Consider the following 53908-nt stretch of genomic DNA (forward strand, 5'->3'; position numbering starts at 1 on the left):
CATTCCGCATCGCCGATCTGCGACGGGTTGGCGGTTACGAACACGACCTTGACGCCGTACTCTCGCGCCATCCGCCTGGCGATCTCCGGCCCGGTCGGTCCGTCGCGCAGATTGATGTCGACGAACGCGAAGCTGCAACCCGGTGCTGCCGCGATCGCACTGTCGCGATCGGCCGCGATTCCCGCCACATCGTATCCGGCATCGACGAGGATTCTCTCGAGGTCGAGCGCGACGAATATCTCGTCTTCGACAATGAGGGCGGTCTTGGTCATCGGCGGAGTAACCAGTCGCCCGACGATCGGTTCCGTTGCGATACTGATCTGAATCAGCATCCAGACATAAATTGTATATTTTTCTTACTATCTTCCGCGTCGCAGCATGAAGACGGCGTGTTCCGCGAACAGGTTGGCCGCCGCCGCGCCGGTGCGCTTGTCGCCCGACAGGAACCACGCATCCTCGACAACGATCCCGCGCGCTTTAACGAAAGCACGGAAATCGTCGATCGTGACGTGGTGGATGTTCGGCGTGTCGTACCAGCGTTCGGGCAATTGCCGCGTGACCGGCATGCGGCCGCCCCACAGAAGCGACCCCCTCACCCGCCAGTGCGCGAAATTGGGGAAGCTGACGAACGCCTGCCGACCGATCCGCAGCAGATGATCCAGCACCAGATCGGGCGCACGCGCGGTCTGCAACGTCTGGCTGAGGATCGCGTAATCGAAGCTCGCGTCGGGATAGCCGGCGAGGTCGACATCCGCATCGCCCTGGATCACCGACAGGCCGCGCGCGACCGCGGAGGCGACGTTGCGCGCGTCGATCTCCAGGCCACGCACATCGACGTCGCGGGTGTCGCGCAAGGCCGCCATCAGCGCGCCGTCGCCGCAGCCGATGTCGAGCACGCGGCTGCCTTGCGCGACGTTCTCGGCGATGACCGCGAGGTCGGTGCGTAAGGTCATGGCGCGGTCCGTAATTGCTCGGCCAGGCCAGGCGCGAGGCGTTCCATGTAGCGGTCGGCGCGGACCAGCGGATGGAAGCCGAGCCCAGCATAGACGCCGTGCGCATCGGCGGTGACGAGCCCGATCCGCCGCAACCCGGCGAACGAGGGGTGATCGAGGAACCAGCGCACCATCCGACGCCCGAGCCCCTGCCCTCGCACGGCCTCGTCGACCCAGACGTCGGCGAGCCACGCGAAGGTCGCGTGATCGGTGATCATCCGCGCGAACCCGACCTGCCGGTCTTCGCCATCGGGGTCGTCCTGGTAGGCACCGAGACAATGCGACCCGGCGATCGCGCGTTCGACCAGCGCGCGCTCAATCCCGGGCGACCAGTAACTGCTCGTGAGCCAGCCGTGGATGCGATCGACCTGCAACTTGCCTGCGTCGTCGGACAGGAGGATCGTCATCGGCCGGCCCTCAGGAAGCCATCGACCACCCGGTTGAGGTCGGGCGCCTCCAGCAGGAACGCGTCATGGCCGTACGGGCTCGACAGCTCGACGAAGCTGACCGGCGCGCCGGCGGCGTTGAGTGCCTGGACGATCGCGCGCGATTCGGCGGTCGGGTAGAGCCAGTCGGTGTCGAAGCTGACGAGGCAGAACCGCGATTTGGTGGCGCGGAACGCGTTGGCGAGCAGCCCGCTATGCTCCTCCGCGAGATCGAAATAATCCATCGCGCGCGTGATGTAGAGGTACGAGTTCGCATCGAACCGGTCGGTGAAGGCGAGCCCCTGGTGGCGCAGATAGCTCTCGACCTGAAAATCCGCGTCGAACCCGAACGACTTCGCGTCGCGCGCCTGAAGGCGGCGGCCGAATTTCTCGGTCAGCCCGGCTTCGGACAGATACGTGATGTGCGCCGCCATCCGCGCGACCGCTAACCCCGCGGTCGGTGCCGCGTCGTCATGATACTCGCCGCCACGCCAGTTCGGATCGGCCATCACCGCCTGTCGCCCGACCTCATGGAACGCGATGTTCTGCGCGGTGTGACGCGCGGTCGAGGCGATCACGACGCAGGCCTTCACGCGGTCGGGGAAGGTCGCGGGCCAGCTCAGCGCCTGCATCCCGCCCATCGATCCACCGACCACCGCATGGAGCACGCCGACGCCGAGATGATCGAGCAGCATCGCCTGCGCGCGCACCATATCGCGGATCGTGATGACTGGGAAACTCATCGCCCAGGGCCGCCCGGTCGCCGGGTTGATCGTTGCGGGGCCCGACGTGCCCATGCAGCTGCCGAGCACGTTGGCGCAGACGATGAAGTGGCGCGCGGGGTCGATCGGCTTGCCCTCGCCGACCATCCGCGTCCACCAGCCGGGCTTGCCGGTACGCGGGTGGTGCGAGGCGACATGCTGATCGCCGGTCAATGCGTGGCAGATCAGGATGGCGTTCGAAGCGTCGGCGTTGAGCGTGCCGTAGGTCTCGTACGCGATATCCACCGGCGACAGCAGCACGCCGCCGTCGAGCCGCAACGGCCCCGGCAACGTGACTCGCCGCGCGAGGCCGAAGCGCTGGTCGGTGTCGTGGCCCGTCCCGGGGTCGATGGAAGACGTGTCGAGCATGCCGCGCGCTACCATAAGCGGCCGCGGTCATGCCAGCGCCGCTTCCTCGATCCTCCCCCGCAAGGGGGAGGTGGCTGGCCCTTGCCAGACGGGGGGGGAGGTAAGCGACCACGTAGGTTCCCCCTCCCCCCTTCGACGCCTGCGACGCCCCACTGGCGGGCGCGGGCCGTTCGAACCACACCGTCATCCTGACGAAAGTCAGGACCCAGGATAACAAGCGGTGACCTACGTGGCTCTGGGTCCTGACTTTCTCCAGGATGACGGATGGGAGTGGCGTCCGGCTCCATGTGATCTCCCCACACCCCCACGCACAAAGATTGCCACCGCGCCACCGCGCCCGCTATGTCCCGCGCCATGACAAACATCATGCCCGCACCCGCGCCGAAGCCCTGGATCCTGGGGATCGCGCCATACACGCCCGGCCGTTCGACGACCGACGATGGCCGCACGGTGATCAAGCTGTCGTCGAACGAGAACCCGCTCGGCACCAGCCCCGCCGCGAAGGCTGCGTTCGATGCCGCCGACCGCACGCTGGAGCGCTATCCGGATGCGGGTGCGGCGGAACTGCGCGAGGCGCTGGCGGCGCATTACGACCTCGATCCGGCGCGCGTGATCTACGGCACCGGCTCGGACGAGATCCTCCATCTGGTCGCGGGCGCCTATGCGGGGCCCGGCGACGAGATCATCCACGTCCGCTACGGGTTCGCGGTGTACGAGATCGCGACGCGCCGGGTGGGTGCCGAGCCGGTGATCGTCGACGACCGCGACTATGCCACCGACGTCGACGCGATCCTCGCTGCGGTGACGGAGCGTACGCGCGTCGTCTTTGTCGCCAACCCGAACAACCCGACCGGCACGTTCACGCCGCGCGCGGAAATCGCGCGGCTGCATGGCGGGCTGCCGAAGTCGGTGCTGCTCGTGCTCGACCAGGCCTATGCCGAATATCTGTCGCCCGAGGAGGACGATGCCGGCCTCGCGCTGGCGATGACCGAGGCGAACGTGCTGGTGACGCGGACCTTCTCGAAGATCCACGGGCTCGCTGCAGAGCGGATCGGCTGGGGCTATGCCTGCGCGCCGATCATCGACGCGATGCACCGCATCCGCGCGCCGTTCAACGTGACGACGGCAGGCCAAGCCGCCGCTGTCGCCGCCATCGCCGACACCGCCTTCGTCAACGCGACGCGTGCACATAACGACACGTGGCGCAGCTGGTTCGTCGAGCAGATCGGGCAGATGGGCAATGCCGGTTTGCGTACGGTGCCGTCGAAGGCGAACTTCGTGCTGGTGCTGTTCGAGGGCAAGCTGACCGCCGACGCCGCGTATCACGGGCTGATGGACGCGGGCTACATCGTCCGCTGGCTGCCGGGCCAGGGCCTGCCCAACGCGCTACGCATCACGATCGGCACCGAAGAGGAAACGCGCGGCGTCACCGCGGCGCTGCGCAACCTGGTCGAAGCCGCCTGATGCTCCCGTTCGCGCGTGTTACCATTATCGGGCTGGGACTGATCGGCTCGTCGGTGGCGCGCGCGGTGCAGGCGACGATGCCGACGGTGCGCGTCACCGGCTACGATGCCGATGCGACCGTGCGCGAAGCCGCCGACCGGCTGCAATTCTGCGACGACGTCGCGGACTCGGCCGGCGCAGCGGTGATCGACGCCGACCTGGTGATCCTGTGCGTGCCCGTCGGCATCATGGGCGAGGTCGCCGCCGAGTTTGCGGCAGAACTACCGGCGGATGCGATCGTCAGCGACGTCGGCAGCTGCAAGGCCGAGATCGTCCGCGCGCTCACCGAGGCACTGCCCAACGCGACCGTCATTCCCGCGCACCCGGTCGCAGGCACCGAGCGGAGCGGCCCGGAGGCTGGTTTCGCGACGCTGTTCCGGCACCGCTGGTGCATCGTCACGCCGCCCGAAGGCGCCGACCCGGTCGCGGTCGAGCGCGTCTCGGAATTCTGGCGCAGGCTTGGCGCGCAGGTCGAGACGATGGCGCCCGAGCACCACGACCGCGTCCTCGCCGTCACCAGCCATCTGCCGCATCTGATCGCCTATACGATTGTCGGCACCGCGGGCGACCTGGAAGAAGTGACGCAGTCGGAGGTCATCAAATATTCCGCCGGCGGTTTCCGCGACTTCACGCGCATCGCGGCGTCGGACCCGACGATGTGGCGCGACATCTTCCTCAACAACCGCGAGGCGGTGCTGGAGATGTTGCAGCGGTTCTCGGAGGATCTGAGCCACCTCCAGCGCGCGATCCGCTGGGGCGATGGCGATGCGCTGTTCGACCTGTTCACGCGGACTCGGGCGATCCGCCGGAGTATCGTCGAGCAGGGCCAGGACGACGACGTTCAGGATTTCGGGCGTACGCACGGCTGAGACCCCCTCCGTTCTACTTAAACGGTACCACCCCGGCGAAGGCCGGGGCCCAATTGGGTAGGCTGGAGTAACGACGCGCAACGCAGATTAGAAACGTCCCCCAATTGGGCCCCGGCCTTCGCCGGGGTGGTGGATTGGTTGGGTTAGCCTTCCGATCCTAATCCAGTGCGTTCATCGCCGCGTGAACCCGCTGCTCCGCCTCTTCGCGCGGCAGGCCCGGCGGCACCACCTCGCCGAACCGGAAGGTGATCACCCCCGGCAGCTTAGGCCCCTTTTTCGGCCACACCAGCCCGCTGTCGCATGCGATCGGCACCGTCGGCATCTTCAGCGCACGATACAGCCCGGCAAACCCAGGCTTCAGCGGCGGATGCTCGCCCGGCGACACTCGCGTCCCTTCCGGAAAAATGAGTATCGAACGGCCGGTCGCCTTCGCCGCGGTCGCCTCGCGCATCATGCTGCGCATCGCCGTCGCCGATGCCTCGCGGTCGACGACGATCGCGCCGTAGCGCCGCGCCGCCCAACCCCAGGCTGGGATATCCGCCAGTTCGCGCTTCAGCACGATCGCGGGGCCGTCGAGCAACGCCTGCAATTCGAGCGTCTCGAACATCGCCTGATGCTTGCACGCGTAGAACGCCGGCTCGGTTGGCCGTGTCCCTTCCACGCGGATATGCACGCCGAGGATCACGCGCGCGCACCAGCGATGGAAGCGCGTCCAGATCGTCGAATGCACGATCACCGCGCGCGAGCCGAACAGCGCCGAGATCGGCACGGTCACCACGATCGGCACCGAGATCGTGTAGAAAACGAGCATGAACGCCCAGTTGCGCAGCCAGATCATCCGCCATATCCAATCCACAATGCGATCCGGCGAAGGATCAACTTGTTATATTCGTTGACCAAAGTCCCGAGCCGCGGCGTCCCCGGCACGCCGTCGCCAAGGATCACCACGTTCTTGTCGAGCGCCGCCGCCAACTCCATCCGCGCGCGCGCGACGTGCCAGTCCGACGTCACCAGCCGCACCGAGCGGTATTTGTGCACGCGCACCCACTGTGCGGTCTCCTCGGCGTTCGAGCGCGTATCGACCGCATCGGCGCCGAGATCGATGCAGCACGCGAATAACGCGGGCGACGTCCGATACTCCAGTGCGAGGTCGATCGGCCGCACCCCCGGCGCGACGCCGGTCACCAGCATCCGCTTCGCCTGGTGATCGCGGAGCAGCGCGATGCCGCGGTCAATCCGCCCTGCCCCACCGGTCGGCACGACGATCGCGTCGGACGTGAAACCGTCGAGCGGCTTGGGCAACAGCAGCATGAACACCGCAAACCCGAACGCCCAGGCGAGCGCCATGATGCCGAACAGCCGAACGATCACAGGATATGCCTCAACGCGCGGACGATCGTCACGCGGGCGGCGAGCGTGGCCAGTACGACGAACGCGATCGGCAGCATCGCCAGCACTACCCAGTCGACTCCGCCAAGCGTCACCCCGCCGAGCAGTTCCGAGCCCAGCCCGTGCAGCCGGATGCCGATGAACGCGATCACCAGCAACGCCGCGACACCACCGCCGACACCACCGATCGTCGCGTCGAGCGCGATCCGCCGCTGGAACAACCGCGCGACCTGGAGATCGGTCGAGCCGAGCATGTGCATCACCGCGATCGTCGCGTGATGCGTCTGGAGCCCTGCACGTGCTGCGAGCACGACGACCGCGGCGGTCGCGCTCGCCATCAGCAGGACCAGCGCGAGCGCAAGGAACGTCAGCGAGCGCATCACGTCGTTGACGGGCGACATCCAGCTTTCATGGCGGTCGACGCGGACGATCGGGCTGAGGCGCCGCACTGTGGCCGCGACGCGCGCGGCCGCCGCCCCGTCATGATCGGCGAGGTCGACGTCGATCATGGCCGGCACGGGCAATTGCGGATCGGCGCCATCGGACCCGAGCCAGGGTTGCAGCAGCCGCGTGAGTTCGGCGCGATCCACCGGCGTCGCCGTCGCGACCGCCGGCATCGTCCGCAGCGCCCCGAGCACCCGCGCGGCAACCGCGTCACGCCGCACCGGATCGCCATCGACGACCTGCACCGTCAACCGCCCCGCCAACTGCCGATCGAGCAAGTGCGCCGCACCCGCGGTCGCCAGCCCAAGGGCGGCGGCGAGCATCGTCAGGAACAGCATGATCGCCATCACCCACGTCATCGCGCGCAGGCCGCCCGCTTCGTCGAGCACGCGGCGTTCGGCCGATGATCGCGCTTTCGACACCCCCATCATTCGGGCCGCGTCGGTGGATAGCGGAGCGAGCCGGTCGGATCGAGCAGCCGCCCGCGATCGAGCCGCATCATCTGTGCGCCCGGAATCCGCCCCAGCAAGTGGAAGTCGTGCGTCGCGACCACCACGGTCGTACCCAGCTTGTTGAGCGATTCGAACAGATGCAGCAGCCGCTCCGCCATATCGGGATCGACATTGCCGGTCGGCTCGTCCGCGACCAGGATCTCGGGGCGTGCGATGACCGCGCGGGCGATCGCGACGCGTTGTTGCTCGCCGCCCGACAGCGTCGCCGGGCGCGCATCGGCGCGGTCGCCGAGCCCGACCCAGGCGAGCATCTCGCGCACCGGTTGCTCGATATCCGCTTCGGGCATCCCCGCCACGCGCAACGGCAGCGCGATATTGTCCCAGGTCGACAGATGCGGGACGAGCCGGAAATCCTGGAATACCACGCCGATCCGCCGCCGGAACCCGGGCAGCCGATCGCGCGACAACACTACCGCATCCTCGCCGAACAGCCGGATCACGCCGCGCGTCGGCCGCTGTGCGAGATACAGCAGTTTCAGCAACGAGGTCTTCCCCGCGCCGCTTGCGCCGGTCAGGAAATAGAACGCACCGCTGCGCAGCGTGAAGCTGAGGTCCGACAGCGTCTCCGGCCCGGCGTCCGGTCCCGAATCTGACTCCGTGCCGTAACGAAGCCCGACATTCTCGAATTGGACGATATTCGCCATGACGTGGTTGCGCCCGCTTTCGCCCGCTTGATGCCCGTATCGGCGCTTTCGCATGAAAGCGCGCGCCGCTTCAAGCTTGCCACCTATGCGGGCAGCGTGCTTATTCGGCTCAAGACCGGTCGCGCTCCAGCGGCCGCTGGTGAAGCGCATCCATGATCCTCCAATGTCCCGAGTGCAGCACGCGCTATCTGGTTCCCGACAGCGCGATCGGGACCGAGGGGCGCACCGTGCGCTGCGCCAATTGCAAGCACAGCTGGTTCCAGGGACCCGCCGCGGCCCCCGACACCGTCGTCGACATGCCGGAATCGACCCCGCTCCCACCGGCGCCCGCCCCGCTTGCCCCGCTGCCCCGCGCGCCGATCGCCGACGTATCCGAGCGGTTCGCGGCGGTCGCTCCAGCGCCGACGCCGACCCCGCCGCCTGCCCAGGCCGAGCCCGAACCCGCGTTCGTCGCGCCGACCTACCAAGCCGTCGCCGAGCAGCCGCCGTTCCGTCCGCGCCGCAACACGACGCGGCGCTGGACGATCGTCGCGGTCATCGCCGGGCTGCTGATGCTGCTCGCGGCAGGCGCGATCGTCTATCTCGGCGCGCCGGGTGTCGCCGCCAAGCTCGGCATCGGCGTCGCGACCGACGAAAGCCCGCTGCGGCTGCGCGACAACCCGATCGAGCGGCGCGAACTCGACAACGGCTCCGAGCTGTTCGCGGTCAGCGGCCAGGTGAGCAACCCCTCGGACCAGCGCCAGCGCGTGCCGGACATCCGCGCCGAACTCCGCGATGCGCAGGGGCGGCTGGTGTACAGCTGGACGATCACCCCGCAGCAGCGCACGCTGGCACCCGGCGGGACGATCGATTTCAATTCGGCGACGCTGAACGTGCCGGCGAACTCGAAGCGGCTCGAGCTGAGTTTCGCAGGGGAGTCGACCCGCTAACGGCGACACGCGTCGATCTGGCAGCGGCGGCCGAGCGTCGCAAAATCGGCGTTTGCGGTCTTCGCCTACGACTTTCTCGCAAAGGCCGTTGCGTCGCGTTCAAACCCTTGCTAGTGGCGCTCGCCTACCAGATGCCGGGTCCGCCCGGTGATGTTTCATGGGCGGCCATGGCGGAACTGGTAGACGCGCAACGTTGAGGTCGTTGTGGGCGAAAGCCCGTGGAAGTTCGAGTCTTCTTGGCCGCACCATTTTTCCCGATGAAATGAACATCCCCTTCGAGGGCCACCCCTTCGATTGCCACTCCCGCCGCGTTCATGCATTGGGCCGGGTGGAGGAATTTGCATGAGTTCGATCGACGACACGATCATCGACACGCCCGAGGGGCCGATGACGTTTGCGCAGTGGAAGAAGAAGAACCCGGTCCAGCTGCCCTCGCGGCGGACCAAGGGGAAGAAGCTGCCCAACAAGGTGAAGCTCACCACCGACGAGAAATAGCGGTGGCTGTTCCCCTTCCGCTTGCGGGAGGGGTTAGGGGAGGGGCTGGACTATCGTAGGCCGAGGCGTTCGCGGCCATGCCCTCCCCCGACCCCTCCCGCAAGCGGGAGGGGAGACGTCAGTGCTTCCCCGAACGCCCCGCCCCCTGCCTTGCCCGGATCATCCGCGCCTGGAATTTCACGCGCTGCCAGAAGGTCGCGTCGTCGAGCCGCCATTGCCGGATCGCCTGCGTCGCCAGCGTCTCGATCAGCGCCTCGCTGGTCGCCGCGTCCTGCTTTGCGAACTCGCGCGCCAGCTCTTCCACGCAGGGACCGTGATCGGTGAAGTCGCGCGGCGGCATTAACGTCGGACTCGGCATCGGCATCGACATCGGCATAGATTTCTCTCCCTGTGATTATCGGCGACCACCGAACAGCGCGCGCGTCGCGCCGCCGATCGTCGCTTGGTCGAACTTCAGCCGCATCGTCACGTACGGCCCCTGCCGCGTGTAGCGGTCGTCCTCGAAATCGCGGTCGCGGTAGCCCGACACGTTGTACCCGGCGCTGATCCACGTGTTGCGTGCGGGCGATACGCCGACCGATGGCCCACCACTCCACGACCAGGCGCCGCGCGACCACGCGTGCTGCACCGATCCGCTGACGCCGATATCGAACCGCGTGCCGATATCCTGGCGCAACTCGAACCCGGTGACGTCGATATACCCGTCATAGGTATCGTCGGCGAACCGCCCCGCGACGTACTTTGCACCGTAATACACCGTCGCCTCGGTGCCGTGGCCGAGCCCTTCCGGACCGGTACGATAGTTGACCGCGAGGTTGTTGATGATCCGCGACGTCACCTGATCGCCTGCACCATAGGCGGGGACGCCGAGCGCATTCGAGTCGCTGAACCCGGCATCCGCGCTCTCGTGCCGCAGTTCGAGCCGTTCGAGCACCGACCAGCGGCTGTCGAGCGGCCGCAGCGCGAGCGCCAGATCGGCAGTGGCATAGGTCGCGACCGCGCCGGTCCGGTCCTTGATCGTGTAGGCCTTGATGCTCGACGCGAGCGTCTTGCCCTGCCCCAGCGTGCGGAGGAAGTTGGTGGTGATCCCCCAGCGATCGCCGCTGTCGGCGTTGCGATATTCCAGGCGTCCGTTCACCGACCAGCGGGCCTGACGGTAGGTCGCCCCGAACGTTGCCGCCGCGTAGTCGCCATTGGTCTGGTCCTGGCCGACATAGCCGCCCGAGGTGACCGGCTGGAACGCGTTGACGACCGCGCCTTCGGGGATCTTGCCCTTGAGCGTGTTGCTGGCGTCGAGCGTCCCGTCGATGGTCCAGTGCTTGCCGAGCGGCACCGATTGGCTGAGGCCGTATTGCGCATAGGTCCGCGCGCCATTCTCGCCGATCGCCTGCTGGTTGAGCGTGCTCATCAGCTTGGCACCGGTCCAGGGTGCGACATCGACGCCGAACTGCTTGGTATGCGCGACATAGCCGTCGCCGTTGGCGATCTCGTAGCCACCGATCAGGCGGATGCCGGGCTTGATCCGGTAGGCCAGCTGGATCTGGTGACGGACCGGGAAGTCGACGCTGTCGCTGTCGCCGCCAGGCGCGAACTGGGTCTGGCCGGTGACCGTCAGCTTGTCGCCGAACAGCGCCTGCGTGCCGCCGACCGTCAGCAGACGGCTGTCGCGGTCCTTGCCGTCCCTGCCGCGGTCCGACGCGAACTGGCCGCCGACGAAGATCGTGCCGGTGTCGCGGCGATATTCGATCCGGGCCTCGCCGGCGGCACGCGTACCGGGGGTGCTCAGCTGCTGCTGGTACCAGGCGACCCCGGTCACGCTCAGCCGATTGGTCAGCCGCAGCCGGCCGTCGAGCCCGAACTTACGCGTCCCCGCCTCGACGAGGTTCTGCTGGCCGACGCCGAACGCGGTATCCTGCTGACGGGCATAGGCGAGCAGATCGAGCTTGGTGCCGTGGTGATCGACCTCGGCAAGATAGGCGAGGCCCTGCCCCAGCCCGCCGCGCCCGCCCTTGGCGATCTCGCCGCGCAGTTCGGTATTGGCGGTGACGTGTGCCTTGATATCGGCGCCGAGCACGGTGGCCTTGCCGATGGTCTCGTCGCGGATGACCGCGGCACCGATCTCGACCCGGCCGTTCGCCAGCTTGGTCGCGACGCGCGCGGCGGCGGCGAGCTTGGACGACTTGCCGCCCTCGACCTCGTAATCCGCGACGATGAAGACCGGGTTGAGGTTGCTGTCACGGCTGAGGATCGGCTGGCGGAAGCGCACCGTGCCCATCGAGGTGTCGATGTCGTAGTCGATGTGCCGCGTCAGCTGGGTGGTCGCGATGATCAGTTCGGAGCGGAACCGGTCGCGGGTCTCGATCCGCAGCTTGTCGCTGTTCGGCACGATATCGCGCCCCGACAGCCGGTATGGACCGCTCAGGCCGTTGCCCTGGATCTCGTCGCGCGAATACAGCGTGTCGGTGTTGGCGGCGAACCCGGTCGCGCGGATCCGCTTGCCCTCATAGGCGGCCTTCACGCCGTTGAGCGTGCGGTTGTAGCGGGTCAGCTGCGTGTCGGTGAAGCCGGTCTCGAAATCGCCGAACAGCGCGTAGAATTCGCGACGCTCGAGCCGCAGGTACAGCTTGCGCTTGGTGGCCGCGTCATAGCCCTGGCGCGAGCCGTCGCCATAGACGGTGTAATAGCGATCAGGGTCGATCGTGCCGAGCAGGCCGCGATCGGGATCGTATTTGCGGTCGCTGTCATAGGCGATCGTCGCCAGCCACGAGCCCTTGACGCGACCCTTGGCGTAGAAGGCGAGCTGGCCGTCGGTGACGACGCTGCCGCGCTGCGACCGCGGGAGGCCGGACTGGCGCTTGCTGAGCATGTCGTAGCCGAGCGAGCCCGCACCGAACCCGACCACGACCCATTGCTTGGCGGAGGCGGCGAGCCAGGCGCGAACCTCGTTGGCATGGACGACCTTGTCCTGGGTCAGCGAGACGACGACGTGGACGGCACCCGCCTGCGTGGTCGGCTGGAGCGTGATGAAGGCGAGCCCGTCGTCGCCGACCACCAGCGCGGTGGTGGCGGACCTCTCGCGGCCGGCAAGCTGGCGACCCTGTTCGAGCTCGGCCTCGACCGCGGCGGTGTAGGGCTGGTCGACGGTGAACGGTACCAGCGTTCCGGCGCGAACCGGACGGCCGGTCTTGTCGGTGACGCGGACCGCGATCAGCGGACGGGTCAGGCCATCGGCGACGAGCCGGCTGCTGGCGGCGTCGAACACCGCACGCACGCCTGCGCCGGAATAATGCACCAGGCGGTCGAGCGTCTTCACCACGCTGCCGTCGGCGGCCAGCACGCGTGCCTGGAGGCGATTGTCGCCGTCGATCAACGGGATACCCGTCCAGCGCGAGACCGCGATGTCGGTGCCGTCACGCTGATCGGTGCCGTCGAACGCGAGCGCTTCGACCTGCTTGCCGTTGATCGTCAGCGCCACCCGCTGGCCGGGCATGTGCTTGACGACCGCACGGACGATCGGCGCGCGCGGGTTGTGGTCGGCGAGCGGAAACAGCCAGTCGATCCCTGCCGTCTGTCCGGCAACCAGCCAGTCGCGGCTGCCGGCGGCGGTGGCGTCGTCGAGGATGGTTACGGGGAGCGCGGCGTCGACAGCGGCGGCCTTGCCGGTCGGCTTCAGCTGGAAATCGACGCGCTTGAGCAGGCCGCCGTCGCCCTCGACGAAGCGCGAGATCGGGCTGTTGGCCTGGCGCGTGTCGATGTCGCAGGCGACCGGCGCGTGCGTGACGGGGATGCTCGACGTGTCGATCTGGACGACGTGGCGGCCGGCGCGGACGCCCTCGAAATGGTACAGCCCGTCCCGATCGGTGGAGACGAACGTGCCGTCCTCCATCAGCAGGCGGATTCCAGGCACGCCCTTGCGCTTGTCGACCGGATCGCCGCAATTCCCCTCGGTCACGCGGCCGATGATCGTCATCGCGTCGGTGAACAGCAGCGGACGGAGGCGCACCGATGCGGCAGCCTCGTTGCTGGAGACGTCGCCCTGCCCGGCGACGCGCGCGCGGTTCAGCGCCTCGCCGACGGGTGCGCCTGGCGCGATGCTGACGACGTATTTCAGCTCGGTCGAGGCGCCGGCAGCCAGCAGCGGGATCGCGAAATCGAGGTTGCGGCCATCGCTCGACACGGTCGGCTCGTCACCACCGCGCGCGGAATTGCGTTCGTAGCGCAGCCCCCTCGGCAACGTATCGGCGACGTGGAGTCCGCGCGCAGGGACCGAATCGCGATTGGTGATGCGCAGTAGATACTGGACGAAATCGCCCGGCGACGCCTCGCGCACCGACGCGATCTTGGTCAGCAGCAGCTTGCCGGGGCCGGGGCCATCGAGCGGAATATCGGCCGAAAAGGGCTCGGGCCTGGCCAGCGTGAACACGCCCCCGAAGCTTGCATCCTTGAGGATGAACGGTGCGCCGTCCGGATCCTTGAGCGCGGCCAGCGCAGCACGGTCGGCGGTCGACGGGGCGACATAATCACCCGGCGGGACCACCTTCAAAGCATAGCGGCCCGGCGTCGTCAGCGGGAACCGATAGCGGCCGGTTTCGCCGGGATAGACGCGCCCGCTGGCGTCGGTGACGGTCGCACCAGTCATCATCGTCGAGGGGTAGCGGCTGACACCGTCGTCGCCGAAGACGGTGGCTGGCTGGCCGGTCTCGTCGACCAGCGACACGGTGGAGCCATCGACCAGTGCGCCGGTGCGCGAATCGAAGGTGTAGCCCGCCGGATCGATCAGGATCGACGCGGTCGAGGCGTAGCTGAACTCGTCTTCGGCGAAGCTGAGCGTGATCGGTGTGCCGCGCGTACGCACTTCGCACGGCTCGAGATCGGGATATCGGCCCGTTTCGGTCGAGGGAACGCCGCCGGCGAAGATGCCGCTGTTGGCGGCAGTTTCGACCAGCGTCAGCGGAACCTTGGTTTCGCCAATATTTGCGGTAATCACCGCCGTTTCACGGACCGCCGGATCGTGATTGCCCGCCTGATTGTCGAGCACCAGGATCATGTCTTCCTTGACGTCGAGCGCCGCGACGTTGGGCGCCGCGGCAAAGGCCGGTGCATCGATCGGCGCTGGCGTAAACAGATAGGTCGGGACGGTCTGACACGTCGCGCCGGTGAAGGCGTAATTGATCGGGGCCAGACGGAATGAGAGCGTCGTCGGACGCTTGGCACGGTTCACGTCGAGCGCGACCGTGTTGGACGGAACGGCCCGTGTGCCGGAGTCGCTACCCGCGTCGTCGAACGACAGCGTTGCGGTATTCTGGACACGGATCGTCTGTGCCATCGCCGGTGCCGCGCCGATGGCGGGCCCGAGCAACAGCATCGGAATGAGGGCGCCAAGGCGCGAGAGGCGACGGGAGCTGGACATAAGGGATCCTTTCCCGGCACGCGTCGCCACGCGCCGGGATCGGTCGGTCCTTTCGGATGCGAGGTGGGTTTAGTTGATCGTCACGCGGAAGGTCGCCGCGACCGAGGTCCCGCCCAGCAGGACCGGGATTCGCGCGTTCACCGTCTTCGTGGTGGCGTTGAACGAGCCGGTGTAGTTGACCAGCGGCACGGTCACCGTTCCATCGTCGGCCAGCGAGACGCCGTCGACGATACCCGTCAGCAGGCACGTGCCGCCGAGCGCGATCGCGCCGATCGACATCGAGTTGGCGACATAGGTGGTGTTGGGCGGGACGACGTCGGTCAGCGTGACGTTCGACGCCGGCGTCCCCACCGTGCCGTTGTTGACGACCAGGCAATATTGCACGACCGCGCCCGGGATCGCCTTTGGTGCGACGGCGAGGTTGATCGGATCGGTCAGCACCAGCTGCGACTTGGCGACGCTCAAGGCGACGTTGCGCGTGGTGATCTCGTAGCCGAGCGCCGCGCGGCCCTGTCCGTTGTAGATGATATCGGGACCGAGGCCGTCCGAGTCGTTGTCGGCGAAGACCACGTCGACGACGTTGTCGTCGTTCGGGGCGACGCTCGGCGCCAGCGGCAGGCCCTGCGCAGCCGTATCACCACCAGCCGCGACCTGGGCGATCAGCGTGATGCCGGCGAGGACGTTGGCCTGGTTGTTGGGGATGTCGGCGACGATGAAGACGACCGCCGACTGATCGGCGCCGAGTTCGTTGATGTAGGTCGCGGTATCGGTACCGGCGTCATAGGTCCCGTTGCCGTTCGAATCGACGTAGATGTGGATGTTGGTCACGTCGAAATTGTCGCCGTTGAACAGCCCCTGGATCGGCGTCTGGCTCGACGACAGCAGGAAGTCCTGAATGCCGTTGGTATTGTTGGTGACCTTGAACGTGGTCACCGCGGCGGTCTGGCCGATCGCGACCTGCGTATTGTTCGGCTGGTTGGCGATCACGGTCAGGTTGACCTTGCGATCGACCACGAAGCTCACCGCGTTCGACGTCGCGTTCTGCTGGACGCCGTTGACGGTGTAGCTCGCCTGCGCGGTGTTGGTGACGGTCGTACCGGCGGCGGTGCCGGCGGGCCCCGGTGCCTGTGCGTTGGCGGTGCCGGCCATCGTGCCGGCGGACACGATGGCGGCCGTACCGGCCAACAGCGTGCGTAGTACCCCTTTTGCGAACATGTCTTGATTTTCCTTATGTGTGATTAGTCAGGCTTGGTGGTGGGGGGAGATCATTTGAGGACGGCCTGGAAGGCGAATTGGCCTTGCGAACCGGCCGGTATCGGGTTCGCAATGCGCCACCGGACGCTGGTGACATCGCTGGGGCTCGCCGCGCGCGTGCTGCCGTCGAGGCTGCGGACGCGGAGCGCGTCGAGCGCGCCGTACGTCGTGCCGTCGACCGACACGTCGGGTGCAGGCGAGCCGGGATTTGCGGATCGATAGGAGATCGCCGCCGGCAACGGGTTGGCCAGCACGACGTTGGCCAGCGGCTGTTTGCCGGTGTTGCGATAGGCGAGGACGAAGATGACCTTGTCGCCCGGCGTCACCTTGCCCGGCTTGACCAAGGTGATCCGCGTGGTGCCATCGGCGGCCGCGCTGCGGCTCTCGACGAGGATGCTGCTCGTCACCTGCAGCGGGCCCGCGGCGGCGGAAACGGAAGCGGTGGTCGCCATCAGGACGGCGGCAATCATGGGACGCGTGATCATGCTTGGACTCCTCATTGGATCTTGGTTTTGAATTGAACGGTGTGGACGGCGGCGGCGGCGACCTGACCGAGTGCGACGGCGATGCCGCCGCCAGCCGCGCCGGGAGCCGATGCGTTGCGATCGAAGGCACCCGCATCGCCGTCGCCGGCATCGGTCAGCGGGGTGCCGTCGAGCGTGAGGCTGCCGGGAACGAACACCGTGCCCTGGGGGATCGGATCGACGATCCGCGCGCCGGTGACCGCATCGGTGAACCGCGCCTCGAGCGTGTAGGTGATGACCGCATCGCGCACCGCGTTCTGCGATCCGTCGGCGGCCAGCACGGACTGGCTCTTGAACAGCGACGGGCCGGCGATGCCCGTGGTGAGCGGCACGACGACGCTGGCGATCGCCCCGGTCGGGCCGACGACCGCATCGCCACCGCCATCGCCCAGCCCGGCATAGGTGCTGCCCGGCTGGCCCGATCCGGTGGTCGATTGCGCGGTGACCGTCAGCGTCGCGGTCGCGGCGCCACCCGAGGAGTCGGTCCGAACCAGGATCGCCAGCAATTTGATCGACTGGCCGGGCGACAGGACCGGAGTCCTGCCATCGGCAGGGGGCAGATCCTTGACCGGATCGTAGAGCCCGTCGCCGTCCGCATCGATCACCAGCGCCTGGACGCCGAAGACGCCGGCCGACACGCTGGCAGCGATCGCGAAGGATTCATTGCCATTGTCGCGATTGGTCAGCGTGAACGGCACCGCCTTGGGCTGCGGCGTGACGACGACGGCACCCTGCCCGGTCCGGACCAGGCTCACGTCGAGCCGTTCGGCGACGATGATCGTCACGGTGTTGGAGACGGTCGACTGGGTCGCGCCGTTCAGGTCGAACCCCAGCGCCGCGGTGTTGACGATCGGCGTACCGGCAGGCGTCGGAGCAGCGGCCTGGCTCCAGGCGGGCGCTGGCGCGAGCAGGCCCGCTGCTCCGGCGATCAACGCACGCAACGCAGTGACGGAGACCGATCGGTACCCTGCCCTCATTGCAAATGCTTGATTTTGCCGAACCAATTTGTCCCCCTGACCTTTGTTAGGGAACAAAATTGCGTCGTATCGCTTAACTAAAACCTACTAAATCAAAACGACAAACAGCGGCGATATTTTTCGTGTGTTTCCAACGAAAATGGTGACTTGTTCGTCGCAAATTTACACTAAAATGGACCGTTAACTGTCTTCTGGTTGTATCGTTGCTCAGCGATAGCGATCGTAGCAAGTATACGATCATGATTCGGGCGCTGGACGCAGCTTTAGATCGCGCCTGACGGGCGTGTCTGCTCTGGTATCGATACACGCGCGCGCGAAAGTCCGGTGCCTTCACCAAGCCCGGCTAAATGGCGGTTCACTGGTGCTTGAGCGCCCGCAGATAGGCTTTCATCGCCTGATCGCCGGTATGGCTGAGCGAAATCTCGACGCGTCGGCGATCGGTCGGATCGATGACGCGATCGATGAGCTTGAGCTTGTGAAGATGTTCGATCCAGCGCTGCGATGTCGTCACCGGCGCGTCCGACATGCTGACCAGCGCCTTGATGTTCATCGGCAGGCGGGCGTCGCGCGAGACGAACAGCGCGAGCAGCATATCCCAGGCCGGCTCGTGGAACAGTTCGCCCGGCAGGAACTGACGCCGCATGCGCCGTTGCTCGAGCACCGTCTCGGCAAAATCGACGAGCGCGGCTTCGTCGTTTTCCTCGCCGACGGGCGCCTCTTCGGCGGCATGCGCGACGCGCCCGTTGAATTCCTCCGCCACGGCAGACAGCTTGGCCGTGAGATCCTTGATTAGCTCGACCACCGACTCGTTCTTCACTCAAAGACTCCCGTCGTTCACCAAGGATGAGACATCATCGGCCGACCCGCCCTGTTCGCGATGCGGAACCACCGCGGCATGACAGATCGAACTGACGACATTGTCTCCTTCCCTCGCGGTTTTTCAACCTAATCCTTTGAAAATAGGTAACCATGTGAGAAATACATACAAAAATAGCTCTGTTTGAACTTCATTTCGGATCAATCTGTAGTGTTGCGGCACTATATCCAAATTGGTTTTGGTTTGGTTTTAATCGTACCGTTTCGAAACTACGCTGCGAATCAAGGATATTATACGGTTCTGGCGGACTTGCCGGTTTTCGGCTATCGGGGCGTGCCTTGGCGTTCGTCATGGCATGACGCCTGATAGTGGAAGTTCGATCATGAACGCGTTCAGCGTATATGCGCAGTTACAAGATGTCTGCCGGGCGCTGGACGCCGCGGAAGATCATGCGATCGCCGCTTATGTCGAATGGGCGATGACGCTGATGGCCGAGAAATATGGCCTGACGCCCGACGCGGTCGATGCCCCCGCCGAGACCGAACGCCCGGGCTGAGGCGCAACACCGCCGGCTTGTGCAACGTCGAAGGACGCGGTTGGCGACATCATTTCACGATATCATTCAGCTATACCCGTGTGGGACCATGCGGATTATCCGCGACGGCGACGTCTATAATCGCTCGCTGTGCGTATAGTGATCGAATCGCGTGCCATCCCGCACGGACCAAAGGACGTCGTGCCCGCTGACATGCCTGCTTCTTCCCCCGCCTGCCCCGCTGCCTTCCTGAACGCCGTCGGCACCGCGGTGCCCGATCACGATATCCATGACGCCTTCATCGCCTGGGCGCGCACGCGGACCGAGGCGCGCGCGACGCCGGTGTTCGACCGGATGGCGTCGCGGTCGGGGATCGCGCATCGCTGGTCGGTGCTGCCGCCGACCCCCGACGGTGGCTCGCCGGTCGACGCTGCGGGCTTCTATGCGACCGAACCGCATCCCGGCACCGCCGCGCGGATGACGTTGTACGCCGAGCACGCGCCCGATCTGGCGATCCGCGCGATCGACGCGTTGCGCGCGAAAATCGCGGTCGAGGGAATAACGCATCTGGTGGTGGCGAGCTGCACCGGCTTCGTCGCGCCCGGCATCGACCAGATCATCGCGCGCCGGCTTGGGCTGTCGCCGAGCGTCGAACGACTGCTGATCGGTTTCATGGGGTGCTACGCGGCGGTTGTCGCATTGCGCAACGCGCGCCACATCGTCCGCTCCGAACGTCACGCGCGAGTGTTAGTCGTGACCGTCGAGCTCTCGACGCTGCATCTTCAACCCGCCACCGATATCGAACCGTTGCTGGCGATGCTGCAGTTCGGCGACGGCGCTGCGGCCGCGCTGGTGACCGCGGATGCGACCGGGATCGAGCTCGGCACGCCGTTCGCCGCCGCGCTGCCCGATACCGAAACGCTGATCCGCTGGGACGTCACCGATGCAGGATTCGCGATGCATCTGTCGGGCGAAGTGCCCGCGCGGATCGCGACGGCGCTGGCGGATACCGCGTTCCGGACGATCGTCAGCGACGGCCACCCGCCCGAGTCGATCGACGGCTGGGCGGTGCATGCCGGCGGACGCTCGATCCTCGACGCGGTCGAGCATGCGATGCAGCTGAAGCCCGACGCGCTCGATGCGTCGCGGCGGGTGCTGGCGGAGAACGGCAACATGTCGTCGGCGACGTTGATGTTCGTGTTCGAACGCCTGCTGGCCGGACCGCCGATCGGGCACGGGGTCGCGCTGGCGTTCGGTCCGGGCCTTGCTGCGGAGGGCTTCGGATTCCGGAGCGCGGCATGAGCCTCGCCACGCGCAGCCAGGCCGAAGAGCTGATGGACGCGGACGATCTCGATGCGGCGACCTATGCGGACGTGGTCGGCGATCTCGCCACCGTGAACACCGTGACGCTGGCGCGGCGACCGACGCTCGATTTCCTCGACCGGGCGACCAAAGGGCGCAAGCGCGTCCGCGTGCTCGATGTCGGGTTTGGCGACGGCGACATGCTGCGCCGGATCGCGCGCTGGGCCAAGGCGAAAGGGATCGAGGCGGACCTCGTCGGCGTCGATCTCAACCCGCGCAGCGAACAGGCCGCGCGTGCGCATGGCACCGCCATCGGCGGCGATATCCGCTATGTCACCGGCGACTATGCGGATCTCGCCGACGAGCCCTGGGACGTGATCGTCAGCAGCCTCGTCGCGCATCACATGACGCACTACCAGCTGGTGGCGTTCCTGCGGTTCATGGAAGCGCATGCCAGCGCGGGGTGGTTCGTCAACGATCTCCACCGCCACGGGTTCGCGCATTGGGGGTTCCCGATCCTCGCCACGCTCGCGCGCTGGCACCGGATCGTCCGGCATGACGGCACGCTGTCGATCGCGCGCAGCTATCGCCCCGACGAATGGCCGCCGATCCTCGCCGAGGCGGGGATATTCCAGGCGAAGGTCCGTCGCGTCTTTCCGTTTCGGTTATGCGTCGAACGCCTGCGCTGATCGTCGGCGGCGGGCTCGCCGGGGCTGCCACCGCGATCCGGCTAGCGCGCGCGGGCTTGCCGCATCTGCTCGTCGAGCGATCGCGCGAGACGGGCGATGCGATCTGCGGCGGGTTCCTGAGCTGGCGGACGCTGGAGACGCTGGCCGGGCTCGGGATCGATCCCGATGCGCTCAATCCGGCGCGGGTGACGCGTGCGCGGATCTACGCCGGCGCGCGACGTGCGGAGGCTGCGCTGCCGCATCCCGCGGTGTCGGTGACGCGCCGACGCCTCGATACGGTGCTGCTGGCCGAAGCCATCCGGCTCGGTACGCCGGTCGAACGCGGCGTTACGGTGCGCGAGATCGACGGCACGGCGGTCCGCACCGCGGATGGCGCGACCTTCGCCCCCGACGCGCTGTTCCTCGCCAGCGGCAAGCACGACGTTCGCGGGATGGCACGCCCCGAAGCGGCGCGCGGCGACGATCCGACGCTCGGGCTGCGCGTGCGGATCGCCCCGTCTCCCGCGCTGCGTCGGTCGCTCGAGGGGGGCATCGAGCTGCATCTGTTCGATCGCGGCTATGCGGGGCTGGCGATGCAGGAAGATGGTACCGCGAACCTGTGTCTCGCGGTCCATCGCTCGCGCCTCCAGGCGGCGGGATCGCCCGCGCAACTGCTCGACGCGCTCGGTCGCGAAATGCCGGCGCTCGGCGAGTGGGTCGCGCGGGTCGATGGCGCCGCGACGATCGATGCGATCGCCAACGTCCCCTATGGCTGGCGGCAACGTCAGGGGGTGGACGCCATGTTCCGACTCGGCGATCAGGCCGGCGTCATCCCGTCGCTGGCCGGCGAGGGCATGGGCATCGCGCTCGCCAGCGGAGTCGCCGCGGCCGACGCCTATGTTAAAGGCGGCCCCGACACTGCCGCGCATTGGCAGGAAGATTTCGCGCGCCGCCTTGCACGCCCGATCGGCATCGCCGGCATCGTCCGCCAGGTCGCCGAAAGTACGCGTGCGGCGTGGCTGCTGCCATTGCTGCGCCCCGCCTTGATCCAGGTGATCGCGAATGCAACCAGAATAGGGCACACTTAGCGTTCGGTGTCAGGCCACCTTGAAATCCGTCCCGCCAGCACGAGATTCAAACCCATGGACCAGCTGAACCTTTCCGAATCCGAGTGGCGCCAGCGCCTCACCCCCGAGCAATATCACGTGCTGCGCGAAGCGGGCACCGAGCGTGCGTTCGCCGGTGCGCTCAACGACAACAAGGCCGATGGCATCTATCGGTGCGCGGCGTGCAGCAACGAGCTGTTCGACAGCGCGGACAAATATGATTCCGGATCGGGCTGGCCGAGCTTCACGCAGCCGATCGGTCCCGATGCGGTCACCGACCACACCGATCGCAGCCACGGCATGACCCGCGTCGAGACACGGTGCGCGCGCTGCGACAGCCATATGGGGCATGTTTTCCCCGACGGCCCGCCGCCGACCGGCCAGCGCTATTGCATGAACTCGCTGTCGCTGGAATTCCGGCCGCGCAAAGCGAACGTCGCGGCCTGATCGCGCTTGTAGGGCGCGGGCGGAACGCGTAATTCTCACGGTCACATGGCCAGTACGCGTTCTGCTTCACCGTCCCGTCGGCCCCCGTCTACCCCGGCGTCTCGCTGGCGTCGGCGGCTGGTCGTCTTTCTGAAAGTCTGCATCGGCATCGGTCTGCTCGCGCTCGGTGCGCTGGCGATCGCGGTGTATGTCGCGATGTCGCAACTGCCGAGCTTCGACAGCCTGAAGTCGTCGCCCAACGGGCAGATGATCCGCGTCCATGCCGCCGACGGTACGGTGATCGTGTCGATGGGGCCGAGCTTCGGCGAATGGCTGCCCTATTCGCAGATCCCGCAGGTCATGCGCGACGCGACCGTCTCGGTCGAGGATCGTCGTTTCCGGTCGCATATCGGCATCGATCCGGTTGGCGTCGCGCGATCGGTGAAGGTGCGGTTCGACCGCGGCCACTGGACGCAAGGCGGCTCGACGATCACGCAGCAGCTCGCGCGCACAGTTTTCCTCAACAACCAGAAGAAGTTCGGCCGCAAATTCCGCGAGGGCATCCTCGCCTTCGCGCTCGAATGGAAGTTCAGCAAGGACCAGATCCTCGAACTCTATCTGAACAAGGTCTATTACGGCGGCGGCGCTTACGGAATCGACGCGGCGTCGCGGAAATTCTTCGGTCATGGCGCTGACCATCTGAGCCTCGCCGAGGCGGCGGTGATCGCCGGCCTGGTGAAGGCGCCGTCGAACTATTCGCCGACCGCCGACGCGGAGGCCGCGGTCGGCCGCGCGGGCGTCGTGCTGGAGACGATGCGCGAAACCGGCGCGATCACCGCCGAGCAGGCCGCCGATGCCAATGTCAGCGGGTTGAAACTCGCGCCCGAGCCCAAGCAGAACAGCGTGCGGTATTTCACCGACTGGGCGTTGCCGCAGCTCGATACGCTGATCGACGAGACCACCGAACCGCTCGAAGTGTGGACGACGCTCGACCTGACGATGCAGCGCCAGGCCGACGATGCGATCCGCGCGAATGCACCCCCCGGCGCCCAGGGCGCGCTGGTCGCGCTCGATCGTGGCGGCGAGGTCCGGGCGATGGTCGGCGGCAAGGATTACGTGTCGTCGATCTACAACCGCGCGACGCAGGCGGTCCGCCAGCCGGGCTCCGCGTTCAAGCTGTTCGTCTACCTCGCCGCGCTGGAAGCCGGTCACAAGCCCGACGATTCAATCGTCGACGAACCCGTGACGATCCAGGGCTGGAGCCCGCGCAACGATTCGCGGCACAATTCCGGTGCCGTGTCATTGCGCACCGCGTTCGCCTATTCGCTCAACACCGTCGCCGCGAAGCTCGGCCAGGAGGTCGGCTTCAACACGGTCGCCGACATGGCGCGGCGGTTCGGCATCACCACGCCGGTCAACGTGCATCCGTCGATGGTGCTGGGCACCTCCGAAGTCCGCGTGATCGACATGACGCGCGCGTTCGCGAGCGTCGCCAACAAGGGTGTCGCGGTGACGCCGTACGGGATCACGCGAGTCACGGCCAACGGCCAGACGATCTACACGCATGAGGTCGACCGCAGCCACGTGCTCGTTGCGCCCTATGTCGCCGCCGAGATGACCGACCTGCTGCAGACCGCGGTCAACACCGGCACCGGGCGTGCCGCGCAGATCGGCCGCCCGGTCGCGGGCAAGACCGGCACCACCACCGCGTCGAAGGACGGCTGGTTCCTGGGCTTCTCCAGCGGCATCACAACCGGCGTGTGGATGGGCCGCGACGACGCCAAGCCGATTGCCGGCCTGCACGGCGGTACGGCTCCGGCAAAGGCTTGGGCGGCGTTCATGAAGCCCGCGACCGCGAACCGGCCGATCGAGCAGTTCGACACGCAGGTGACGTTGCCCGAGTGGCAGCTGGAGCCCGACGAGCAGAGCTATTTCGGGCAGCCCGACAACGGCCAGATGGCGGTCGACGCGGACGGTAATCCGATCGAGCAGGGCCAGCCGCCGGTGCCGACCGATGCGCAGACCGGCGACACGATCCCGCGGCCCGATGCGGATCAGCCCGAGCCGGCGCCTGCTGCTCCCGCCGCACCGCCGCAACAGCTCAACCAGGACTGGATCAACCGGGTCACGGGCCGAGACCAGCCCCGTCAGGAGCAGCCGGCAGGACGCCAGCCGCTAACGCGTGACGGGACGCGTCAGGATCGCTCTCAGGAAGACCGTCCGAACCAGTGAAGTTCGGCGCCGTGCGTGCGTAGCCAGACGCGCGCGGGTGTCGGGTCTTCGCCGTACAACTGCTCGACCAGCGCGTGGAAGACGGGCGCGTGGTTCATATGGACGCGGTGTGCGACTTCGTGCGCGACGGTGGCGCGGCGGACCCAGCTCGGCGCGAGGATCAGCCGCCAGCTGTAGCGGATGACGCCGCTCGACGCGCAGCTACCCCAGCGGCCCCTGGCATCGCCGACCGCGACCTGCGCGACGGTTACCTTGGCCTTGGCGGCGTATTCGGCGGTTTCGGTCTCCAGCACGGCGAGTGCGGTGCGCTTGAGCCAGGCCTCGACGCGACGCGCGATCGTTTCGGGAGGGCCTGACAGCGACAGGACCGAGCCTTCACGGACCACGGTGCGGCGACTACCGGGCGTCCAGTCGATCGTCAGCGGTTCGTCGGCGACGGTCAGGACCGCGCCGGGCACGAACGGGCGGGGCTGGGGGAGCAACGCGCGCTGTTCGGCAATCCAGCCGGCCTTGTCCTCGGCCCAGGCCAACGCCTGCTTCAGCGCGGCGCGTTTTGGCAGGACGAGACGCGCGCGGCCACTGGCGGGATCGATCGACAGGCGCGCGCGACGGGCGCGGGGGTGACGGACGATCTCCAGGCCTTCTATCACCGGGTCAGAGTTCCCGCTCGATCACATGGTATTCGAGCTCGCCCGCCTCGTCCTCGCTGATCGTCCAGCCGCGCACCGACTGCTTGGCGCGGTGGACGGCTTCGCGGTCGCCGCAGACTAGGTAGTGCCATTCGGGCAATTGCTCGCCGGCCGCGCGCAGGCGGTACGCGCAGGTCGAGGGCAGCCAGTCGATCCCGCGGACGTTGCCGGTCGTCAGCCGCACGCATTCGGGGACATAGGCGTGGCGGTGACGGTAATCGGAGCACTGCCCGCTGCGCCGGTCGAGCAGCCGGCACGAGACGTTGGTGGGCACCAGCTCGCCGGTATCCTCGTCCTCGAGCTTGTGGATGCAGCATTTGCCGCAGCCGTCGCACAACGCTTCCCATTGGCCGCGGTCGAGCTGGTCGATCGGCGTATCTTCCCAGAAGCGCGCGCTCACCGGGCCCAGCGCTTGATTTCCGTCACCACTGCGTCGGGCCCTTGTTCCTGCGGCAGCAAAGCGAGGGGCTTGCCGTCCGGGCTCATCAGATAGGCCTGGCGCGAGTGGTTTACGAGGTAGCCGCCGCCTGGGGAGGCGTCGCCCTTGCTGGAATACACGGCGTATTCGGTCTTGATCTTCGCGATTTGGTCGTCGCTGCCGGTGAGCCCGACCATGCGCGGGTGGAACGCCGAGACGAACTGCTTGAGTACCGCGGGCGTATCGCGCGCCGGGTCTACGGTCACGAACACGGGGACGATCTTCGCGGCGAGCGCGGGGTCGCTTGATTCCAGCTTTTTCACCGCGGCGCCGATCGCCTGGACATCCGTCGGACACACATCGGGACAGAAGGTGTAACCGAAATACATGATCCGGTATTTGCCGGCAAAGTTGCGCTCGGTGACGGTGTGCCCGTTCTGGTCGGTCAGCGTGAAGCCGCCGCCGATCCGGGCGCCGTCGAGCGGGGGCTTGGCCGGAGGGGCGGAGGCGGTACAGGCCGACAGGGCCAAGCCGGGCAGGGCGAGCGCGCAAAGGATGAAACGTCGGGTCATGGTGCCGCCAGCCTTGATCTGTTCGCTACTGCGGCGCAAGCGTTGCCCCATATCCAGGACGAACCAAGGAAGTCTCTCGATGCGTATTCGCCTGATGCTCGCCGCCACCCTCGTCATGCCGGCTTTGTCTGTCACCGCAGCACCCGCGTTCGCGCAAGGCCAGTCGGAGGGGTACAAGTTCCTGTCCGCGGTGCGCGATGCAAAGAACAACGACGTGCTGGAGATGCTCGGCAGGCCCGGCAGCAACATCATCAACACGCGCGACGTGACGAGCGGGGAGGGGGCGCTCCACATCGTCATCAAGCGCAGCGACGAGGTGTATCTGCGCTTCCTGCTGCAAAAGGGGGCGGATGCGAATTTGCGCGACGGCAAGGGTAACACGCCGCTGTTGCTCGCGGTGACGCTGGGACAGACGGGAATGATCCCGATCCTGACCGCGGCGGGTGCGAATCCGAACCTGGCCAATTCGGCTGGCGAGACTCCGCTGATCCGGGCGGTGCAGCGGCGCGACGTGGCGATGATCCGGGTTTTGCTCACCGAGGGCGCCGATCCCGACCAGGCGGATATCATCGCCGGCATGTCCGCGCGCGCCTATGCCAAGCAGGATGGACGCAACCCGATCGTGAGCAAGCTGTTGGAAGACGCGCCGAAAAAGGTGCGAAAGGCCGTGTCGGGCCCGAAGTTCTAGCCTTTTCCCTGGGCCGCCATCGATCTACTTCGTAAAAGCGTTTTTGGCCCCAACCCGGTCATCCTGACGAAAGTCAGGATCCAGGGCCATGAAGGATAGCGCTCTGTTACTCTGGATCCTGACTTTCGTCAGGATGACGGACTTAGAACGCCAACCCGTCCGCGTCCGGATCCATCTGCGCGATCAACCGACGCGCGGCGCGCCGCGCAAACGCGAGCGTACCCCGCTTTCGGATATGCGCGGGCAGGGGGGTGGTATGCGCCTCGCGGACGATCGCTGCATCGTAGCGGTCCGCGACGATGATCCCGGTGCGCTCGGGCAGGAACGCAGGCCCGTGCAGCGGCCCGACGTCGAACCCCGCCGGCACCGCCCAGAAATACCGGTCGCAATGCCCGAGGTAATCCGGCCATTTGCCGTCGCCGAGCAGGTCGGCGCGCGACACCTTGATCTCGACGATCACGATCTGCCCGCGCGCGTCCACCGCCATCAGGTCGGCGCGGCGGCCACCGTCGAGCGGGACCTCGGTCATTGCGGTGAGGTCGTGGCGCAGCAACATCCGGATCACGCCGCGCGCTACATCGGCGGCGCACAGCGTTGAATCCTGGGAGGATCCGGGTTTGTCGATGCAGGAGTCCGGCGGCATATCGAGCATGCCCCGGAAATAGAACAATTCGCGAACGAGGCAAGCTCATTCACGGATTGTGATCGTAGTTTGGGAGAAGCGACTAGCCTAATCGCCGTCCCATTTCCGTTCGTGCTCGGCGAGGTCGAAGCGCCTTAGCCTGCAACTCACCCTTCGACTTCGCTCAGGGCGAACGGAAGGGGGAGGGGGAAACGGAGAGAAGAGGTTCAGGGTAGACGCTGACCCGAAACGCCAGCTCGAACTCAGCGGTAGAAGACGTGGTTGCCGATCGAGGCGACCTTGACCGCGCGGACCGAAGGGCGACGGTCGGGCGTGTTGAAATACAGCGCCTTGTCGGCGGGGCTGTTCCACGCGCTGGCGAGCGCGACCTTGGCGACCGCGATCGCGGTGCGATAGGCGGTGCCCGCGTTGATCGACGGGATTTCGCCGCCACGAACGAAGCTGAACTGGCCGCGCTGCTTGACGACGCCGCAGACGTCGGCGGGGAAACGACCCGACTTGGCGCGATTGATGATGACTTCGGCGACCGCGAGCTGGCCGGTCAGCGGCTCGCCCTTCGATTCGAAATAGATCGCACCGGCTAGGCACTGGAGCGCGTCGCTGGCGGCGGCGCTATCCTGCGCGGCAACGGCCTGGGCGAGCGTATCGAATTCTTCGGCTTCGGACTTCGCGGTGTCCACGGCAGGTTCGACGCTGTTCTGCTCAACGGGGGCAACCGGGGTTGCGGCTGGAGCGATCTGCGGAACATTCTGCGGGGAGAGGACGTTTAGATTTGCGAGAGCGGTGAGGTTGACCGCTGGACGGTCGATGCCAGTAGCATGACCCGGTGCGCTGTTGCCAAGCAGGCCCGCAAGAGAAAATGTCATGACTGCGATCGTTGCAGCCCGCTGAAGAATCGTCATTCAAACTTGTTCAGATGCGGTTGGACCACGGAAACAATCGTACGAGCCGATCGTCCGGGCATCCCCCCGACTGCGTAACTGATCCGGATCGCACCCGTCCCAGCACAACGCCAATCAATGTTGCAATCCCTCTCTATTGGGGGGGCTTTCGAGTCAATCGTCGAGGATCGTTTCAGCGGCGAAGCGTTCCGCCGCTGCGATGTCCACCTCGATTACCCATAGATCCGGGTCGCTTGCGCGCCTGCGTTGCCAATAGCCGTCAAGGTTTTCGGCGGGAGTCGAGTCGATCAGCGCCGTCCGTCCGTCGGGTCCGATCCCGCGTTCGAGCAGACGGGCAGGGGCGCCCTTGTCGATCGCAATGACCAGGATCGCGCCGCCTTGCGGGTCGCCTTTCGCCATCACCGCGCCAAAGCCGCCGGCGTCGTTGACGCGCCGCAGCAGAGCGCTGACGAGGATTCCGCTGGGGAGACGGCCACTCATGTTGCGCTGCGGTATCCGGGGAGACCGGCGAGCGCGATCCGCGACCGCATGAACGTGCCGGTGCCTCTTGCCGCCTCTTCGCCGTCCGCATCGATCAGGCGCGCATCCGAGACGAAGACACGTCGCTTGCCGCTGATCCAGCGTCCTTCGGCGATCACCGGGCCGATCTTCAACGGGCGCGTGAGGAGGAGGTTGAACGCGGTGGTGAGCAGGAAACGATCGGTAACCAGGCTGTTGCAGGCGTAGAAGGCGGCGTCGTCGAGCATCTTGAAATAGCTCGTGCCGTGCGCGGCACCGCCGGCGTGGTAGTGGCGCTCGTCGATCGTGAAATGGATGCGCGCGACGCCGGCTTCGGGGATTTCCAGCGAGGAGTCGAAGAACCGGTTGATCGGGGCTTGGGCGTAGAGCGATTCCAGCGCGCGGAAATGGGCGTTTGCGCCGGCTGTGTTCGGGGTGTCAGACATGCAAAAGCCGCCCGACCAAGCCCGCTTCGTCATCCTGACGAAAGTCAGGATCCAGAGTAACCGATGGCAGCCCTTCACGGCTCTGGATCCTGACTTTCGTCAGGATGACGGGGGCGGGTACGGACGCGGGGTGGGGGTCACGCGGCATCGCGGACCTCGTCGGCGGTGAACAGCGCGTAGACCGCATCGGGTGATCCGCCGCCGCGCAATTTCTCGAGGAACGCCTTGTCGCGCAACCGGCGCGAGACGCGGGCCAGCGCCTTCAGATGGACCGCGCCGGCGTCGGTGGGGGACAGCAGCATGAAGACCAGATCGACGGGGAGATCGTCGACCGCTTGGAAATCGACTGGTTGCGCGAGCCGGGCGAAGACACCGGTGACCTGCGCAAGCCCTTCGAGCTTGGCATGCGGGATCGCGACGCCGCCGCCGAACCCGGTCGAGCCTAGCTTCTCGCGCGCCGCCAGCCGGTCGGCGATCATCTTGGGGTCGGCGTCGAGTATCTCCGATGCGGTCGTGGCGAGATGCTGGAACACCGCCTTCTTGTTGGTGGCGATGACGCCCGTCTGCACTGCGTCGGGACGCAGCAAATCGCTGAAATCGGTCATGGTGTTCAATGTCTCAAGCGCCCCCGCGCGCGTCCGCCTTAGCGGGTTGCGCGGAGGCGTAAAGGCGCGGCCTTGAGACCCGCGCCTTTATGGACCCTTCTTTACTGGGGAGGGGAGGCGGCCGCGCGCTGTGGCTCGACCCAGCCGATCGTACCGTCGCCGCGCTTGTACACCATGTTGTGCGCGCCGGTGCCCGCATTCATGAAGAGCAGCGCGGCGGTGTTGCGCAGATCGAGCATCATCACGGCGTCGGACACGCTCGCCTCGGGGATGTCGACGCGCGTTTCGGCGATGATCAGCGGTGCATCCGCGACATCGTCTTCCTCGATGCTTTCCTGGAACAGCGTGTAACCGGCATTGTCGTAGCCGTTGCTCTCGGCGATCGCGACCGCTTCGCCGGCATGGCGATCCTTCAGGCGGCGCATGTAGCGGCGGAGCTGAGTCTCGATCTTGGCGGCGGCACCATCGAAGGCGGCGCGGGCGTCATAGGCGTCGCCGTGGCCCTTGATCACGAGGCCCTTCATCACATGCGCGACGATGTCGCATTTGAACCCGGCGTCGTGCGGCCCCTTGCCGAACGTGACCTCGGCCGAGATGGCGCGCGAGAAATATTTGTCGGCGATACCCTGGAGTCGGTCTTCCACGTGGCTGTTGAGTGCTTCGCCAGTGTCAACCTGATGACCAGAAATCCGGATATCCATTATCGTCTCCTTGTCGGCGTTACAGTCTCGGGCGGTCCTATTGGCTCCACCCTGCCAGCGTCATCCGGACGCCACGGCCCCCCAAATCGGATCCTTGATCCCCTTCATAAACGCAGCATGGGCCGCAAGGTCTCCCTCGCTCACCGCGAAAACGCGGGGCGGGCGAACGACCCGAGGCGCCTGTGCGACGATCGGAGTCGCGGCGGTGCTGCCGGTATCGCCGAGCAGGCCGAGGCCGATCTGACGACCGCCCATCAGCTCGACATAGACCTGCGCGAGCAACTGCGCGTCGAGCAGCGCGCCGTGCAGTACGCGGTGGCTGCGATCGATTCCGAAGCGCGAACAGAGTGCGTCGAGCGAATGCTTGGCGCCGGGGTGACGGCTGCGCGCGATCTGCAGCGTATCGACCATCCGCTTCATGTGGATGATCTGGCGACCGCACTTGGTCAGCTCGCCGTTGAGGAACGAGAAGTCGAAGCCGGCATTGTGCGCGATCATCGGCGCGTCGCCGACGAATTCGAGCAGGTCCTCGACCGCGTCGGCGAACTTCGGCTTGTCGGAGAGGAACTGCGCGCTCAGCCCGTGGACGTTGAACGCCTCGACCGGCATGTCGCGCTCGGGGTGGTAATAGGCGTGGAAGGTGCGGCCGGTCTCGACCCGGTTGAGCATCTCGACGCAGCCGATTTCGACCATGCGGTCGCCGCCGGAAAAACTGAGGCCGGTGGTTTCGGTATCGAAGACGATCTCACGCATCCCGATGGTATCGGCTCAGATTTCCAAGGATGCAAGCACCGCCCGGACTTGCGCGCGCGTTGCGGCGAAGCTGGTGTCGGTGTCGATGACGTGATCGGCGCGGGCGCGCTTTTCCGCGTCGGGAGTCTGCCGGGCGAGGATCGCGGCGAACTTCTCCGCGGTCATGCCGGGGCGCGTGAGGACGCGGGCGCGCTGGACGTCGGGGGCGGCGGAGACGACGACGATCACGTCGACGTTGCGGTCGCCACCGGTCTCGAACAGCAGGGGGACGTCGAACACGACTCGCTGGCCGGCGTGTTTTGCGAGGAAGGCGGCGCGTTCTTTGCCGACGGCGGGGTGGACGATCGCTTCGAGGCGCTTGATCGCGGCGTCGTCGCCGAACACCACCGCGCCGAGTTTTGCGCGGTCGACTGCGCCGTTGGCGGTGGTGCCGGGGAAGGCGGTTTCGATCGCGGGAACGAGTCGCCCGCCGATGCCTTGCAGTCGGTGGACGGTTGCGTCGGCGTCGAACACGGGGACGGCCTCGTCGGCGAACATCGCAGCGACGGCGGATTTGCCCATGCCGATCGAGCCGGTGAGGCCGATGATCATTTGACCAGCGACGCGCGGAGGTCTTCGTCGCGATCGCGCGGTGGTTCCACGTGGAACAATATCTCGAACGCGACGGCGGCTTGGCCGATCAACATCTCCAGGCCATCGACGGTTTCGAGATCGCGCGCGCGCGCCGCTTTGAGCAGACCGGTTTCGAGCGGGGAGTAGACGATGTCGTAGACCAGCGAGTCGGGTTCGAGCGCGCCGAGATCGATGTCGAGCGGTGGTTGGCCGGCCATGCCGAGTACGCTGGCGTTGACGAGCAGGCGCGATGGCGGGGCGGCGGGGCCGATCGGGAGCGCCTGACCCTTGAGGCCGAACGTTGACAGCAGCGCCGCGCCCTTCAGCGGATTGCGGTTCAGGATCGTGACGGGGCCGACGCCCATTCGCGACAGCGCGAACAGGATCGCGCGGGCGGCACCCCCGGCGCCGATTACGGTGACGGGCTGGCCGGCGATGTCGAGGTCGTCGATTGGCGCCCAGAATCCGGCGGCGTCGGTGTTGGTGCCGACGCAGTCGCCCGCCTGGTTGCGGAACACGGTGTTGATCGCGCCGATCGTCCCGCGGACGTTGCCGGGGTCGGAGACGTGGTCGAGTGCTGCGAGCTTGTGCGGCATCGTGATGTTGCACCCTCGCCATGCGGGGTCGGCTTTGCGTTCGGCGAAGTACGCGGGGAGGGCGTCCGGGGTGACGAGCTTGTGGCGGTACTCCGCGTCGATCCCGAGCGCGTCTAGCCAGAAGCCGTGGATCAGCGGCGATTTCGACTGCGCGATCGGATCGCCGATCACTTCTGCATAGGGGCGGGTCATTCGAAGCTCCGTGTTTCCCCGCGGGGGCGGGGATCCAGTCTGGGCACCCGCCTTCGCGGGTGAACGGGATTTAGTCTAGCGTGCGCGGAATGCCATGTGCAGCACCTACTGAATCCTCCCCCGCAAGGGGGAGGTGTCGCCGGAGGTGACGGAGGGGGAGGATACGGAACAGGGGTTTCCCTTTCCTCCCCCTCCGTCTGGCAAGCGCCAGCCACCTCCCCCTGGCGGGGGAGGATCGAGATCGTCGGGTTACGCCGGCAACTCGCCACGCACGCGGAGGAAGTCGAGGACGTTGAGCAACGGCATGCCGAGAACCGTGAACTGGCTTCCTTCGATCTTGGCGAACAGTTGCGCGCCGGGGCCTTCGATGCGGTAGCAGCCGACGCAGCCCGCGATCGCGAGCCATTCTGCATCCAGATACGTCTCGATGAACGCATCGGACAGCGGGCGTACATGCATCTTCGCGCGCTCGACGTGGCGCCAGATCGCCTGGCCGTTCTCGGCGACGACCGCGGCGCTCCAGAGGTCGTGACGCTTGCCGGACATCAGCCTTAGGTGTGCCGCCGCATCGTCTCGGTCGACGGGCTTGTCGAGGATGGTGCCGTCTTCCAGTGCGACCAGCGAGTCGCTGCCGAGGACGAGATAGCCGGGCATCCTTGCGGAAACCTTGAGCGCCTTCAGTTCCGCCAGCGCATCGGCGAGATCGCGCGGGGACAGGTCGCGCAACGCTGCCTTCGCCGCATCTTCGTCGACGCCGGCAAAGGTCGCCTCGAACGGCACACCCGCGGCGGTCAGCATCGCGCGACGCGAAGCGCTTTGTGAGGCGAGGATCAGGCTCATGCTTCCTCCGGCGTCACGGCGTCGGCGCGACGCTGGTTGCACAAGGCGATGATCGCCGCCGCGGTTTCCTCGATCGAGCGGCGCGTAACGTCGATGACCGGCCAGCCATTGTCGGCGAACATGCGGCGCGCGAAGGCCAGTTCGCGCATCACCGCTTCCTCCTCGACATAGGACGTGTCGGGCTGCTGGTTGAGCGACAGCAGACGGTTGCGGCGGACCTGAATCAGCCGATCCGCACTGGTCGTGAGGCCGACGATCAGCGGGTTGGCGAGCTTGTATAGGTTCAGAGGTGGTGGGCTTTCCACGACGATCGGGATGTTCGCGGTCTTGTAGCCACGATTGGCGAGGTAGATTGAGGTCGGCGTCTTCGACGAACGTGACACGCCCGCCAGGACGATATCGGCCTCCTCCCATTCTTCCGAGGCGATCCCGTCGTCATGGGCGATCGTCCACTGGATCGCGTCGACGCGCGCGAAATAGGCCGCATCTAGGACGTGCTGGCGGCCAGGTCGCGCCTTGGCCTGCTGCCCCAGCAACCCGGACAGTGCATCGTTGACCGGGTCGAGCGGCGCCACCGCAGGCAACCCCAGCGCAAGGCATCGCTGCTCCAGAATTCGCCGCGTCGCGGGGTTTACCAGCGTGAACACGACCAGCCCCGGGTTCTGCGCGATTTCCTGGAGGATGCGTTCGAGATGCGCCTCGGTCCGGACCATCGGCCAGAAATGGCGGACCGTCTCGACGTCGTCATATTGCGCCAGCGCCGCCTTCGCGATGTTCTCCAGCGTCTCGCCGGTCGAGTCCGACAACAGATGAAGGTGGAGCCGCATCATCGGCGTTTTGTCCCCAGCGAGGGGGTCGCTGAGCGTAGATCTGTGGATAACATGGGGAGAACGGCTAGCGTAACTCGTCCCCCTCGCCAAGCGACGGGTGTGCCGTGGATAACACAGATTCTATCCACACCGCCGCGCACAGGGGCGGATTTTATCCACAGGCTGTGGGTAACGGGGAGCCTTGAATCGAATCAGCGCGTTTGTAGCGGTGCGCGGGGGTCAAGCTGTTGGCAATTCCGGGATCACCGCATAAGTCCCGGGTTCAACCGCCCAACCACTGCAACAACCTATTTCTAGAATCTTCTTATAGTAGAAGAAGGGTGCTCCGCTGACCGATCCGACCCCCAACTCGCCGACCTTCAAGCCGCTCCTGGCGACCCTTCGCGGAGAGCGGCAGGCCGTGCCGCCGCTGTGGCTCATGCGGCAGGCGGGGCGGTATCTTCCCGAATACCGCGAACTCCGCGCCGAGAAGGGCGGGTTCCTCGCGCTCGCGACCGATCCCGACGCCGCAGCCGAAGTCACGCTCCAGCCGATCCGTCGGTTCGGGTTCGACGGATCGATCTTGTTCTCGGACATCCTGATGATCCCGTGGGCGCTCGGACAGGATTTGAGCTTCGGGGTCGGCGAGGGGCCACGGCTCGAGCCGGCGCTGGTTGACCATGCGCTTGATCGGTTGCAACCGGTCATGGGACGGCTGGAGCCGGTCTACGGCACCGTTGCAAAGGTCGCTGCGGCATTGCCACCCGAGACGACGTTCCTGGGCTTTGCGGGGTCTCCCTGGACTGTCGCGACCTATATGGTGGCGGGGAAGGGCAGCAAGGATCAGTCCGAGACGCGCCGCTTTGCGTATCGAGACCCGGAGGCGTTTGGCGCGATTATCGACGCGATCGCTGATAACACCGTCGAGTATCTCGCGCGGCAGATCGAAGCGGGCGTAGACGTGGTCCAGCTGTTCGACAGCTGGTCGGGCTCGCTCTCGCCCGCACAGTTCGAGCGCTGGGTGATCGCGCCGACCGCGTCGATCGTCGAGCGGCTTCACACGCGTTGCCCCGGCGTGCCGATCATCGGCTTTCCGAAGGGGGCTGGGGGCAAGCTTCCGGCTTACGCGCGTGAGACGGGCGTCGATGCGATCGGGCTGGACGAGACCGTCGATCCGGTCTGGGCGCATGCGTCGTTGCCTGCTGATATGCCCGTACAAGGCAATCTCGATCCGCTGGCGCTGATCGCGGGCGGGGCGGATCTCGATGCGGCGATCGACCGGATCCTCGCGGCGTTCGTCGAGCGCCCGCACGTCTTCAACCTCGGCCACGGCATCCTTCCCGACACGCCCATCGCGCATGTCGAGCAGCTGATCGCCCGCGTAAGGAGCACGACATGAGCGGTTTTCTCGGGGCGGCCTATGATTGGGTGAAGGCCGCGCATCTGATCTTCGTGATCTTCTGGATGGCGGGGCTGTTCATGCTGCCGCGCTATCTGGTGTATCACCAGGAGGCGCTGGCGGCGGGCAACACGACCGAGGCGGCGAACTGGGTCGAGCGTGAGAGCAAGATCCGCCACATCATCCTGACGCCGGCGATGATCGTCGTCTGGGTGTTGGGGATCGCGCTGGCGCTGAACCTCGGGCTGGCGGACGGTGCGCCGGGGCTGGGGTGGCTGCACTTGAAGCTGCTGATCGTATTTCTGCTGACGGGATATCACGGCTGGGCGGTCGGCTATGCGAAGAAGCTCGCCGCGGGGAAGCCGACGCTGGCGGGGAAGCAGTTGCGGATGCTCAATGAGGTGCCTGCGCTGGCGGTGACGCTGATCGTCGTGCTGGTGATCGTAAAGCCGTTCTGACCGCGTGTTCTCCTGCGAACGCAGGAGCCCAGGGTTACAGGCGATCGCGTTCGTGATCCTGGGCCCCTGCGTTCGCAGGGGAACGGCGAGAGTGGAGTTCCCGTCTCCGCTTGACTAACCCGCCCCCCAATTCTAACTCCTTCTCCCAACACGGCCTCCTGGCGTCCTGCCCGGTCGTGTCTTGCCAGACTCGTCTCGCCCAGTTCCGCTTCCCAAGCGCACCGCCGACCGAGCGTTCTCCCGTTGATTGCTATCCGGAAATCCCCATGCATCTCAAAGACCTGAAGAAAAAGAAACCTGCCGAGCTGGTCCAGCTGGCCGAGGAACTGGGGGTCGAGAGTGCTTCGACGCTCCGGAAACAGGACCTGCTGTTCGCGATCCTGAAGGTCCAGGCGGACAATGGCGACCAGATCATGGGGCTCGGCACGATCGAAGTGCTGCCCGACGGCTTCGGCTTCCTGCGCTCGCCGGAATCGAACTATCTCGCCGGCCCGGACGACATCTACATCTCGCCGAACCAGGTGCGGAAGTTCGGCCTGCGTACCGGCGACACGGTCGAGGGCGAGATCCGCGGGCCGAAGGATGGCGAGCGCTATTTCTCGCTGGTGAAGCTGACCGCGGTCAATTTCGACGATCCCGACGTCGTCCGCCACCGCGTCAATTTCGACAACCTCACGCCGCTCTACCCCGAGAGCAAGCTGACGCTCGATCCCGCCGACCCGACCGTCAAGGACAAGTCGGCGCGGGTGATCGACATCGTCTCGCCGCAGGGCAAGGGCCAGCGCACGCTGATCGTCGCACCGCCCCGCGTCGGCAAGACGGTCATGTTGCAGAACATGGCCAAGGCGATCACCGACAACCACCCCGAGGTGTTCCTGATCGTCCTGCTGATCGACGAGCGCCCAGAGGAAGTCACCGACATGCAGCGCAGCGTGAAGGGCGAGGTGGTCAGCTCGACCTTCGACGAACCCGCGCAGCGCCACGTGCAAGTCGCTGAAATGGTGATCGAAAAGGCCAAGCGCCTGGTCGAGCACAAGAAGGACGTGGTGATCCTGCTCGACTCGATCACGCGTCTGGGTCGTGCCTACAACACAGTGGTGCCGTCGTCGGGCAAGGTCCTGACCGGTGGTGTCGATGCGAACGCGCTGCAGCGTCCCAAGCGCTTCTTCGGTGCTGCGCGCAACATCGAGGAGGGCGGTTCGCTCTCGATCATCGCTACCGCACTGATCGATACGGGCAGCCGCATGGACGAGGTGATCTTCGAGGAGTTCAAGGGCACCGGCAACTCGGAAATCGTGCTCGATCGCAAGGTCGCGGACAAGCGCATCTTCCCGGCGCTCGACGTCGGCAAGTCGGGTACCCGCAAGGAAGAACTGCTGGTCGACAAGGCCAAGCTCAGCAAGATGTGGGTCCTGCGCCGCATCCTGATGCAGATGGGCACGATCGACGCGATGGAGTTCCTGCTCGACAAGATGAAGGATTCGAAGACCAACGAGAATTTCTTCGATAGTATGAATCAATAACCGGGTGCGGCCTGCTGCAAGCTGCAGCAGGACTCGCACCGGTTCGGCCGGCGGGGGCGCGAGCCTCCCGACCGACGACATGGGCTTTGCCCATGTCCGCCAAGCAGACCAAAGCGGCACGCGAGAGCATGGCTTTCGCGTGCCGCTTTGCTATTAATCACTATGAAACCGCCACTCCGCCCGCGGCGTGGCCACGTCACCGGGAGCTGACATCTTGAGTATCATCGCCATGCTGGCCACCGCCGCATCGGGAGTAGCCGGACCCGGCTCGCCGCTGGAAATCTGGCAGCATATCGTCGCCGACTTCTCCAACCTCGGCGACCCGAAGGCCTTGGCCGCATTCGGGTCGGTCCTGATGATCGACCTCGTCCTCGCGGGCGACAACGCGATCGTCGTCGGCGCACTCGCTGCCGGACTGCCCACCGACCAACGCAAGAAGGTCATCCTGATCGGTATCGGCGCGGCGCTGGTGCTGCGCATCTTCTTCGCGTTGATCGTAACGTGGCTGATGGGCATCGTGGGCCTGATCTTCGCGGGCGGCCTATTGCTGCTCTGGGTCAGCTGGAAGTTCTGGCGCGAAATCCGCGAGGGCGCGGAGAACGCCGGGTCGGAAGAGATCGAGGGCGACGAGCGTTCGGGAATTCGGTCCTCAAAGGGCTTTGCAAGCGCCGCCTGGGCGGTCGCCGTCGCCGACGTTTCGATGAGCCTCGACAACGTCCTGGCGGTCGCCGGCGCGGCGCGTGAGCATCCCGGCATCCTCGTCATCGGCCTGCTGCTGTCGGTCGCAATGATGGGTCTGGCGGCGAACTACATCGCGCGCGTCATCAACAAGTATCGCTGGATCGCGTATATCGGCCTCGCGGTGATCCTCGTGGTCGCGCTGAAGATGATCTACGAGGGCTGGGTCGGCACTGGCGAGACGCTCGGTATCATCTCGCTGCTGCGCTGATCGCGGGGGCAGTTGGGATAAGATAAGGCCTCGCCGGATGATCCGGCGAGGCCTTTTTCATGTCTCCGTCCATACCTCGTCATGCCGGGCTCGTTCCGGCATCCACTGTTCCGCAGACTCGGTAGTCGTGAGTGCGCGGAACCGTGGACCCCGGAACTAGTCCGGGGTGACGAAGAGATTGGTTAGGCGAGGTTCTCCGCGAAGAACTTTGCCGTACGCTCGTCTGCCAGCTTGGCCGATGCATCCGAGCGCCGCTCGCCGAACTCGGTCGCGAAGCCGTGGTCCTCGCCCGCGTAGTCGTAGATCGTCACCTTGGGGTGATCGTCGAGCCCGGCGTGCATCGCCGCCTGCGCATCCTTGTCGACGAAGTGATCTTCCTCCGGCACGTGCAGCAGCACCGGGTGTGCGATCGCGTGCTTTTCGCCGAGCAGGCCGTCGATCCCGACGCCGTAATAGCCGACGCTCGCATCGACGTCGGTCCGCGCCGCGGTCATGAACGCCAGGCGCCCGCCGAGGCAGTAGCCAACCACGCCGACCTTTGCGTCGTCACCGAGTTCCGACCGGACCGCGCGGATGCTCGCTTCGATATCGGCGATACCCTTGTCCTGGTCGAACTGGCCCATCAGTTCGAGCGCACGGTCGAACTCGGGCTTGATGTCCGGGTCGAGTTCGATGCCCGGCTCCAGACGCCAGAACAGGTCGGGGGCGATCGCGAGATAGCCGGCTTCGGCGAGCGTATCGCACTTGCGGCGGATCCCTGCGTTCACGCCGAAGATCTCCTGGATCACGACGATCGCGGCCTTTGGCGTGCCTGCCGGGGTCGCGCGATACGCGGTGAATTCGCCATCGCCTGCGAGCGTGGCGATCTTGGTAGTGTTCGTCATAACAGTCCTCCTGGCGGCCGCTCGTGGTCGAGCAGCCGGGATTTGGTGATCGGGCCTTCCCCCGCGGAGTACGCACCAAGCGCTCCGCCGGCTCCAAGGATTCGGTGGCAGGGGACGATGATCGGAAAAGGATTGCGCGCGCACGCCTGGCCGATGGCGCGCGGGCTGGAGCCGATCGCCTTGGCAAGCGCGCCGTAGCTGGCCGTGGTGCCGTAGGCGATGTCGACGATCGCCTGGCGAAGGTCGGCACCGCGCGGGGTAGGGGAGAGTGCGAGGGGCAGGTCGAACACGGTCAGTCGTCCGGCGAAATACGCGTCGAGCTGGCGGAGTGCTTCAAGGATCGCGGGGGCGCCGCTGGTCGAACCATCCTCCACGCCGATATCGATCGCGTCGATCCGGTCCCCGGTGCCGGTCACGCGGACCAGACCGATAGGCGTTGCGATCGAGGCGGCATCGCGCGCATACATTCCCCCGCTATGCAGCGCCGCGATGGACCGCTCAAGCGTCATCGAGGGTGCGTCACATGAAGATGAATATCGAGATCGAATGCACGCCCGAGGAAGCGCGCCGCGCAGTCGGGCTGCCCGACCTGACGCCGATCCACGACCGCTATATCGCGATGATGATGGAGGCGATCCCAGACGGCCAGATGAAGCCGGAAATGCTCGAATCGATGATGCGCGGCTGGCAGCCGATGGGCGAGGCGGGAATGGCGATGTGGAAGCGCCTGTTCGACAGCGCGACGAAAAGCGGCTGAGCTTCCCGTGAAGACGATTTTCGCGGTATCGAGCGGACGGCCGCCAGCGGCGATCGCTGTCGTTCGCGTAAGCGGCCCCGAGGCGTTTGCTGCGGCTGAGATGCTGGCAGGACCATTGCCGGCGCCGCGCTATGCCAGCCTCCGAGGACTGCGGGACACCGATGGGGCGTTGCTCGATCGCGCGCTGGTGATCGTGTTTCCGGGACCCGCGACGGCGACCGGCGAAGACCTGGTCGAGTTTCATTGCCACGGTGGTCGCGCGGTGATCGCGGCAGTTGAGCATGTGTTGTCGGTAATGCCCGGCCTGTGTCATGCCGAACCCGGTGAGTTCACCCGCCGCGCGCTGACCAATGGCCGCATTGACCTGACCGAGGCGGAGGGGCTCGCCGATCTTCTCGAAGCCGAAACCGAGAGCCAGCGTGTCGCGGCGATGACGGCGGCGGAGGGGCGGGTGAGCCAGGCCGTGCGCGGCTGGATGGACACGGTCGCGATGCTGTCCGCGCGGATCGAGGCGATGCTCGACTTCGCCGATGAGGACGATGTGGCGAGCGATACTGCGGCGTTCGACGCGATCGTCTCGGAGATCGCCGCACTCGCCGCGCAGATCGAGGCGGTGGTCGACGCCCCGCCGGTGGAGCGGCTCAAGGACGGCCTGCGCGTCGTCATTGGCGGTCCGCCGAACAGCGGCAAGTCGACGTTGCTCAACCTGCTCGGCGAGCGCGATGCGGCGATCGTCTCGCCGATCTCGGGAACAACACGCGACCGGATCGACGTTCCGGTGATGCGGAACGGTGTCGCCTATGTGCTGACCGACACTGCGGGCTTGATCGATACGCTGGACCCGATCGAGGCGATCGGCGTCACGCGTGCGGAAGGCGCGCTCGCCGCGGCGGACATCGTGATGTGGCTGGCCGATACCGCGCCGCCCCGCGCCGATGCGATCTGGATTCATGCGCGCGCCGATCTGCCGGGGCGGGGAGAGTTGCCGTCTGGTCGGACATTAGCGGTCTCGCAGACCGACCGGGAATCGCTCGATGCCCTTTGGGGTGAACTGCATCGGCGAGCGATTGCGATGCTGCCCCGTGGCGATGAGATCGCATTGAAGCAACACCAGCGCCGGCAGTGCGCTGCGGCGGTCGAGGCTCTTCGGTATCGAAGCTCGGACGCGCTTATCGTAGCGGAACACCTTCGACAGGCCCGCGCGATCCTTGCTGGCGTGCTGGGGCTCAATGCGACCGGGGAGATGCTCGACGCGCTATTCGGACGATTCTGCATCGGGAAGTGATGTTCCACGTGGAACATCTTTGACGCGTCGGTCGCGGCGTTCTACGGCCGTGACATGTTCGATGTAGTGGTGGTTGGCGGTGGCCATGCCGGAACCGAAGCCGCAGCTGCGGCGGCGCGGAGGGGGGCGCGTACCGCGCTCGTGTCGTTCGACGCCGCGCATATTGGAGCGATGTCGTGCAATCCGGCGATCGGTGGGCTCGGTAAGGGGCACATGGTTCGCGAGGTTGACGCGTTCGACGGGCTGATCGGACGCGCGGCCGATGCTGCCGCGATCCACTATCGGATGCTCAATCGCAGCAAGGGTTCGGCGGTGCAGGGGCCTCGGATCCAGGCCGATCGCCGTCTTTATTCCGGTGCTATCCAGGCGATGCTTGCGGCCACGGCAGGGCTGTCGATCGTCGAGGGCGAGGCTACGGCGTTGCATTTTGACGGCGATCGCGTGGCGGGTGTCGTGCTGGCGGATGGCTCGATCGTGGCGGCACGAGCGGTCGTGCTGGCGACCGGCACGTTCCTCGGCGGACGTATCTTCCGGGGGGATGACCGCGAGGAAGGGGGCCGGATCGGCGAGCGTGCCGCCAAGCCACTCGCGGACCAGTTGCGCGCGCGGGACCTGCCGATGGCGCGGCTGAAGACGGGGACGCCACCGCGGCTCGATGGGCGCACGATCGACTGGGGTGCACTTGCCGAGCAGCCGTCGGACCTCGATCCCTGGACGATGTCGCCGATGACCCGTGCTCGTCCGCTCCCGCAGATTGCGTGCGCCATCACCCGCACGACCGATCGGACGCATGCGATCATTCGCGAGGCATTCCATCGGTCGCCGTTGTTCACCGGTGTGATCGAGGCGGCGGGGCCGCGTTACTGTCCGTCGATCGAGGACAAGGTTCATCGATTTGGCGACCGCGACGGGCATCAGGTTTTCCTCGAACCCGAGGGGCTCGATGATGCGACGGTCTATCCAAATGGGTTGTCGACGTCGCTACCGGCCGAGGTTCAGGCGGCGATGCTGGCTAGCATTCCCGGGCTCGAGCGCGTGACGATGACGACGCCCGGCTATGCGGTCGAATATGATTATATCGATCCGCGTGCGCTCGATACGCGGTTGGCGCTGGGTGCCATCGAGGGGGTGTTCTGCGCGGGGCAGATCAATGGCACGACCGGGTATGAGGAAGCGGCGGGGCAGGGGCTCGTCGCTGGGCTCAACGCGGCGGCGTATGCGTGCGATCTGGCGCCGGTGATACTTGATCGGGCGTCGAGCTATCTCGGGGTGATGATCGACGACCTCACGCTGCAAGGAGTGACCGAGCCGTATCGGATGCTCACGGCGCGGGCGGAGTTCCGGTTGTCGTTGCGCGCGGATAATGCCGAGACGCGGCTGGGTGGGATCGCGGCGGCTGCGGGGTGTCTTCGACCCGAGCGGCTGGCGCATCAGCATGCTTTGGCCGAGGATCGGGCCCGCTTCCGATCAGCGCTCGACGGGGAGCGGACTGCGACCCATGTGGCCGATCAGGGTGTTGCGATCGGTCGGGATGGTGCGCGGCGGACTGCGTTCGACTGGCTCCGGTTTGAGGGGGTCAAGCTCGCGCATGTCGCGCCGGATGCGGCGGCGGGGATCCCGGCGGCTGTCGTTGACGAAGTGTTAGAGGACGCGCGCTACGCTCCATATATCGAGCGGCAGGCGCAGGAGGTCGCGCGGTTGCGGGCTGACGAGGCGATCCGTTTGCCGGAAGACCTTGCCTATGACCGCGTGCCCGGCCTTTCGAACGAGATGATCGATCGCCTGAGTGCTGCGCGGCCAACTTCGCTGGCCGCGGCCGCGCGGGTGCGGGGGATCACACCGGCGGCGTTGTCCGCGGTATTATTGCATACGAAACGAGTGCCAGCATGACCGAAGACAACGCACAGAGCTGGACGACCGAGCGGTTCGGGGCAGAGGCGACCGAGCGCTTGAACGCGTTCGTGGCGATGGTCGTCGAGGAAGCGCCGCACCAGAACCTGATCGCACCGTCGACGATCCCGACGATCTGGGATCGGCATGTGGTGGATTCGCTTCAGTTGGTTGCGCTTGCGGGGGCGGATACGTCGGCGAAGCGATGGCTCGATATCGGCACCGGCGGGGGGTTTCCCGGTATGGTCGTCGCGCTGGTTCGCGAGGGGCCGGTCGATCTGGTCGAGCCGCGTCGTCGACGTGCGGACTTCCTCCAGCTGTGTGTCGCTCGGCTTGGGCTTGGCGAGCAGGTCCGGGTTCACGCATCGAAAGTCGAGAATGCGACCGCGGATGCGTCGATCATTTCCGCTCGCGCGGTGGCATCATTGCAAAACCTTTTGCGTGGCGCGGCGCACTGCGCCACAACGGAGACGCGGTGGTTGCTTCCTCGGGGGCGTTTCGACGAGGAGGAGCTGGCCGCGCTCAAGCAGCATTGGCGGTTTATGTTCCACGTGGAACAAAGCGTCACGAACCCGGAGTCGTCGATCGTGGTTCTGGATCGGGTAAGCGCGCGATGATCACCATCGCGGTCGCCAATCAAAAGGGCGGAGTGGGCAAGACCACCAGCGCTATCAACCTCGCGACCGCGCTCGCCGCGACGGGGATGCGTGTGTTGCTGGTCGACCTCGATCCGCAGGGCAACGCGTCGACCGGGCTCGGCATCGGCCATTCGCAGCGCGAGCGATCGAGCTACGACGTGCTGGTCGGCGAGACGTCGATCGAGGAAGCGGTAGTGCACACGCGCGTGCCGCGCCTCGATATCGTCCCGGCGACGGTCGACCTGTCGGGCGCGGAGATCGAGCTGGTCGATTTCGACGCGCGCACGCACCGGCTCGATCGCGCGGTGAAGGCGGCACAGGGTCCTTGGGATATCGCGCTGATCGATTGCCCGCCATCGCTCGGGCTGCTGACGATCAACGCGATGGTCGCGGCGGACTCGCTGCTGGTGCCGCTGCAATGCGAGTTTTTCGCGCTTGAAGGGTTGTCGCAGTTGTTGAGTACGGTTGAGCGCATCCGGCAGCGGTTCAATCCCGGGCTGTCGATCTTGGGGGTGGCGCTGACGATGTTCGATCGGCGGAACCGGTTGACCGACCAGGTCTCGGCGGACGTTCGCGCCGTGTTGGGCAAGGTCGTGTTCGAGACGGTGATCCCGCGCAACGTGCGGCTGTCAGAGGCGCCGAGCCACGGGTTGCCCGCGCTGATCTACGATCATCGGTGTTCGGGGTCGCAGGCGTATATCGCGCTCGCGCGTGAGTTGATCGGCCGGCTTCCCGCTACCGCGCAGGCCGCGGCATGAGCGAGAACAAGCGCGGCCGGCCGGGGTTAGGCAGGGGCCTCAACGCGCTGCTTGGCGAGATGGCGCGCGAGACGCCGGTGTCCGCCGATGGCGCGTCGGCCCCGCAATCATCGGGCGTGCGGATGCTGCCGGTCAGTTCGCTGTCGCCGCATCCCGATCAGCCGCGGCGGCATTTCGACGAGGCGATGCTCGACGAGCTGGCCGCGTCGATCGCGTCGCGCGGGCTGATCCAGCCGATCGTCGTGCGGCCGCATGGGCATGATTTCCAGATCGTCGCGGGTGAGCGGCGCTGGCGGGCGGCGCAGCGTGCGCGTCTGCACGAGGTGCCGGTCGTCGTCCGCGACTTCGACGATGCCGAGACGCTCGAGATCGCGCTGATCGAGAACATCCAGCGCGAGGATCTCAACGCGATCGAAGAGGCGCAGGCCTATCAGCGGCTGGCGGGCGAGTATGGCCACACGCAGGAGGTGCTCGCCAAGATCGTCCACAAGTCGCGCAGTCATGTGGCTAATCTGCTGCGGCTGCTCGAATTGCCGGCGCAGGTTCAGTCGCAGGTGGTCGATGGCTCGCTGTCGATGGGGCATGCGCGGGCTTTGCTCGGGTCGCCCGACGTGGAGTCGCTGGCGGATCAGGTCGTGTCGCGTGGGCTGTCGGTGCGCGAGACCGAGAAGCTGGCGCGCGATGCGAAGCCTGGGCGGAGCCGGAGTGGCGGTGGGGCGTCCGAGCCTCGGGTGCCGGATGCGGATATTGCGGCGTTGGAGCGACAGTTGGCGGATCTGCTCGGGTTGCAGGTCCGAGTGGCGCATACCGAGACTGGGGGGACGTTGACGTTGAATTACTCGACGCTCGACCAGCTTGATATGGTTTGTCAGCGGCTTACGGGTGGAGCGATCTAGGACGCGGGCCAACCTGAGCCAATTACCCCCGGCCCGTTCGTGCTGAGCGAAGTCGAGGCACCTGCGTACCGGACCATCCTTCGACTTCGCTCAGGACGAACGGGGGAAGGGGGAGGTAGGACCACTAATCTCCGTCATCCCGGCGGAAGCCGGGACCCACGGTTGCGGTCCGCTTCGTTAGTGATCGCACCCTATCCATGGGTCCCGGCGTGCGCCGGGATGACGGAAGGGGGTGTTGGGAGGCGGGAAGCGGGCAGACGCGAATGCGGTTGCGGTTGCGGTTGCAGTTGCGGTTGCGGTTGCGGGTTAGTTTCGCCTGGCGATCGCTTGGGATAGCGCCACCACGGCCGCTTCCGCCACCACACCGCCAGCATTTCCCGATGCCATGATCGCCCGCTCGGCGGTCCGGACGCGCTGGATCGCGGTGGCGAGCATTGTTGGGGTCCAGCGGCGGAGCGATCGCGCGGTGCTGGCCTCTTCCTTGAAGAACACGCGGTGGCGTTTCATTACTGCGTCGACCGCTTCGCCGCGGTCGATTTCGCCGCGCATGTCGGCGAGCGCGATCAGGCGGCGGACGAGTTGGCGGAGCCAGGGGATCGGCGAGGTGCCGGCTTCTTCGAGCACGGCGAGTTCGGCGCCGAGATCGTCGACCCGGCCTTCGATAACGGCGTCGATCGCGCGGCTCATTTCCGCATCGCCGAGGTCTGCACCGACCGCATCGAGCGCGTGGTGATCGAGGTCCGCAGGCCGATCGGGTGCCGCGTCGAGGTACAGCGCGAGCTTCTCGATCTCCCGCGAAATCACGGCGCGGTCGCCGCCGGTCGTATCCACCAGGCGGCGGGCGACGCCGGGGGCGGGGCGGAGGCCGTTCTCGCTCGCGATCGTCGTCGCGAGGCGTTCGGCGTCCTGCGTGGTTGGGGCGTAGCAGGCGAACGCCATCGCGCGCGGGGAGTCGATCGCGAGCTTGACGATCTTGGCGGTGGATTTGACCGTAGGGGCGATCGCGACTACCGGGTTGCCGACGCGTTCGGCCGCGAGGAGGTTGCTGAACGCCTCGAGGCTTTCCTCCCCTGCCGACGCGACGCGGACGAACCTTGCGCCGGCGAATAGCGACAGCGAGGCGGCTTCGTCGGTCAGCCGGCCGGGGTCGCTCTTGAGCGTGGAGCCGTCGAGATCGACGCGCTCGGCATCCGCGCCCATCGCCTTGGCAAGCACGCGGGCGAGGTCGCTGGCGCCGGCCTCGTCGGGGCCGTGGAGCAGGTACAGGCGGATGTCGCCGCCCGGTTTGGCCAGCGCACCACGGATCTGGCCGGCGCTGGCCTTCACTTGGCGGGCGTAGTCGCCTGCGCTGCGGCGACCGCAGGCGTGTTGCGCGCATACAGAGCAACGCGCGCGACGATCTGGTCGGCGACGATCTGCGACAGGCGTTCGAGTGCGGTGTTCTCGGCCGCAATCGTCGCATATTCCGAGCGGACGACGTCGATGCCGGCGTCGGACCCCGCGGTCGCGTCGAGCAGCACCGAGTTGTCGCCGATCCGCACGAGCTGATAGCGCGCGCGCAGAGTCCGACGTTCGCGCGAGACGCTGTCGTCGGTGCGGACGCCGAGGCCGCTGATAGCGTCGTCGAGGCGGATGTCGATCCGGTAGAGCGCCGGTGCGCCGTTCGAGGGCAGGCGATCGCGCAGCGCGGTGGCCATCAGCCAGCCGTTCTTGCCCGCGATCGGCGCGATCTCGACCTGGCCGAGCGCACCGGCGACCGGACCGCTGCTGCCGCCTGCATAGAGCGGGTGCAGGCCGCAGCCGGACAGCGCGGGGGCCAGCGCGAGCGCGCCGAGGATCGCTAGGCGCTTCATGCGACGATGTTCACGAGACGGTCGGGCACGACGATCACTTTCCGGGGCGGCTTGCCCTCGAGCAGGCGGACGATCTTCTCGGAGGCGAGCGCGGCGGCTTCGACCTCGTCCTTGGGCGCGCCCTTGGGGAAGACGAGCGTGTCGCGCAGCTTGCCGTTGACCTGCACCGCGATCGTGACCTCGTCGTCGACCAGCATCGCCGGATCGACGATCGGCCACGCGGCGTCGGCGATCAGGCCGTCGTTGCCCGCGATCGCCCAGGCTTCTTCGGCGACGTGCGGGACCATTGGGCTGACGAGCAGCAGCAACGTGCGGATCGCCTGTTCGCGGTCTGCGGAGGGCGCTGCCTTCTCGATCGCGCTGCACAACGAATAGAGCCGCGCGACGGCCTTGTTGAACTGCAAGGCATTGATATCGCTCTCAATACCTACCGTCGTGCGGTGGCAAAGTTTGCGCAAGGCGATGTCGTCGCCTTCCGCCTTGGCGGCGTCGTCGGACTCGATCAGGCGCCAGAGACGCTGGACGAACCGCCACGCGCCTTCGATGCCGGACTCGCTCCAGGGGAGATCGCGCTCGGGGGGCGAATCGGAGAGCACGAACCAGCGCACCGCGTCGGCGCCATACTGGTCGACGATCGGCTCGGGATCGACGGTGTTCTTCTTCGATTTCGACATCTTCGTGACGCGACCGACCGTCACGGGGCCGCCGGTCGCGATCTCGATATACCCTGCATCGGTCTTGCGGACCTCGTCGGGAGACAGCCACTTCGTCTTCACCGGCGCGTCGCTCGAATCGTCGTCGTCGGTCTCCGGCTGCGCGTCGCCGGCGTCGCCTCGGCTATACGTCTCGTGCGTGACCATGCCTTGCGTGAACAGCCCGGCGAACGGCTCGGCGATATCGAGCATGCCGATATGCTTCAGCGCGCGCGTCCAGAAGCGGGCGTAGAGCAGGTGCAGGATCGCGTGCTCGACGCCGCCGATATACTGGTTGACCGGCAGCCACTTCTCCGCGCCCGTCCGGTCGAACGGCTTGGCGTCCGGCTGGCTGGCGAAGCGGATGAAATACCACGACGAATCGACGAACGTGTCGAGCGTATCGGTCTCGCGCCGGGCAGGGCCTGCACAGGACGGGCAGGGGACGTGCTTCCAGGTCGGGTGGCGATCGAGCGGGTTGCCGGGGATGTCGAAGCTGACGTCCTCGGGCAGCACGATCGGCAGCTGGTCCTTCGGCACCGGCACCGCGCCGCATGCGTCGCAGTGGATGATCGGGATCGGCGTGCCCCAGTAACGCTGGCGGCTGACGCCCCAGTCGCGCAGGCGGAACACGGTCGTGCCCTTGCCCCAGCCTTCGCCCTCGGCGCGCTCGATCACGACGCGCTTGGCGTCCTCGATATCCATGCCGTCGAGAAAGTGCGAGTTCACGATGGTGCCGGCGCCGGTCCAGGCGGTGTCGCCGACGAACACGGGGGCCTCGTCATCGCCTTCGCTGACGACGCGCTTGACGGGCAGATCGTATTTGCGCGCGAAATCGAGATCGCGCTGGTCGTGTGCGGGCACGCCGAACACGGCGCCGGTACCGTATTCCATCAACACGAAGTTGGCGATGTAGACGGGGAGGTGCCACGTCTTGTCGAGCGGATGCACCGCGCGGATGCCGGTGTCGAAGCCGAGCTTCTCCTGCGTGTCGAGTTCCGCCGCGGTGGTGCCGCCGCGCTTGCAGAGTTCGATGAAGACCGCGGCGTCGGGGTTCGTTTCGGCGATGGCGCGCGCGATCGGGTGATCGGCGGCGACGGCGACGAAGCTGGAGCCGAACATCGTGTCGGGGCGGGTGGTAAAGACCTCGACGAATTCCTCCCCGGAACGGGGAGGGGGACCATCCGCAGGATGGGGGAGGGGGCTGTCAACGGGCGCTGCCGTATGTGGCGCGCCCCCTCCACCCCCGGCTTCGCCGGCGGTCCCCCTCCCCGTGCCGGGGAGGAGTGCGAACTTGAACTGCAGGCCCTGGCTGCGGCCGATCCAGTTTTCCTGCATCAGCTTGACCTTGTCGGGCCAGTGCTCGAGCGCGCCCAAGCCGTCGACCAGTTCGTCGGCGAAGTCGGTGATCTTCAGGAACCACTGCGACAGTTTCCGCCGCTCGACCAGCGCGCCCGAGCGCCAGCCGCGACCGTCGATCACCTGCTCGTTGGCGAGCACGGTCATGTCGACCGGATCCCAGTTGACCGCCGATTCCTTGCGATACACGAGCCCCGCCGCGAACAGTTCGAGGAACAGGGCTTGTTCGTGGCCGTAATATTCAGGCTCGCACGTTGCCAGTTCGCGCGTCCAGTCGAGCGCGAAGCCCAGGCGCTTCAGCTGTGCCTTCATCGTCGCGATGTTGGCGCGCGTCCAGTTGCCCGGATGCACGCCCTTTTCCATCGCCGCGTTCTCGGCGGGCATGCCGAACGCGTCCCAGCCCATCGGATGGAGCACTTCCATGCCCTTCATCCGACGGAACCGCGCGAGCACGTCGCCCATCGTGTAGTTCCGGACATGCCCCATGTGGATGCGCCCCGACGGATAGGGGAACATCTCGAGCACGTACGAGCGCGGCTTGGTCGACAGGTCGTCCGCGGCGAACGTCTTGCGCTCGTCCCAGACCTTCTGCCACGCCGCGTCCGCCTTCAACGCATTGAAACGCGACGCCATTATTGTGTCCTCAGCCCGCGATCGAGGCGCGGCGCAGGTCGCGAGCCTTGGTCAGGATGATGTCCTCGAGCTTCTGCGTGGTCGCGGCCTGGACCGGCGACGAGACCCACTGGCCGTTGCGGTTGACTTCGCGAAGGGCGGCGACGCGCAGCGCATCGGCGCGCAGATCCTGGTCGAGGATCGAGACGGTGACCTTCATGCGCTCGGTCGGCGTCTGCGGATTGATGTACCAGTCGGTGACGATCACGCCGCCATTGGAGTCGGTCTGGAGCAGCGGCATGAAGCCGAGCGTGTCGAGGCTCGCGCGCCACAGGTAGCTGTTCACGCCGATCGTCGTGATCTTCGACGCGGCGAGATCCGCCTTGGGACGCGCCGATCCGCCGCCGCAAGCGACGAGAGGCAGGGCAAACAGCACGACTGCGATACGCGAGCGGCGAAACATGGGCATCATCCTGGCAAGAAAATCAGCCCTTGCTCTACAGGCGAGCCCGCGTGCCCGCAAGCAGACGCGGGTATCCCAGCCATAGGGCTGAGCGAGCGCTGGACGGGACGATATTCGCGCGGCAAAACGAGTCGGTTACGACCGATCCGGTAGCGCTAACGCAGCGATCTGTGTGCTGATTGCAACACTGTCCGACAAATCAGCGACGAAGAGGGCAATCCGCCGGGTCTGCGGCCTTTGCGGTGGATCAATTCGTGATAGACGCAGTTTCACGAGGATCCGATTACGGGATTCGAAGGACAGATTCGTTGTGATGACGCGTGGGGGAATTTTCGGGGTGGTTGCCGGGGCGCTTGTCGCCACCGCGGCAATCGTCGCGCCTGCCTTCGGCGCCAGCGAACAGCCCGCCCGGATCGCCAAGCACAACGTCGCCGCGGTTCGCGGTATCGGATCGTTCACCCCCGCCGCCGCCGACCCCCGCCTTGCCGCGATGTTCGCGCGCGGTGGCTTCGACGCGGGCAGCTTCCGCTTTACGCCTGCCGAAACGCGCCAGGATAACCGTGCGGTGACCGTCGCGGTGCGTGCGCAGACCAACCGCGGTGTTGCGAACACGGCCAGCCTTGCTTCGACCACGCCGACCGTCGGTATTGCGCCGATCGCGTATAACCTCGGCATGTCGGTCGGCTGGAAGCGGTTCGCGATCTCGGGCGACGTGAACAAGCTAGACCTCGGCGCGATGCCGGGTGGGCGTGAAGCGGCTGACCTCGCGGTGAGCTATAGCGCGAAGAAGTTCAGCGGCACCGTGAAGGCCGTGGCGGACCGTCCGCTCGCCAACGCACCGCACCTCGTCGAGGAAGCGCCGAGCTATTCGGTCGATGTCGGCGGCTCCTACGCCCTGACGCGCAGCCTCGCGGTGACCGCGGGCGTGCGCTATCGGTCGGACCGCGAGCGCTTCGTGAAGGTCGACGATGACCGCCGCGACAGCCAGGCCGTGTATCTGGGCACCGCCTTCCGCTTCTAAGCGTCCGGCGGAGCGATGCTCGACGCCTTTCCCGTCATCCTGACGAAAGTCAGGACCCAGGGTTACTGATCGCTCCGTCTCATGGCACTGGATCCTGACTCGCGTCAGGATGACGGCGCACTGTAGGCATCCAGGCATCTATCGCGGCCCAGCCGTGGAAGCCGAACCGCTGGATGCGCCGCCAGCGCGACTCGTTCATTCCGCCGAGCGCGATCAGTGGTATCCCGAGTCCTCGTCCGATCCGCATAGCCTGAGCCGAGCCGATGCCGGCCGCACCCTGGTGCGATCGGGTGACGTGGATCGGCGACACGAACAGGGCAGCTGCTCCGGCGCGCTTGCCAGCCAAGGCCTCGCTTCTCGAATGCGCTGGCCAGGTTCTGATCCCGTGAGTCTGTGCCCGACCATGCACGCCGTCGGCCGCGATCATAGACTTTCCGGCCACCACGACGACTAGCCGCCGCGAAAGTGCGATGCGCTTGACCCTCCGCAGCAGCGCCCGCCGTTCCCGCTCGGGCGTGGCATAATGCCGGAACACTACTCCGGATCCCGGCGGCAATCGCCTCAGCGCCGGCCAGAGCGCGTCGCCCATCCGCTCGTCGGTCATCAGCCAGCGCGCGGGAATGGGGTTACGACGAGCCACGCCGCTGCCTATAGCGCGCCGCATGATTGCTGACGACACCACCAAATTGCAGGCCATTCGCACCCGGATCGCCAAGGCCGCAGAGATCGCTGATCGCCGCGAGGACGATGTGACACTGATCGCGGTCTCCAAGACGCATCCGGTCGAAGCGATCGAGCCGCTGCTCGCCGAGGGCCAGCGTGTGTTCGGCGAAAACCGTGTGCAGGAAGCGTCCGAGAAGTGGCTGGGGTTGCGTGCGGCGTATCCCGACGTCGAACTGCACCTGATCGGGCAGCTCCAGTCTAACAAGGCAGCCGAGGCGGTGGCGCTGTTCGACTGCATCCATGCGGTCGATCGCCCGTCGCTGGTCGCCGCGCTGGGGAAGGCGATGGCGGCGAGCGATCGCCGGCCGGACTGCTTCCTCCAGGTCAACATCGGCGACGAACCGCAAAAGGGTGGCTGCGCGATCGCCGACCTGCCCGCGCTGGTGGAACAGGCGCGCGCTGCGGGTTTGCCGATCGCCGGGCTGATGTGCCTGCCACCCGCGGACATCGAGCCGGCGCCGTATTTCGCGCTGCTGGCAAAGCTCGCGCGCGATCACGGGCTGACGGGGCTGAGCATGGGCATGTCGGACGATTTCGAGACCGCGGTGACGATCGGCGCGACTCACGTCCGGATCGGCAGCGCGCTGTTTGGCGCACGGGGGACGGGCGCATGAGTATTGCGATCCGGTTCGACGCGCTGCTGTTCGACTTCGACGGCGTGTTGATCGACAGCGAAGCCGTCGGCAACCGCCACATCGCGGAGTGGCTTACCGCTGCGGGTCACCCGACCACTGCCGACGAGTCGATGGCGAACTTCATGGGGCTCGCCGGGCCGCAGTTCATCGACGAGGTCGAGCGCTGGATCGGGAGGCCGCTCACCGATGACTTCTACGCCGCGCGGGAGGCCGAGGACGAGCGCGTGATGGCGGTCGGTGTCGATGCGATCGAGGGCGCGGTGGCGTTCGTCCGCTCGCTCCCTGCCGACCTGCCCAAGGCGATCGTGTCGTCTAGCCCGGTCTCGTGGATCGCGCGTCATCTGGAGCATATCGGTCTGCGCGATGCGTTCGGCGACCATCTCTATAGCGGGCGTGAGCATGTGACGAACGGGAAGCCGGCGCCTGACCTTTACCTGTTCGGCGCGCGGCAACTTGGCGTCGATATCGCGGGAACGGCGATCCTTGAAGACTCGCCGGTGGGGGCGACTGGGGCTGTAGCGTCTGGCGGTTACGTCATAGGCTTGTCGGCAGGATCGCACTGCAAT

The 53908-nt window shown here is 66.5% G+C and carries 60 protein-coding genes and 1 tRNA gene (2 of these 61 cut by a window edge); 26 read left to right on the forward strand and 35 right to left on the reverse strand.

The window, feature by feature from the left end; all coding sequences use genetic code 11:
• The 4 genes from C8J44_RS13015 to C8J44_RS13030 all read right to left on the reverse strand — a co-directional run.
• A protein-coding gene (locus tag C8J44_RS13015; protein ID WP_121905447.1) for a response regulator crosses the window boundary here: on the reverse strand, positions 1–272 show its 5' portion. It extends 115 nt beyond the left edge of the window; only the first 272 of its 387 coding nucleotides appear in the window; the start codon lies at positions 270–272; its stop codon lies beyond the left edge, outside the window.
• An 87-nt stretch (positions 273–359) separates the two neighbouring features.
• Positions 360–953: a methionine biosynthesis protein MetW gene (metW, locus tag C8J44_RS13020; protein ID WP_121904884.1), complete on the reverse strand. Its 594-nt coding sequence runs from the start codon at positions 951–953 to the stop codon at positions 360–362.
• On the reverse strand, positions 950–1399 hold the full coding sequence (locus C8J44_RS13025) for a GNAT family N-acetyltransferase (protein WP_121904885.1): 450 nt from the start codon (positions 1397–1399) through the stop codon (positions 950–952). Before C8J44_RS13025 ends, metW begins: the two co-directional genes overlap by 4 nt.
• A complete protein-coding gene (locus tag C8J44_RS13030; RefSeq protein ID WP_121905448.1) occupies positions 1396–2547 on the reverse strand; it encodes a homoserine O-acetyltransferase in 1152 nt (383 codons plus the stop codon). Before C8J44_RS13030 ends, C8J44_RS13025 begins: the two co-directional genes overlap by 4 nt.
• A gap of 366 nt (positions 2548–2913) precedes the next feature.
• On the opposite strand from C8J44_RS13030, the gene hisC reads away from it, so the two are divergent.
• Entirely contained in the window at positions 2914–4011 is a 1098-nt protein-coding gene (hisC, locus tag C8J44_RS13035; protein WP_121905449.1) for a histidinol-phosphate transaminase, read from the forward strand.
• Complete coding sequence (locus C8J44_RS13040) at positions 4011–4919, forward strand: prephenate/arogenate dehydrogenase family protein (RefSeq protein ID WP_056064181.1); 909 nt, start codon at positions 4011–4013, stop codon at positions 4917–4919. Before hisC ends, C8J44_RS13040 begins: the two co-directional genes overlap by 1 nt.
• 157 nt (positions 4920–5076) lie before the next feature.
• Here the strand turns inward: C8J44_RS13040 and C8J44_RS13045 are convergent, their stop codons facing one another.
• The 4 genes from C8J44_RS13045 to ftsE are packed head-to-tail and all read right to left on the reverse strand — an operon-like array spanning position 5077 to position 7908.
• Entirely contained in the window at positions 5077–5757 is a 681-nt protein-coding gene (locus C8J44_RS13045; protein WP_121904886.1) for a 1-acyl-sn-glycerol-3-phosphate acyltransferase, read from the reverse strand.
• Positions 5754–6290, reverse strand: coding sequence for a YdcF family protein (locus tag C8J44_RS13050; protein WP_056053750.1), 537 nt, complete (start codon positions 6288–6290; stop codon positions 5754–5756). The genes C8J44_RS13045 and C8J44_RS13050 overlap by 4 nt, the downstream gene beginning before the upstream one ends.
• Positions 6287–7180 carry an ABC transporter permease gene (locus C8J44_RS13055; RefSeq protein ID WP_121904887.1) on the reverse strand — a complete coding sequence of 298 codons (894 nt, stop codon included), beginning with the start codon at positions 7178–7180 and terminating at the stop codon, positions 6287–6289. Before C8J44_RS13055 ends, C8J44_RS13050 begins: the two co-directional genes overlap by 4 nt.
• The gene (gene ftsE / locus C8J44_RS13060) at positions 7180–7908 is read right to left on the reverse strand and encodes a cell division ATP-binding protein FtsE (RefSeq protein WP_056054749.1); all 729 of its coding nucleotides are present in this window, start codon (positions 7906–7908) and stop codon (positions 7180–7182) included. Before ftsE ends, C8J44_RS13055 begins: the two co-directional genes overlap by 1 nt.
• Here ftsE and C8J44_RS18505 point away from each other — a divergent pair.
• The 4 genes from C8J44_RS18505 to C8J44_RS18510 all read left to right on the forward strand — a co-directional run bounded on the left by C8J44_RS18505 (position 7891) and on the right by C8J44_RS18510 (position 9332).
• Complete coding sequence (locus C8J44_RS18505; protein ID WP_183128777.1) at positions 7891–8064, forward strand: hypothetical protein; 174 nt, start codon at positions 7891–7893, stop codon at positions 8062–8064. The genes ftsE and C8J44_RS18505 overlap by 18 nt on opposite strands.
• Entirely contained in the window at positions 8061–8837 is a 777-nt protein-coding gene (locus tag C8J44_RS13065) for an MJ0042-type zinc finger domain-containing protein (protein ID WP_121904888.1), read from the forward strand. Before C8J44_RS18505 ends, C8J44_RS13065 begins: the two co-directional genes overlap by 4 nt.
• A gap of 161 nt (positions 8838–8998) precedes the next feature.
• Positions 8999–9085 (forward strand) — tRNA-Leu (locus C8J44_RS13070).
• A gap of 94 nt (positions 9086–9179) precedes the next feature.
• The gene (locus C8J44_RS18510; protein ID WP_165886441.1) at positions 9180–9332 is read left to right on the forward strand and encodes a hypothetical protein; all 153 of its coding nucleotides are present in this window, start codon (positions 9180–9182) and stop codon (positions 9330–9332) included.
• Between the two features lie 118 nt (positions 9333–9450).
• On the opposite strand, the gene C8J44_RS13075 is transcribed toward C8J44_RS18510, so the two are convergent.
• The 6 genes from C8J44_RS13075 to C8J44_RS13100 all read right to left on the reverse strand — a co-directional run bounded on the left by C8J44_RS13075 (position 9451) and on the right by C8J44_RS13100 (position 18314).
• Positions 9451–9708 carry a hypothetical protein gene (locus C8J44_RS13075; protein WP_121904889.1) on the reverse strand — a complete coding sequence of 86 codons (258 nt, stop codon included), beginning with the start codon at positions 9706–9708 and terminating at the stop codon, positions 9451–9453.
• A gap of 18 nt (positions 9709–9726) precedes the next feature.
• Positions 9727–14742: a DUF11 domain-containing protein gene (locus C8J44_RS13080; protein WP_259466858.1), complete on the reverse strand. Its 5016-nt coding sequence runs from the start codon at positions 14740–14742 to the stop codon at positions 9727–9729.
• Between the two features lie 69 nt (positions 14743–14811).
• A complete protein-coding gene (locus tag C8J44_RS13085) occupies positions 14812–15957 on the reverse strand; it encodes a DUF11 domain-containing protein (protein WP_121886455.1) in 1146 nt (381 codons plus the stop codon).
• Between the two features lie 50 nt (positions 15958–16007).
• A complete protein-coding gene (locus C8J44_RS13090; RefSeq protein WP_060526102.1) occupies positions 16008–16481 on the reverse strand; it encodes a DUF11 domain-containing protein in 474 nt (157 codons plus the stop codon).
• 11 nt (positions 16482–16492) lie between these two features.
• The gene (locus C8J44_RS13095) at positions 16493–17497 is read right to left on the reverse strand and encodes a hypothetical protein (RefSeq protein ID WP_121904890.1); all 1005 of its coding nucleotides are present in this window, start codon (positions 17495–17497) and stop codon (positions 16493–16495) included.
• Positions 17498–17852: 355 nt separating this feature from the next.
• Positions 17853–18314, reverse strand: coding sequence for a hypothetical protein (locus tag C8J44_RS13100; protein WP_121904891.1), 462 nt, complete (start codon positions 18312–18314; stop codon positions 17853–17855).
• Between the two features lie 382 nt (positions 18315–18696).
• On the opposite strand from C8J44_RS13100, the gene C8J44_RS18515 reads away from it, so the two are divergent.
• From C8J44_RS18515 to C8J44_RS13125, 6 genes are all read left to right on the forward strand, one after another.
• A complete protein-coding gene (locus C8J44_RS18515; protein WP_183128778.1) occupies positions 18697–18870 on the forward strand; it encodes a hypothetical protein in 174 nt (57 codons plus the stop codon).
• Positions 18871–19062: 192 nt separating this feature from the next.
• Positions 19063–20151, forward strand: a complete 1089-nt coding sequence (locus tag C8J44_RS13105; RefSeq protein ID WP_121904892.1) for a type III polyketide synthase — start codon at positions 19063–19065, stop codon at positions 20149–20151.
• Complete coding sequence (locus tag C8J44_RS13110) at positions 20148–20840, forward strand: methyltransferase domain-containing protein (protein WP_121904893.1); 693 nt, start codon at positions 20148–20150, stop codon at positions 20838–20840. The genes C8J44_RS13105 and C8J44_RS13110 overlap by 4 nt, the downstream gene beginning before the upstream one ends.
• Positions 20819–21907 (forward strand): NAD(P)/FAD-dependent oxidoreductase, encoded by a 1089-nt coding sequence (locus C8J44_RS13115; protein ID WP_121904894.1) that lies wholly within the window; start codon positions 20819–20821, stop codon positions 21905–21907. The genes C8J44_RS13110 and C8J44_RS13115 overlap by 22 nt, the downstream gene beginning before the upstream one ends.
• Before the next feature lie 54 nt (positions 21908–21961).
• Positions 21962–22372, forward strand: a complete 411-nt coding sequence (gene msrB, locus C8J44_RS13120) for a peptide-methionine (R)-S-oxide reductase MsrB (protein WP_056053779.1) — start codon at positions 21962–21964, stop codon at positions 22370–22372.
• A gap of 45 nt (positions 22373–22417) precedes the next feature.
• The gene (locus tag C8J44_RS13125; protein WP_121904895.1) at positions 22418–24583 is read left to right on the forward strand and encodes a transglycosylase domain-containing protein; all 2166 of its coding nucleotides are present in this window, start codon (positions 22418–22420) and stop codon (positions 24581–24583) included.
• Here the strand turns inward: C8J44_RS13125 and C8J44_RS13130 are convergent.
• The 3 genes from C8J44_RS13130 to C8J44_RS13140 are packed head-to-tail and all read right to left on the reverse strand — an operon-like array spanning position 24559 to position 26262.
• Entirely contained in the window at positions 24559–25233 is a 675-nt protein-coding gene (locus C8J44_RS13130; protein WP_121904896.1) for a M48 family metallopeptidase, read from the reverse strand. The genes C8J44_RS13125 and C8J44_RS13130 overlap by 25 nt on opposite strands.
• Positions 25234–25237: 4 nt before the next feature.
• Entirely contained in the window at positions 25238–25672 is a 435-nt protein-coding gene (locus C8J44_RS13135) for a YcgN family cysteine cluster protein (RefSeq protein ID WP_055874881.1), read from the reverse strand.
• Positions 25669–26262, reverse strand: a complete 594-nt coding sequence (locus C8J44_RS13140) for an SCO family protein (protein WP_121905451.1) — start codon at positions 26260–26262, stop codon at positions 25669–25671. The genes C8J44_RS13135 and C8J44_RS13140 overlap by 4 nt, the downstream gene beginning before the upstream one ends.
• A 79-nt stretch (positions 26263–26341) precedes the next feature.
• Here C8J44_RS13140 and C8J44_RS13145 point away from each other — a divergent pair, with 79 nt between their 5' ends.
• Complete coding sequence (locus tag C8J44_RS13145) at positions 26342–26950, forward strand: ankyrin repeat domain-containing protein (protein WP_259466859.1); 609 nt, start codon at positions 26342–26344, stop codon at positions 26948–26950.
• A gap of 142 nt (positions 26951–27092) precedes the next feature.
• On the opposite strand, the gene C8J44_RS13150 is transcribed toward C8J44_RS13145, so the two are convergent.
• From C8J44_RS13150 to C8J44_RS13200, 11 genes are all read right to left on the reverse strand, one after another.
• Positions 27093–27602: an MmcB family DNA repair protein gene (locus C8J44_RS13150; RefSeq protein WP_121905452.1), complete on the reverse strand. Its 510-nt coding sequence runs from the start codon at positions 27600–27602 to the stop codon at positions 27093–27095.
• Between the two features lie 233 nt (positions 27603–27835).
• Positions 27836–28459: a cell wall hydrolase gene (locus C8J44_RS13155; protein ID WP_259466860.1), complete on the reverse strand. Its 624-nt coding sequence runs from the start codon at positions 28457–28459 to the stop codon at positions 27836–27838.
• 189 nt (positions 28460–28648) lie between these two features.
• A complete protein-coding gene (locus C8J44_RS13160) occupies positions 28649–28975 on the reverse strand; it encodes a DUF1491 family protein (RefSeq protein WP_121904898.1) in 327 nt (108 codons plus the stop codon).
• The gene (locus tag C8J44_RS13165) at positions 28972–29439 is read right to left on the reverse strand and encodes a PaaI family thioesterase (protein ID WP_121904899.1); all 468 of its coding nucleotides are present in this window, start codon (positions 29437–29439) and stop codon (positions 28972–28974) included. The genes C8J44_RS13160 and C8J44_RS13165 overlap by 4 nt, the downstream gene beginning before the upstream one ends.
• A 137-nt stretch (positions 29440–29576) precedes the next feature.
• Positions 29577–30044, reverse strand: a complete 468-nt coding sequence (locus tag C8J44_RS13170; protein ID WP_121904900.1) for a PTS sugar transporter subunit IIA — start codon at positions 30042–30044, stop codon at positions 29577–29579.
• 101 nt (positions 30045–30145) lie between these two features.
• Entirely contained in the window at positions 30146–30745 is a 600-nt protein-coding gene (gene hpf, locus C8J44_RS13175; RefSeq protein WP_056053797.1) for a ribosome hibernation-promoting factor, HPF/YfiA family, read from the reverse strand.
• 60 nt (positions 30746–30805) lie between these two features.
• Complete coding sequence (gene dnaQ, locus C8J44_RS13180; protein ID WP_121904901.1) at positions 30806–31498, reverse strand: DNA polymerase III subunit epsilon; 693 nt, start codon at positions 31496–31498, stop codon at positions 30806–30808.
• Between the two features lie 15 nt (positions 31499–31513).
• Positions 31514–32089, reverse strand: a complete 576-nt coding sequence (coaE, locus tag C8J44_RS13185; protein ID WP_121904902.1) for a dephospho-CoA kinase — start codon at positions 32087–32089, stop codon at positions 31514–31516.
• Positions 32086–32898 carry a shikimate dehydrogenase gene (locus C8J44_RS13190; RefSeq protein WP_121904903.1) on the reverse strand — a complete coding sequence of 271 codons (813 nt, stop codon included), beginning with the start codon at positions 32896–32898 and terminating at the stop codon, positions 32086–32088. Before C8J44_RS13190 ends, coaE begins: the two co-directional genes overlap by 4 nt.
• A 249-nt stretch (positions 32899–33147) precedes the next feature.
• Positions 33148–33738, reverse strand: coding sequence for a nucleoside triphosphate pyrophosphatase (locus tag C8J44_RS13195; RefSeq protein ID WP_121904904.1), 591 nt, complete (start codon positions 33736–33738; stop codon positions 33148–33150).
• On the reverse strand, positions 33735–34568 hold the full coding sequence (locus C8J44_RS13200; protein WP_121904905.1) for a pyruvate, water dikinase regulatory protein: 834 nt from the start codon (positions 34566–34568) through the stop codon (positions 33735–33737). The genes C8J44_RS13195 and C8J44_RS13200 overlap by 4 nt, the downstream gene beginning before the upstream one ends.
• A gap of 328 nt (positions 34569–34896) precedes the next feature.
• Between C8J44_RS13200 and hemE the strand changes: the two genes are divergently transcribed.
• The 4 genes from hemE to C8J44_RS13220 all read left to right on the forward strand — a co-directional run bounded on the left by hemE (position 34897) and on the right by C8J44_RS13220 (position 38876).
• Complete coding sequence (gene hemE, locus C8J44_RS13205; RefSeq protein ID WP_121904906.1) at positions 34897–35946, forward strand: uroporphyrinogen decarboxylase; 1050 nt, start codon at positions 34897–34899, stop codon at positions 35944–35946.
• Positions 35943–36404 carry a CopD family protein gene (locus C8J44_RS13210; protein ID WP_056053815.1) on the forward strand — a complete coding sequence of 154 codons (462 nt, stop codon included), beginning with the start codon at positions 35943–35945 and terminating at the stop codon, positions 36402–36404. Before hemE ends, C8J44_RS13210 begins: the two co-directional genes overlap by 4 nt.
• A 266-nt stretch (positions 36405–36670) precedes the next feature.
• The gene (rho, locus tag C8J44_RS13215) at positions 36671–37927 is read left to right on the forward strand and encodes a transcription termination factor Rho (protein WP_031395107.1); all 1257 of its coding nucleotides are present in this window, start codon (positions 36671–36673) and stop codon (positions 37925–37927) included.
• Between the two features lie 229 nt (positions 37928–38156).
• A complete protein-coding gene (locus C8J44_RS13220; protein WP_183128828.1) occupies positions 38157–38876 on the forward strand; it encodes a TerC family protein in 720 nt (239 codons plus the stop codon).
• A gap of 182 nt (positions 38877–39058) precedes the next feature.
• Here C8J44_RS13220 and C8J44_RS13225 read toward each other — a convergent pair whose 3' ends face one another.
• Complete coding sequence (locus C8J44_RS13225; RefSeq protein WP_121904907.1) at positions 39059–39760, reverse strand: dienelactone hydrolase family protein; 702 nt, start codon at positions 39758–39760, stop codon at positions 39059–39061.
• Positions 39757–40227: a methylated-DNA--[protein]-cysteine S-methyltransferase gene (locus C8J44_RS13230; protein ID WP_121905454.1), complete on the reverse strand. Its 471-nt coding sequence runs from the start codon at positions 40225–40227 to the stop codon at positions 39757–39759. The genes C8J44_RS13225 and C8J44_RS13230 overlap by 4 nt, the downstream gene beginning before the upstream one ends.
• A gap of 56 nt (positions 40228–40283) precedes the next feature.
• On the opposite strand from C8J44_RS13230, the gene C8J44_RS13235 reads away from it, so the two are divergent.
• The 6 genes from C8J44_RS13235 to C8J44_RS13260 are packed head-to-tail and all read left to right on the forward strand — an operon-like array spanning position 40284 to position 45984.
• Positions 40284–40517: a DUF6489 family protein gene (locus tag C8J44_RS13235; RefSeq protein ID WP_056053820.1), complete on the forward strand. Its 234-nt coding sequence runs from the start codon at positions 40284–40286 to the stop codon at positions 40515–40517.
• 7 nt (positions 40518–40524) lie between these two features.
• On the forward strand, positions 40525–41802 hold the full coding sequence (gene mnmE, locus C8J44_RS13240; RefSeq protein WP_121904908.1) for a tRNA uridine-5-carboxymethylaminomethyl(34) synthesis GTPase MnmE: 1278 nt from the start codon (positions 40525–40527) through the stop codon (positions 41800–41802).
• 54 nt (positions 41803–41856) lie between these two features.
• Positions 41857–43692: a tRNA uridine-5-carboxymethylaminomethyl(34) synthesis enzyme MnmG gene (mnmG, locus tag C8J44_RS13245; protein WP_121904909.1), complete on the forward strand. Its 1836-nt coding sequence runs from the start codon at positions 41857–41859 to the stop codon at positions 43690–43692.
• Positions 43689–44309 carry a 16S rRNA (guanine(527)-N(7))-methyltransferase RsmG gene (gene rsmG, locus C8J44_RS13250; RefSeq protein ID WP_121904910.1) on the forward strand — a complete coding sequence of 207 codons (621 nt, stop codon included), beginning with the start codon at positions 43689–43691 and terminating at the stop codon, positions 44307–44309. Before mnmG ends, rsmG begins: the two co-directional genes overlap by 4 nt.
• Positions 44306–45088 carry a ParA family protein gene (locus tag C8J44_RS13255; protein ID WP_055874932.1) on the forward strand — a complete coding sequence of 261 codons (783 nt, stop codon included), beginning with the start codon at positions 44306–44308 and terminating at the stop codon, positions 45086–45088. Before rsmG ends, C8J44_RS13255 begins: the two co-directional genes overlap by 4 nt.
• Entirely contained in the window at positions 45085–45984 is a 900-nt protein-coding gene (locus C8J44_RS13260; protein WP_121904911.1) for a ParB/RepB/Spo0J family partition protein, read from the forward strand. Before C8J44_RS13255 ends, C8J44_RS13260 begins: the two co-directional genes overlap by 4 nt.
• A 306-nt stretch (positions 45985–46290) precedes the next feature.
• On the opposite strand, the gene holA is transcribed toward C8J44_RS13260, so the two are convergent.
• Genes holA through C8J44_RS13280 form a run of 4 tightly spaced genes read right to left on the reverse strand, consistent with a single transcriptional unit; the run spans position 46291 to position 50963 of the window.
• Complete coding sequence (gene holA / locus C8J44_RS13265) at positions 46291–47310, reverse strand: DNA polymerase III subunit delta (RefSeq protein ID WP_121904912.1); 1020 nt, start codon at positions 47308–47310, stop codon at positions 46291–46293.
• Entirely contained in the window at positions 47307–47837 is a 531-nt protein-coding gene (gene lptE, locus C8J44_RS13270) for an LPS assembly lipoprotein LptE (RefSeq protein WP_056053836.1), read from the reverse strand. Before lptE ends, holA begins: the two co-directional genes overlap by 4 nt.
• Positions 47834–50521 (reverse strand): leucine--tRNA ligase, encoded by a 2688-nt coding sequence (gene leuS, locus C8J44_RS13275; protein ID WP_121904913.1) that lies wholly within the window; start codon positions 50519–50521, stop codon positions 47834–47836. Before leuS ends, lptE begins: the two co-directional genes overlap by 4 nt.
• A gap of 10 nt (positions 50522–50531) precedes the next feature.
• On the reverse strand, positions 50532–50963 hold the full coding sequence (locus C8J44_RS13280) for a DUF3576 domain-containing protein (protein ID WP_056053843.1): 432 nt from the start codon (positions 50961–50963) through the stop codon (positions 50532–50534).
• A gap of 313 nt (positions 50964–51276) precedes the next feature.
• On the opposite strand from C8J44_RS13280, the gene C8J44_RS13285 reads away from it, so the two are divergent.
• The gene (locus tag C8J44_RS13285; protein ID WP_183128779.1) at positions 51277–51984 is read left to right on the forward strand and encodes a hypothetical protein; all 708 of its coding nucleotides are present in this window, start codon (positions 51277–51279) and stop codon (positions 51982–51984) included.
• Positions 51985–52063: 79 nt separating this feature from the next.
• Here the strand turns inward: C8J44_RS13285 and C8J44_RS13290 are convergent, their stop codons facing one another.
• The gene (locus C8J44_RS13290; RefSeq protein ID WP_259466861.1) at positions 52064–52624 is read right to left on the reverse strand and encodes a thiamine phosphate synthase; all 561 of its coding nucleotides are present in this window, start codon (positions 52622–52624) and stop codon (positions 52064–52066) included.
• 22 nt (positions 52625–52646) lie between these two features.
• Between C8J44_RS13290 and C8J44_RS13295 the strand changes: the two genes are divergently transcribed.
• Positions 52647–53321, forward strand: coding sequence for a YggS family pyridoxal phosphate-dependent enzyme (locus C8J44_RS13295; RefSeq protein ID WP_121904915.1), 675 nt, complete (start codon positions 52647–52649; stop codon positions 53319–53321).
• Positions 53318–53908: the 5' portion of an HAD family phosphatase gene (locus C8J44_RS13300; protein WP_121904916.1), read on the forward strand. Its footprint extends 84 nt past the window's final position; 591 of the gene's 675 nt are visible here — the first part of the coding sequence; the start codon lies at positions 53318–53320; the stop codon falls past the right edge of the window. Before C8J44_RS13295 ends, C8J44_RS13300 begins: the two co-directional genes overlap by 4 nt.

Source organism: Sphingomonas sp. PP-CE-3A-406 (genome assembly GCF_003688625.1).
In the GTDB taxonomy this organism is placed as follows: domain Bacteria; phylum Pseudomonadota; class Alphaproteobacteria; order Sphingomonadales; family Sphingomonadaceae; genus Sphingomonas.

Bases quoted from the DNA above. Each gene is read 5' to 3' on its own strand.
- C8J44_RS13025 (WP_121904885.1), bottom strand. From the start codon at position 1,399: ATGACGATCCTCCTGTCCGACGACGCAGGCAAGTTGCAGGTCGATCGC.
- C8J44_RS13295 (WP_121904915.1), top strand. From the start codon at position 52,647: ATGATTGCTGACGACACCACCAAATTGCAGGCCATTCGCACCCGGATC.
- leuS (WP_121904913.1), bottom strand. From the start codon at position 50,521: ATGGCGTCGCGTTTCAATGCGTTGAAGGCGGACGCGGCGTGGCAGAAG.
- C8J44_RS13140 (WP_121905451.1), bottom strand. From the start codon at position 26,262: ATGACCCGACGTTTCATCCTTTGCGCGCTCGCCCTGCCCGGCTTGGCC.
- C8J44_RS13260 (WP_121904911.1), top strand. From the start codon at position 45,085: ATGAGCGAGAACAAGCGCGGCCGGCCGGGGTTAGGCAGGGGCCTCAAC.
- coaE (WP_121904902.1), bottom strand. From the start codon at position 32,089: ATGATCATCGGCCTCACCGGCTCGATCGGCATGGGCAAATCCGCCGTC.
- C8J44_RS13195 (WP_121904904.1), bottom strand. From the start codon at position 33,738: ATGAGCCTGATCCTCGCCTCACAAAGCGCTTCGCGTCGCGCGATGCTG.
- C8J44_RS13125 (WP_121904895.1), top strand. From the start codon at position 22,418: ATGGCCAGTACGCGTTCTGCTTCACCGTCCCGTCGGCCCCCGTCTACC.
- dnaQ (WP_121904901.1), bottom strand. From the start codon at position 31,498: ATGCGTGAGATCGTCTTCGATACCGAAACCACCGGCCTCAGTTTTTCC.
- metW (WP_121904884.1), bottom strand. From the start codon at position 953: ATGACCTTACGCACCGACCTCGCGGTCATCGCCGAGAACGTCGCGCAA.
- msrB (WP_056053779.1), top strand. From the start codon at position 21,962: ATGGACCAGCTGAACCTTTCCGAATCCGAGTGGCGCCAGCGCCTCACC.
- C8J44_RS13055 (WP_121904887.1), bottom strand. From the start codon at position 7,180: ATGGGGGTGTCGAAAGCGCGATCATCGGCCGAACGCCGCGTGCTCGAC.
- C8J44_RS13095 (WP_121904890.1), bottom strand. From the start codon at position 17,497: ATGAGGGCAGGGTACCGATCGGTCTCCGTCACTGCGTTGCGTGCGTTG.
- C8J44_RS13255 (WP_055874932.1), top strand. From the start codon at position 44,306: ATGATCACCATCGCGGTCGCCAATCAAAAGGGCGGAGTGGGCAAGACC.
- C8J44_RS13075 (WP_121904889.1), bottom strand. From the start codon at position 9,708: ATGCCGATGTCGATGCCGATGCCGAGTCCGACGTTAATGCCGCCGCGC.
- C8J44_RS13230 (WP_121905454.1), bottom strand. From the start codon at position 40,227: ATGTATGCGCGCGATGCCGCCTCGATCGCAACGCCTATCGGTCTGGTC.
- C8J44_RS13220 (WP_183128828.1), top strand. From the start codon at position 38,157: ATGCTGGCCACCGCCGCATCGGGAGTAGCCGGACCCGGCTCGCCGCTG.
- C8J44_RS13065 (WP_121904888.1), top strand. From the start codon at position 8,061: ATGATCCTCCAATGTCCCGAGTGCAGCACGCGCTATCTGGTTCCCGAC.
- C8J44_RS13150 (WP_121905452.1), bottom strand. From the start codon at position 27,602: ATGCTCGATATGCCGCCGGACTCCTGCATCGACAAACCCGGATCCTCC.
- C8J44_RS13200 (WP_121904905.1), bottom strand. From the start codon at position 34,568: ATGATGCGGCTCCACCTTCATCTGTTGTCGGACTCGACCGGCGAGACG.
- C8J44_RS13225 (WP_121904907.1), bottom strand. From the start codon at position 39,760: ATGACGAACACTACCAAGATCGCCACGCTCGCAGGCGATGGCGAATTC.
- hpf (WP_056053797.1), bottom strand. From the start codon at position 30,745: ATGGATATCCGGATTTCTGGTCATCAGGTTGACACTGGCGAAGCACTC.
- C8J44_RS13085 (WP_121886455.1), bottom strand. From the start codon at position 15,957: ATGTTCGCAAAAGGGGTACTACGCACGCTGTTGGCCGGTACGGCCGCC.
- C8J44_RS13145 (WP_259466859.1), top strand. From the start codon at position 26,342: ATGCGTATTCGCCTGATGCTCGCCGCCACCCTCGTCATGCCGGCTTTG.
- C8J44_RS13045 (WP_121904886.1), bottom strand. From the start codon at position 5,757: ATGATCTGGCTGCGCAACTGGGCGTTCATGCTCGTTTTCTACACGATC.
- C8J44_RS13190 (WP_121904903.1), bottom strand. From the start codon at position 32,898: ATGACCCGCCCCTATGCAGAAGTGATCGGCGATCCGATCGCGCAGTCG.
- rho (WP_031395107.1), top strand. From the start codon at position 36,671: ATGCATCTCAAAGACCTGAAGAAAAAGAAACCTGCCGAGCTGGTCCAG.
- C8J44_RS13210 (WP_056053815.1), top strand. From the start codon at position 35,943: ATGAGCGGTTTTCTCGGGGCGGCCTATGATTGGGTGAAGGCCGCGCAT.
- C8J44_RS13080 (WP_259466858.1), bottom strand. From the start codon at position 14,742: ATGTCCAGCTCCCGTCGCCTCTCGCGCCTTGGCGCCCTCATTCCGATG.
- C8J44_RS18515 (WP_183128778.1), top strand. From the start codon at position 18,697: ATGAACGCGTTCAGCGTATATGCGCAGTTACAAGATGTCTGCCGGGCG.
- mnmG (WP_121904909.1), top strand. From the start codon at position 41,857: ATGTTCGATGTAGTGGTGGTTGGCGGTGGCCATGCCGGAACCGAAGCC.
- C8J44_RS13110 (WP_121904893.1), top strand. From the start codon at position 20,148: ATGAGCCTCGCCACGCGCAGCCAGGCCGAAGAGCTGATGGACGCGGAC.
- C8J44_RS13160 (WP_121904898.1), bottom strand. From the start codon at position 28,975: ATGAGTGGCCGTCTCCCCAGCGGAATCCTCGTCAGCGCTCTGCTGCGG.
- C8J44_RS13155 (WP_259466860.1), bottom strand. From the start codon at position 28,459: ATGACATTTTCTCTTGCGGGCCTGCTTGGCAACAGCGCACCGGGTCAT.
- C8J44_RS13235 (WP_056053820.1), top strand. From the start codon at position 40,284: ATGAAGATGAATATCGAGATCGAATGCACGCCCGAGGAAGCGCGCCGC.
- rsmG (WP_121904910.1), top strand. From the start codon at position 43,689: ATGACCGAAGACAACGCACAGAGCTGGACGACCGAGCGGTTCGGGGCA.
- C8J44_RS13280 (WP_056053843.1), bottom strand. From the start codon at position 50,963: ATGTTTCGCCGCTCGCGTATCGCAGTCGTGCTGTTTGCCCTGCCTCTC.
- C8J44_RS13170 (WP_121904900.1), bottom strand. From the start codon at position 30,044: ATGACCGATTTCAGCGATTTGCTGCGTCCCGACGCAGTGCAGACGGGC.
- C8J44_RS13040 (WP_056064181.1), top strand. From the start codon at position 4,011: ATGCTCCCGTTCGCGCGTGTTACCATTATCGGGCTGGGACTGATCGGC.
- C8J44_RS13115 (WP_121904894.1), top strand. From the start codon at position 20,819: ATGCGTCGAACGCCTGCGCTGATCGTCGGCGGCGGGCTCGCCGGGGCT.
- C8J44_RS13165 (WP_121904899.1), bottom strand. From the start codon at position 29,439: ATGTCTGACACCCCGAACACAGCCGGCGCAAACGCCCATTTCCGCGCG.
- C8J44_RS13285 (WP_183128779.1), top strand. From the start codon at position 51,277: ATGACGCGTGGGGGAATTTTCGGGGTGGTTGCCGGGGCGCTTGTCGCC.
- C8J44_RS18510 (WP_165886441.1), top strand. From the start codon at position 9,180: ATGAGTTCGATCGACGACACGATCATCGACACGCCCGAGGGGCCGATG.
- C8J44_RS13105 (WP_121904892.1), top strand. From the start codon at position 19,063: ATGCCTGCTTCTTCCCCCGCCTGCCCCGCTGCCTTCCTGAACGCCGTC.
- C8J44_RS13090 (WP_060526102.1), bottom strand. From the start codon at position 16,481: ATGATCACGCGTCCCATGATTGCCGCCGTCCTGATGGCGACCACCGCT.
- hisC (WP_121905449.1), top strand. From the start codon at position 2,914: ATGCCCGCACCCGCGCCGAAGCCCTGGATCCTGGGGATCGCGCCATAC.
- C8J44_RS13030 (WP_121905448.1), bottom strand. From the start codon at position 2,547: ATGCTCGACACGTCTTCCATCGACCCCGGGACGGGCCACGACACCGAC.
- ftsE (WP_056054749.1), bottom strand. From the start codon at position 7,908: ATGGCGAATATCGTCCAATTCGAGAATGTCGGGCTTCGTTACGGCACG.
- lptE (WP_056053836.1), bottom strand. From the start codon at position 47,837: ATGAAGCGCCTAGCGATCCTCGGCGCGCTCGCGCTGGCCCCCGCGCTG.